Annotated in this window: 40 protein-coding genes and 3 tRNA genes; 10 read left to right on the forward strand and 33 right to left on the reverse strand. The window is 30.7% G+C overall.

The window, feature by feature from the left end; translation table 11 throughout:
* Positions 1-35: 35 nt before the first annotated feature.
* The 15 genes from ACQRC6_RS06590 to ACQRC6_RS06660 form a co-directional block, all read right to left on the reverse strand.
* Positions 36-1187: an ABC transporter permease subunit gene (locus ACQRC6_RS06590; RefSeq protein ID WP_427848259.1), complete on the reverse strand. Its 1152-nt coding sequence runs from the start codon at positions 1185-1187 to the stop codon at positions 36-38.
* Positions 1180-2256: an ABC transporter permease subunit gene (locus tag ACQRC6_RS06595; protein ID WP_427848260.1), complete on the reverse strand. Its 1077-nt coding sequence runs from the start codon at positions 2254-2256 to the stop codon at positions 1180-1182. Before ACQRC6_RS06595 ends, ACQRC6_RS06590 begins: the two co-directional genes overlap by 8 nt.
* Positions 2249-3844 carry a sugar ABC transporter ATP-binding protein gene (locus tag ACQRC6_RS06600; RefSeq protein ID WP_427848292.1) on the reverse strand — a complete coding sequence of 532 codons (1596 nt, stop codon included), beginning with the start codon at positions 3842-3844 and terminating at the stop codon, positions 2249-2251. Before ACQRC6_RS06600 ends, ACQRC6_RS06595 begins: the two co-directional genes overlap by 8 nt.
* Before the next feature lie 78 nt (positions 3845-3922).
* On the reverse strand, positions 3923-5275 hold the full coding sequence (locus ACQRC6_RS06605; RefSeq protein ID WP_427848261.1) for a DUF3798 domain-containing protein: 1353 nt from the start codon (positions 5273-5275) through the stop codon (positions 3923-3925).
* A gap of 666 nt (positions 5276-5941) precedes the next feature.
* A complete protein-coding gene (locus ACQRC6_RS06610; protein WP_427848262.1) occupies positions 5942-6616 on the reverse strand; it encodes a YoaK family protein in 675 nt (224 codons plus the stop codon).
* 102 nt (positions 6617-6718) lie between these two features.
* Positions 6719-7963 carry a phosphoribosylamine--glycine ligase gene (gene purD, locus ACQRC6_RS06615; RefSeq protein WP_427848263.1) on the reverse strand — a complete coding sequence of 415 codons (1245 nt, stop codon included), beginning with the start codon at positions 7961-7963 and terminating at the stop codon, positions 6719-6721.
* An 8-nt stretch (positions 7964-7971) separates the two neighbouring features.
* The gene (gene purH, locus ACQRC6_RS06620) at positions 7972-9483 is read right to left on the reverse strand and encodes a bifunctional phosphoribosylaminoimidazolecarboxamide formyltransferase/IMP cyclohydrolase (protein ID WP_427848264.1); all 1512 of its coding nucleotides are present in this window, start codon (positions 9481-9483) and stop codon (positions 7972-7974) included.
* Position 9484: 1 nt separating this feature from the next.
* On the reverse strand, positions 9485-10087 hold the full coding sequence (gene purN / locus ACQRC6_RS06625) for a phosphoribosylglycinamide formyltransferase (RefSeq protein WP_320850501.1): 603 nt from the start codon (positions 10085-10087) through the stop codon (positions 9485-9487).
* Positions 10071-11102 (reverse strand): phosphoribosylformylglycinamidine cyclo-ligase, encoded by a 1032-nt coding sequence (gene purM / locus ACQRC6_RS06630; protein ID WP_427848265.1) that lies wholly within the window; start codon positions 11100-11102, stop codon positions 10071-10073. Before purM ends, purN begins: the two co-directional genes overlap by 17 nt.
* An 11-nt stretch (positions 11103-11113) precedes the next feature.
* Positions 11114-11590, reverse strand: coding sequence for a 5-(carboxyamino)imidazole ribonucleotide mutase (purE, locus tag ACQRC6_RS06635; protein WP_169967949.1), 477 nt, complete (start codon positions 11588-11590; stop codon positions 11114-11116).
* An 8-nt stretch (positions 11591-11598) separates the two neighbouring features.
* On the reverse strand, positions 11599-12279 hold the full coding sequence (locus ACQRC6_RS06640; protein WP_075659047.1) for a phosphoribosylaminoimidazolesuccinocarboxamide synthase: 681 nt from the start codon (positions 12277-12279) through the stop codon (positions 11599-11601).
* A gap of 504 nt (positions 12280-12783) precedes the next feature.
* Positions 12784-14928 (reverse strand): polyphosphate kinase 1, encoded by a 2145-nt coding sequence (gene ppk1 / locus ACQRC6_RS06645; protein ID WP_427848266.1) that lies wholly within the window; start codon positions 14926-14928, stop codon positions 12784-12786.
* Positions 14906-15823: a phosphatase gene (locus ACQRC6_RS06650; protein ID WP_427848267.1), complete on the reverse strand. Its 918-nt coding sequence runs from the start codon at positions 15821-15823 to the stop codon at positions 14906-14908. The genes ppk1 and ACQRC6_RS06650 overlap by 23 nt, the downstream gene beginning before the upstream one ends.
* A 178-nt stretch (positions 15824-16001) precedes the next feature.
* The gene (locus ACQRC6_RS06655; RefSeq protein ID WP_427848268.1) at positions 16002-16781 is read right to left on the reverse strand and encodes an inositol monophosphatase family protein; all 780 of its coding nucleotides are present in this window, start codon (positions 16779-16781) and stop codon (positions 16002-16004) included.
* A gap of 11 nt (positions 16782-16792) precedes the next feature.
* Complete coding sequence (locus ACQRC6_RS06660; protein WP_427848269.1) at positions 16793-19684, reverse strand: insulinase family protein; 2892 nt, start codon at positions 19682-19684, stop codon at positions 16793-16795.
* A 107-nt stretch (positions 19685-19791) separates the two neighbouring features.
* Between ACQRC6_RS06660 and ACQRC6_RS06665 the strand changes: the two genes are divergently transcribed.
* A complete protein-coding gene (locus ACQRC6_RS06665) occupies positions 19792-21309 on the forward strand; it encodes an oleate hydratase (protein ID WP_427848270.1) in 1518 nt (505 codons plus the stop codon).
* Between the two features lie 65 nt (positions 21310-21374).
* Here the strand turns inward: ACQRC6_RS06665 and tsaD are convergent, their stop codons facing one another.
* The 7 genes from tsaD to ACQRC6_RS06700 form a co-directional block, all read right to left on the reverse strand.
* A complete protein-coding gene (tsaD, locus tag ACQRC6_RS06670) occupies positions 21375-22373 on the reverse strand; it encodes a tRNA (adenosine(37)-N6)-threonylcarbamoyltransferase complex transferase subunit TsaD (RefSeq protein ID WP_427848271.1) in 999 nt (332 codons plus the stop codon).
* Positions 22374-22377: 4 nt separating this feature from the next.
* Positions 22378-22812 (reverse strand): ribosomal protein S18-alanine N-acetyltransferase, encoded by a 435-nt coding sequence (rimI, locus tag ACQRC6_RS06675; protein WP_075659054.1) that lies wholly within the window; start codon positions 22810-22812, stop codon positions 22378-22380.
* The gene (gene tsaB / locus ACQRC6_RS06680) at positions 22784-23458 is read right to left on the reverse strand and encodes a tRNA (adenosine(37)-N6)-threonylcarbamoyltransferase complex dimerization subunit type 1 TsaB (RefSeq protein ID WP_427848272.1); all 675 of its coding nucleotides are present in this window, start codon (positions 23456-23458) and stop codon (positions 22784-22786) included. Before tsaB ends, rimI begins: the two co-directional genes overlap by 29 nt.
* Complete coding sequence (gene tsaE / locus ACQRC6_RS06685) at positions 23439-23897, reverse strand: tRNA (adenosine(37)-N6)-threonylcarbamoyltransferase complex ATPase subunit type 1 TsaE (protein ID WP_427848273.1); 459 nt, start codon at positions 23895-23897, stop codon at positions 23439-23441. Before tsaE ends, tsaB begins: the two co-directional genes overlap by 20 nt.
* Complete coding sequence (locus ACQRC6_RS06690; RefSeq protein ID WP_427848274.1) at positions 23881-24414, reverse strand: nitroreductase family protein; 534 nt, start codon at positions 24412-24414, stop codon at positions 23881-23883. The genes tsaE and ACQRC6_RS06690 overlap by 17 nt, the downstream gene beginning before the upstream one ends.
* Positions 24415-24507: 93 nt before the next feature.
* Positions 24508-26703 carry a DUF3160 domain-containing protein gene (locus ACQRC6_RS06695; RefSeq protein ID WP_427848275.1) on the reverse strand — a complete coding sequence of 732 codons (2196 nt, stop codon included), beginning with the start codon at positions 26701-26703 and terminating at the stop codon, positions 24508-24510.
* Complete coding sequence (locus tag ACQRC6_RS06700; RefSeq protein ID WP_427848276.1) at positions 26694-27293, reverse strand: hypothetical protein; 600 nt, start codon at positions 27291-27293, stop codon at positions 26694-26696. The genes ACQRC6_RS06695 and ACQRC6_RS06700 overlap by 10 nt, the downstream gene beginning before the upstream one ends.
* A 95-nt stretch (positions 27294-27388) precedes the next feature.
* On the opposite strand from ACQRC6_RS06700, the gene ACQRC6_RS06705 reads away from it, so the two are divergent.
* Complete coding sequence (locus ACQRC6_RS06705; RefSeq protein ID WP_427848277.1) at positions 27389-27961, forward strand: xanthine phosphoribosyltransferase; 573 nt, start codon at positions 27389-27391, stop codon at positions 27959-27961.
* Positions 27962-28048: 87 nt separating this feature from the next.
* Here ACQRC6_RS06705 and ACQRC6_RS06710 read toward each other — a convergent pair whose 3' ends face one another.
* Genes ACQRC6_RS06710 through ACQRC6_RS06730 form a run of 5 tightly spaced genes read right to left on the reverse strand, consistent with a single transcriptional unit; the run spans position 28049 to position 33821 of the window.
* Positions 28049-29173, reverse strand: coding sequence for a toxic anion resistance protein (locus tag ACQRC6_RS06710; RefSeq protein ID WP_427848278.1), 1125 nt, complete (start codon positions 29171-29173; stop codon positions 28049-28051).
* A gap of 1 nt (position 29174) precedes the next feature.
* Entirely contained in the window at positions 29175-30299 is a 1125-nt protein-coding gene (locus ACQRC6_RS06715; RefSeq protein WP_427848279.1) for a 5-bromo-4-chloroindolyl phosphate hydrolysis family protein, read from the reverse strand.
* An 8-nt stretch (positions 30300-30307) separates the two neighbouring features.
* Positions 30308-31141, reverse strand: coding sequence for a DegV family protein (locus ACQRC6_RS06720; RefSeq protein ID WP_427848280.1), 834 nt, complete (start codon positions 31139-31141; stop codon positions 30308-30310).
* Between the two features lie 9 nt (positions 31142-31150).
* A complete protein-coding gene (gene glmM, locus ACQRC6_RS06725; protein ID WP_427848281.1) occupies positions 31151-32494 on the reverse strand; it encodes a phosphoglucosamine mutase in 1344 nt (447 codons plus the stop codon).
* 4 nt (positions 32495-32498) lie between these two features.
* A complete protein-coding gene (locus ACQRC6_RS06730; protein WP_427848282.1) occupies positions 32499-33821 on the reverse strand; it encodes a CCA tRNA nucleotidyltransferase in 1323 nt (440 codons plus the stop codon).
* A gap of 99 nt (positions 33822-33920) precedes the next feature.
* Between ACQRC6_RS06730 and ACQRC6_RS06735 the strand changes: the two genes are divergently transcribed.
* Positions 33921-34421 (forward strand): hypothetical protein, encoded by a 501-nt coding sequence (locus ACQRC6_RS06735; RefSeq protein ID WP_427848283.1) that lies wholly within the window; start codon positions 33921-33923, stop codon positions 34419-34421.
* Between the two features lie 14 nt (positions 34422-34435).
* On the forward strand, positions 34436-35380 hold the full coding sequence (locus ACQRC6_RS06740) for a copper amine oxidase N-terminal domain-containing protein (protein WP_427848284.1): 945 nt from the start codon (positions 34436-34438) through the stop codon (positions 35378-35380).
* Positions 35381-35655: 275 nt separating this feature from the next.
* Here the strand turns inward: ACQRC6_RS06740 and ACQRC6_RS06745 are convergent, their stop codons facing one another.
* The 3 genes from ACQRC6_RS06745 to ACQRC6_RS06755 all read right to left on the reverse strand — a co-directional run bounded on the left by ACQRC6_RS06745 (position 35656) and on the right by ACQRC6_RS06755 (position 42713).
* Entirely contained in the window at positions 35656-39933 is a 4278-nt protein-coding gene (locus tag ACQRC6_RS06745; protein WP_427848293.1) for an acyl-CoA dehydratase activase-related protein, read from the reverse strand.
* 287 nt (positions 39934-40220) lie between these two features.
* Complete coding sequence (locus ACQRC6_RS06750) at positions 40221-40391, reverse strand: DUF362 domain-containing protein (protein ID WP_293558145.1); 171 nt, start codon at positions 40389-40391, stop codon at positions 40221-40223.
* Positions 40392-40658: 267 nt separating this feature from the next.
* Positions 40659-42713, reverse strand: coding sequence for a heavy metal translocating P-type ATPase (locus ACQRC6_RS06755; RefSeq protein WP_427848285.1), 2055 nt, complete (start codon positions 42711-42713; stop codon positions 40659-40661).
* Between the two features lie 233 nt (positions 42714-42946).
* Between ACQRC6_RS06755 and ACQRC6_RS06760 the strand changes: the two genes are divergently transcribed.
* The 3 genes from ACQRC6_RS06760 (at position 42947) to ACQRC6_RS06770 (ending at position 43205) form a co-directional block, all read left to right on the forward strand.
* A tRNA-Ser gene (locus ACQRC6_RS06760) sits at positions 42947-43038 on the forward strand.
* A gap of 7 nt (positions 43039-43045) precedes the next feature.
* A tRNA-Ile gene (locus ACQRC6_RS06765) sits at positions 43046-43122 on the forward strand.
* A 7-nt stretch (positions 43123-43129) separates the two neighbouring features.
* Positions 43130-43205 (forward strand) — tRNA-Phe (locus ACQRC6_RS06770).
* Between the two features lie 158 nt (positions 43206-43363).
* Here ACQRC6_RS06770 and ACQRC6_RS06775 read toward each other — a convergent pair.
* On the reverse strand, positions 43364-43888 hold the full coding sequence (locus ACQRC6_RS06775; RefSeq protein ID WP_427848286.1) for a cysteine hydrolase family protein: 525 nt from the start codon (positions 43886-43888) through the stop codon (positions 43364-43366).
* A gap of 77 nt (positions 43889-43965) precedes the next feature.
* Between ACQRC6_RS06775 and sfsA the strand changes: the two genes are divergently transcribed.
* Together sfsA and ACQRC6_RS06785 are read left to right on the forward strand one after the other, a co-directional pair.
* Positions 43966-44682: a DNA/RNA nuclease SfsA gene (gene sfsA / locus ACQRC6_RS06780; RefSeq protein WP_427848287.1), complete on the forward strand. Its 717-nt coding sequence runs from the start codon at positions 43966-43968 to the stop codon at positions 44680-44682.
* Positions 44655-45158, forward strand: a complete 504-nt coding sequence (locus ACQRC6_RS06785) for a GNAT family N-acetyltransferase (protein ID WP_427848288.1) — start codon at positions 44655-44657, stop codon at positions 45156-45158. Before sfsA ends, ACQRC6_RS06785 begins: the two co-directional genes overlap by 28 nt.
* 219 nt (positions 45159-45377) lie before the next feature.
* Here ACQRC6_RS06785 and mgtE read toward each other — a convergent pair whose 3' ends face one another.
* Both mgtE and ACQRC6_RS06795 read right to left on the reverse strand, forming a co-directional pair.
* Positions 45378-46715 (reverse strand): magnesium transporter, encoded by a 1338-nt coding sequence (gene mgtE, locus ACQRC6_RS06790; RefSeq protein ID WP_427848289.1) that lies wholly within the window; start codon positions 46713-46715, stop codon positions 45378-45380.
* The gene (locus ACQRC6_RS06795) at positions 46702-48558 is read right to left on the reverse strand and encodes an ATP-dependent helicase (RefSeq protein ID WP_427848290.1); all 1857 of its coding nucleotides are present in this window, start codon (positions 48556-48558) and stop codon (positions 46702-46704) included. Before ACQRC6_RS06795 ends, mgtE begins: the two co-directional genes overlap by 14 nt.
* A 109-nt stretch (positions 48559-48667) precedes the next feature.
* On the opposite strand from ACQRC6_RS06795, the gene ACQRC6_RS06800 reads away from it, so the two are divergent.
* Positions 48668-49462, forward strand: coding sequence for a nitroreductase family protein (locus ACQRC6_RS06800; RefSeq protein WP_427848291.1), 795 nt, complete (start codon positions 48668-48670; stop codon positions 49460-49462).
* Positions 49463-49516: the final 54 nt, after the last annotated feature.

A 49516-nucleotide genomic window follows, 5' to 3' on the forward strand; every position in this document is an offset into this window, starting at 1 on the left:
GTAATTTTTAATATTAATTTTACTTACTTTTAAAATTAATTTGATGAAGTTTCATTATTTTTATTTCCATTAATTCTATCTTCTCGCATCTTTAACCTATTAGCTTCAAGTTCTCTCTTCCTTTCGAAAGCATGAAGAATAAGTGCAAGAGTTACAACACCGTAGGATATAAATGTTCTAAAGTATTCACCCATCATAGCATCTCCAGTTAAAACTCTTCCTGCTTGTGGAAGAACTATAAACATTAAGTGGAATAAGGCAGTACCTAAAATAACATTTGGTATTGATGCCTTAGATACAGATGCACCACCTACAAGAATTGATGCTGCTGCATAAAGTGCTGCTTGATCTTGACCTGCATAAGTTGCAAGAGTTCCAATATTTTGAAGATAAATAATTTGTCCATAGCAAGCAAGAACAGTGGACATAACTATTGATGCGATTCTAATTTTGTCAGAATTCATTCCTGCATTTGAAGAAACAAATTGATCTTGACCTACTGCTTTCATGTCATGACCAAGTTTAGTATTTCTAAACCAAACTATGAATAGACAAAGTAAAGCGATGATTACAATTGTAACTACTGGTACATCAAACAATATTTGATGTCTTGCAGTAATAGGAATATTTATTCTAAATTTTAAAATATTGTCAAAACCTTGTGCAGATGCTAGTGTAATAGAGTTCTTAATACCATAACCAGCTGAAAGCACCATAGCCCTTGTTCTCATTGGAATTAAAGTTCCACAGAAATACAATAGGAAAAGCATATACCAACCTAGTATAAAGAATGCAAGCATCATTGATGTTATCATTTCTCTTCCTCTTGCTCTATTTAAAACTCTTCCAGAAAATTGTCCAAGCAAAACTGCAATAGGTGTGCCAATAACAGCCGCTATTATAAGTCCAGTAGCTCCATTGAAGCCCCAATCCTGTGCAAAAATAATTCCAATTTGTCCAGCCATTGCTCCTAGTGGAATACCAAAGTTGATACCCATACCAGCAATAATCGGTATTATAAGTGACAATACTAGGAATGTATTCCTTACCATTCTCTTTGAAAGTTCATTTGTAATATAAGAAAGAGGTGGTTTAGCAATAATAAGACCTGCCACAACTATTATAATGAACAAAATAGGAACCATAAATCTGTATAAAAATTCTTTTAGATTAAATTTCTTATTCATCTTTACTCCTCCTTGTTAGTGCGTAAATTATCATTCCATTTGTTATTATCATTCTTAGTATTTCTGAAATGTCTATATTTAATGCACCATTTATTACAGTAGGAGTAAGTGTAATTACACCCTGAAATAAAAATGTACCAATTATTACATTTGGAATTGATGCTTTGTTAATACTTGCGCCACCTATTAATAATGCCGCTACTGTTTGAAAAGTAAAAGCAAGTGGTGCTTGATAAAGTTGTATAAAACCATAGGATTGTTGGTAAATAACAATACCTACTGCTGCAATTACTGTTGAAAGAATTACAGATACAAGTCTGACTCTGTTAATATTAATTCCAGCAGCCCTTGCATATTCTGAGTTAGAACCTACTGCTGTCATAGCTGTACCAGTTTTTGTCTTGAAAAATGCCCATACAATAAATGCCATAAATGCAAATAGTAAAAACATTCCAACTGGTATTCTAACACCAAATAAATTTATGCTTAGAAAATTATTTAGAACACCTTCAGTTACTTTTGTGCCGTCTTCTAACATTTTTGATTTCATCCAATAATCAGCTACGGGAATTTGTTGAGATAGTCCCTTTCCTCCATAACTTAGGACAGAAACAGGATTCTTATAAGGAAGAATTAAATAAGCAATGCACATAAAAGCTGTAAATGAATATCCAACATAAGTTGCTATAAGCATTTCATCGCCCTTAATTCTATTTAAAAGTAATCCGTAGAAAAATCCAAATACAACTGCAATTAAGGCAGCAATAACCATTGCAATAAAAATACCTGTAAAACTTTTAAAACCAAATTCAATAGATGTTACTCCTCCAAGTATACCTGCTACAATCCCAATAGGAATACCAAAGTTAAGTCCACAACCAGATTGTACCATTGGTACAAGTGATAAAACTAAAACAGAAAACATACCAAATCTTGAAAGAACATTTTCTATTGAGTCCACAAGAGAAACACCAGCCATTGGAGCTGCGATAAAAAGTATTAATAAGAAAACTCCAATAATAAGTCGTGGAATTCCAATTTTATGAATTAAACTTTTCTTTTTAGTCATTTACTGCCTCCACTTCTCCACTCATTAGAAGTCCAAATTTTGACGGATCAGATTTTGCTGGAAGTATACCTGCGATTTTTCCTTCGCAAATTACAGCAATTCTATCACAAATACTTCTAAGTTCTTCCAGTTCTGATGAAACCATTACAATAGTAGTGTTATCTTTTTCATTACTTTCTGTAAGAGCATCAAGAACAAGTTCCTTTGCACCAATGTCAATACCTCTCGTAGGTTCTGATACAAATAATAAATCAGGTTCCATTGCAAAAGCCTTGGCAAGACAAATTTTCTGTTGGTTTCCACCAGATAAATTTCCCGCCTTCTGATCTGCACCAGTAGTTTTTATGTGAAGAGATTCAATATACTCATTTGAAAGTTCTCTCATTTTAGCTTCATCTCTAAATTTAAATCCAAAAACTTTTTTTATGAATTTTTCTTGTACTTGCATAGCATTAAAAGCTATGTTCCAAAAAATTGGCTCTTCTAATAAAAGACCTACGCCTCTTCTATCCTCAGAAACAAAGGCAATTTTATTCTTCAAAATATCTAAAGTATTTCCTAATTTTAATTCCTTGCCATTATAAATTATCTTGCCACCAACTGGATAAGTCCCTAAAATTCCATTTGGAATACCAAGTTTACCTTGACCAGCAAGACCAGCAATACCTAAAATTTCTCCTCTAATAACAGACAGACTTACATCGTAAACAGCTTCGCCAGGCATATCAACCCACAAATGCTCGATTTCAAGAATGTGGTCATTTTCATCTAACTTTTTTTCCACTTTCTCTACATCAATTTTTTTACTGTTATCATCTCTACCAACCATCCATTTAGCAATTTGCTCAATAGATAAATTTTCATTCTTTCTGTCTTCAATTATTTCACCATCTCTTAGCACAACTACTTGATCACATACATTTATGATTTCACGAAGTCTATGAGTGATGAAAATTATAGATATGCCAAGATCTGCAAGAGTTCTAAGTGAACCTATAAGGTTATTAGCCTCACTTTCAGTGAGAACAGCAGTTGGCTCGTCCATAATTATTAATTTAACATCTTTTCTAGTCATTTCTCTTGCAATTTCAATAAATTGCTTATGACCAACAGGCATTTCAGAAACAAGCGCAGTTGTATCAATGCTCACTTCCAAAGTGTCAAGAGACTTGCCTGCTATTTTAATATTTTCCTTAGCATCTATACTCTCTAGTTTTTTACCAAAAATTTTAGAAATCACAGAGGAATTTGTCTTCTCCATATCGAGAGTAATATTTTCTGCAACTGTAAATCCAGGGATTAAACTAAATTCTTGATGTACCATACCTATACCTGCTTTTAAAGCGTCAATTGGGTTTTTAAAGTCAATTAATTTTCCGTCAAAATAAATTTCGCCGTTATAACCGCCCGTATCTTTAATAACTTCCATACCGAAAATTATATTCATAAGAGTTGACTTGCCAGCACCATTTTCTCCAACAAGTCCTAAAATTTCTCCCTTATTAAGAGTAAAATTTACATCCTTTAAGACGGCATTTTCGCCAAAACTCTTGCTGACATTCTTGACTTCAAGTAAACTGCTTGTCAACAAAATCCCTCCATCTTCTTAGTAATAAAAATTAAAATCAACGGAAACCCGTTGACTTTAATTTCTTTTATAAAATAATTATTTAGCTTGTCCTTCAGCTTTTTCTTGAGCAGCTTTAATAGCATCTAAATCAACATTAAGATTCAAATACTTTTCAGGAACTTTAACTTTATCCATTCCTAGATAACCTCTACCATATACATAAGTGTCTTGAGATAATAAGAAGTGATTTTCCTTAGTTTCTCCAGAAGCTCTATCTATATAATTTTCAGCCATCCAATGAGCACCTTCAGTATATTTTTGGATAGAATTAACAATTTGTTCCTTGTTAAGAAGTTCGCCTTGTCCCTTTAGAACATCTATTACATGATCAAGAGAACCAAGAGTAAGTGAATAACCTAATGAATAAGCCCAAGTACCCATTCTCTTGTCGCCACCTTTTGCAATAACAGCTTTTTCAACAGCAGCATTAATTGCTTTCCAATCACCAGCCATGTCCTTAATATCAACAGAGAAAGCTTTTGGATAACCCATAATTGGAGATGGTAAATCTTGTTCTACAAAGATTGCTCCACCAGCTGCAACACCTCTAAGAAGTGGTTCAGTGTGTGCATCATTTGTACAGAAGAAAGCAGTGTCTTTGCCGTATTTGTCAATCCAAGGTTGGATATTTTCAGCTATATATTGTTGTGCTCCTGGAATACCAATATCAGTTGTAGGGTCAGGTGCATTTAATGAAATAAATTCAAGTCCTAAATCCTTACAAGCTTCTTCCATGATTGCTCTTCTAAGAGCTAAAAGCTCAATAGACATATGTCTTGGGAATGTGATGTGAGCAAATTTTTTAGCTCCCATTTCTTTAGCAGCAGCTATAATTCTGTAACCTCTAGATACATTATCAGCATCCATTACAAGGTCAGCTGCTTTTTCTACCATTACTGTATCTTCTTGAGCAACTAAGTTTACAAGAATGATATCAGGTCTTTTTTCTCTAATTTGATTAAATGCTGCAACAGTTCCTGGAACTGATTGATTTACTATTACAGCTTTCATTAGAGGGTCATCTGCCATTGCTACAATTTTAGAAATTGTAGTTTCTTGTTCAGCTTCAAATCTATCAGGATAAGTGTCGTGTTTAATAACTCCACCCTTATCAGCAGAACCATAAAGTTCAATTGCCTTTTGAGCAGCACGGAACTCATCTTCACCTTGTGATACTGTACCTGTTATAATTCCAATATGAAAATCTTCGCCATCTTTAAGAGTTTCAAATTTTGCCTTTTGACCAGCATCAGCAGTAGTAGTTGTTGAAGCAGCTTCTCCACTATCTGCTTTTTTAGCTCCATTATCTACTTTTTGACAAGCAGTAAAAGCTAAAACTGATAACATTAATATCATAATACCCATAAACCTTTTAAATTTTACATTCATTTTTTACACCTCTTCTAATTTATTTAATATTGGTTTATAAATTAAAGAGATTTTATCACATTAAATAGCAAAGGTCAATAGAATTCTCATTATATGTACATATAAACGAATTTTTAAAATACAAAATTTTTGTCTAATATTTACACAAAGTAAAATTTTAGTTTTATATATTCCCTTAATTTAATTTTAGGTCAAACTTCAAATCTTAAAGGATTTATTAAAACTTTTAAAATCTATAATTATATAAATAAAGACTATTAATAAATTAAATAATAAAAGATAAAAAATAATTCTTTTTCTACATTTCCCTTTACACCGATAAATTAATACAAAATAAAAAGCCTGAGAAAACTATCCTCAGACCTTGCCATAACATAAATTTTTGATTTCTCATTAAGAATAAAAAGTAATAAGTGTTTTTTCTAATTGTTTTTAAAAATTTTAGTATAACATTTTTATAATATTACATTTACCAACTATGAAGCATTTTATCTTTATTATCTTTACACTACATTAGTCAATTTTTTTATCAATATATTTTTTATAGGATATAATTATACATTGAATTACAAAAAATTTATGTTTTGTAAAACTTTATTATTTATAATAATTTTTAAAGATATTTGCTTTGAAATAAACAAAATTTAATTTGAAGTAAAAGTTTTATTAACCTCTATCCTCAAAAAATAAAATTATAAAAGAAATAGCGAGGCATATTGCTGCGACAATTATTGACTTTAATCGAAAATAATCAGATGCAATATTTCCTAAAGCTGCACCCATGCCAAAGATAAAAATCACAGTGTAATATTTTTTAGAATTTTCTAAATATTTTCTATCCTTTGTTATATGATACTTAGATAGATTTTCCGTTGCGCTCCTAAGGTTTCCTATGCACATAGTTGTTGCAAAATTAAGCCCATAAATTTTTTTAAAAGCATAAACTTGCATTGCACATGAAAAAGATAGAAGGGCATTTGCAAGATTATTTAAATTTTCAGGAACAATTGAAACAATAATCATAATAATTATTTCAAAAGCAACTATGTATTGACGCCAATGTAGTCTTCTCTTCTCAATGGCATCTTCAAATCTTACTGCAATATATATTCCAAAGGTAAAGGCAATAATTGGTATTAAATAAGAAATTGATGCTTTAAAATTTAATTCAACAATGTTTTTGAATAAAAGTACAATATTACCCGTTTGTGCATTTGCAAAGACTTTTCCCCTCATTAAATAAGAGTAGGCGTCTTGAAACCCGCCAGCTAGCGTTATAAAAACTAAAACTAAAAAGGTTTCGTGTAAATTTTCATAGGTTTTTATTTTCAAATTAATCACCTCTTATAGTTTAATACAAAATTAAATTTCTGCAAATAAAAAGAGATGAGAATTTTTACTCACCTCTTCTTAAAATTCAATACTATTTTTAAAGTAGGAAAATTATTTTATTCCAATATCTTTTCTAAAATAAACACCATCAAATTTTATTTTATAGACATTTGCATAGGCTTTTTCACGAGCTTCTTTTAAATCTTTTCCAAGAGCTGTAACCGATAATACCCTTCCTCCATTTGTGTAAAGGGAGTCAGTCTTTTTAGTTCCATTGTGGAAAACCATTATATCTTCGTCCACATTATCAAGTCCACAAATTTCTTTGCTTTTTTCATAGGAACCAGGATAGCCTTTTGAACACAATATAACCGTTAAACAAGTCTCATCTTTCCACTTGATGTCTTCCTTTTTTAATTTTCCATCAATTGTTTTATTTAGAATTTCAAATAGATCTGCGTCAAGTCTTGGCATTAAAACTTCTGTCTCAGGATCGCCAAAACGAACATTAAATTCTAAGATTTTTGGCTTATCATTTTCAATCATAAATCCTATAAATAAAACTCCAGAGTAATTTAATTTTTCTGACTCAAGGCCATCTTCAATTTGTCTATAAATTTTTTCAAGATTTTTTTCTAGTTCGGGGCTTACAGCGACTGGAGAATAAGTCCCAACTCCACCAGTATTTGGACCTTTATTGTCATCGTAAATTTGCTTGTGGTCCTTTGCCCTTTCTAGTGGAAATAATTTATTATTTGAAACTAAACATAGTACAGATGCTTCTTCTCCAGTTAAAAATTCTTCTATTACAACTGTGCTTCCTTCATCTCCAAAAATTTTATCCTTGAAGATTTTTTCAAGAGCATCTTTTGCTTCAGATTCGTCATGACAAATCATTACACCCTTTCCTAGACAAAGTCCATCGGCTTTTACAACTAGTGGATAGTTAAATTCTGCAATTCCCTTTATTGCGCCTTCATAATTTTCAAAACTTTTATATTTTGCAGTTGGAATAGAATATTTTTCCAAAAACTTTTTTGTAAATTCTTTTGATTTTTCAAATCTTGCACATTCTTTATTTGGACCGAAAATTCTAAGACCCTTTTCATTAAAGGCATCTACAATTCCCATGCAAAGTGGATCTTCTGGTCCAACTACTGTTAAATCAATCTTTTTATCTTCTGCAAATTTTAAAAGTCCATTAATATCCTTTGGGTCAATGTCGAGATTTTTTGCAAAATTTTCTGTGCCTCCATTTCCCCTTGCCATGTAAATTTCATCAACGCTTTTGCTTTTTTTTAATTTCCATGCAAGAGCGTGCTCTCTACCGCCATTTCCAATTACAAGTACCTTCATTAGTCCTCCTAGTGTCTGAAATGTCTTATATTTGTAAAGACAAGACAAATACCATTTTCATTTGCATAATCAATTACTTCTTGATCCTTTACAGATCCACCTGGCTGTACTATTACATTAATGCCAGCCTTGTCCAAAAGTTCAATTGTATCTCTAAAGAAAAATCCATCAGATGCAAGAACAGCTCCCTTTGCTTTTTCTCCTGCTCTGTCAATTGCTTCTTCAACTGCCCAAGATCTCTTTGTTTCACCTTGACCTAGTGCAAGAGTACCGCCGTTCTTTGCAATTACAACTGAATTTGAGAAAGTCATCTTGCAACAAGTAAAGGCAAATTTCAACTCTTCTAATTCTTTTTCATTTGGCTTCCTATCTGATACAAAGGAAAGTTTTTCTTCATCCCAAACTATATCGTCAGAATCTTGAATTATAATGCCATTTAAAACTTGTTTAAATCTTTTTCCACCATCATATAGTCTTTCAAACTCTGGTATTTCAATAAGTCTAATATTTTTCTTTTTTGTTAAAATTTCAAAAGCTTCTTTAGAAAAACTTGGTGCAACAACAATTTCAAGGAATATTTTTGATAAATGCTCAGCAGTTTTTTCGTCTACCTCTCTATTAAGTGCAATTATTCCTCCAAAAATTGATTCATCGTCGCATTCATAAGCTTTTACAAAAGCTTCTTCAAGAGTTTCACCAGTACCAATTCCACATGGATCAGTGTGTTTAATGGCAACAGCTGCTGGTTTTTCAAAATTTATAACTGCATTAATTGCAGAATACATATCATTTAAGTTATTGTAGGAAATTTGTTTTCCATGAAGAACATTATAAGAAATTCTATCTGGAGTATAACTATCCTCATAGAAAGCAGCCTTTTGATGAGGATTTTCACCATATCTTAACTCTTCAGAAAGTTCATAACTCTTATTTAAGTATTTTGGAAATTCTTCAGGCAATCTTTTCAAAAAATAATTAGAAATAACAGTATCATAATGTGCAGTGTAGCTAAAGGCTTTTTTGGCAAGATACTCTTTAAATTCTAAATTATCTCCATCTAAATTATTAAGTACTTTTTCATAATCACTTGGATCAGTTACAATAAAAACATCTCTATAATTTTTTGCCGCAGCCCTAATCATAGATGGACCGCCAATATCAATATTTTCAATCATAGTATCATTATCAGCTTTTTCAAGTAACTTTTCTTCAAAGGGATATAAATTATTTACAACCATGTCGATTGTTTCAATTCCTTCATCTTTTAAAGTTTCCATGTGTTCATTTATGTCACGTCTAGCTAAGATGCCACCGTGTATTTTTGGATTTAAAGTTTTTACTCTGCCGTCTAAAATTTCTGGAAAACCTGTTACACTATCCACAGATATTACATCAATCCCTGAATCCTTTAATTTTTTAAAAGTTCCACCTGTAGAAATGATTTCCCAATTTCTATCTGCAAGCTCTCTTGCAAATTCAACAATTCCATCTTTGTTAAAAACTGAAATAAGTGCCCTCATACTAACCTCCGATTACAACTTTTCCATTAACAACTTTTAATTTATCTTCGCAAAAATACTTTACTGACTTTGGCAAAATTTCATGTTCAATCTTTAAAACTTTTGCTTGAAGTTCTTCTGGTGTTTCATCTCCAACTTCAGTAATTTTTTGCATAATAATAGGACCATCATCTGCACATTCATTTACAAAATGAGTAGTTGCACCAGTGTATTTAACACCTTTTTTTATGACGGCCTCATGAACTTTTAATCCATAATAACCCCTGCCACAAAAGGCAGGGATTAATGATGGATGAATATTTATTATTTTATTTTCATAAATTTTTGTGATTTTTTCTGGCAAGATTTTTAAATATCCTGCAAGAACAATTAAATCTATTTTATTTTCAGATAAAGTGCTTATAAGTTTTTCGTCGTCTTTAATGACAACACCCTTAATACCAGCATTTTTTGCCCTAATAAGACCATAAGCATCTTCTTTATTAGAAATGACAATTTTAACATTTCCGTTGATATAATTATTTTTCGTATTGTCAATAATGGCTTGAAGATTTGTGCCACCACCTGAAATTAAAACTGCAATATTTTTAGAAACTAAGTTCAATTTTATCTTCTCCAGAAATAATTTTTCCAAGTTCATAAAGTTTTAAGTCGCTGTTTTTAAAGAAATCAACAACTTTTTCTCTATCATCTTCTGAAACAACAAGAGTAAGTCCAACTCCCATATTAAAAGTAGAGTACATATCTTTATCCTTAATATCTGCCCACTTTTTTAGGAGCTTAAAAATTTGTGGAGTTTCAATAACAGATGCATCCACTTTAGCACAAAGTTCGTCTGGTATCATTCTTGGAATATTTTCATAAAAACCACCGCCAGTAATATGGCTCATACCCTTAATATTAACAACTTTTAATAATTCAAGAATTTCTTTTACATAAATTCTCGTTGGTTTTAAAAGTTCCTCTCCAAGAGTACATCCAAGTTCATCAATTTTTTCATTCAAATCAAAATTGCAGTGGTCAAAAATAATTTTTCTCACTAAAGAATATCCATTTGAGTGAACTCCATTAGATGAAAGTCCAAATAAAATGTCTCCCTCTTTAATGCTAGAGCCGTCAATAATTTTATCTCTATCAACAACTCCTACACAAAAACCAGCAAGGTCATATTGATCTTCTTGATAAACCCCTGGCATTTCTGCAGTTTCTCCACCAATAAGAGATGCTTGAGCTTTTATACAACCCTCAGCAACTCCCTTTACAATTTCCTCCATTTTTTCAGGTATTAATTTTCCCGTAGCAATGTAATCCAAAAAGAAAAGAGGCTTTGCACCTTGACACAAGATGTCATTTACACACATGGCAACACAGTCGATGCCAATAGTATCGTGTTTATTTAGCATATGTGCCAAAATTACCTTTGTACCAACTCCATCAGTTCCACTTACTAACACAGGATGTTTAATTTCACTTAAATCTAAATTAAAAAGACCTGAAAAACCACCAATGGATGATAAAACATCCTTAGATTGAGTTTTTGCAACAATACTTTTAATTAATTCAACTTCTCTTTGACCGGCATCAACATCTACGCCTGCGTCCTTGTAATTAATTGCCATCTCCGCTCCTTTTATCCTTCGTAAACATAATCGGTGTTTGCAATTTTTCTTGACATATCTGCTCTAAATTTTTTTAACTTTTCCTTTAAATTATCATCAGAAATAGCTAAAATTTCTGCTGCTAAAATTGCAGCATTTTCTCCGCCATTTATTGCAACAGTTGCAACAGGCACGCCACTTGGCATTTGGACAGTGGAAAGAAGTGCGTCAAGTCCATCAAGAGTTGAACTCTTTACTGGAACTCCAATAACAGGTCTTGTAGTAAGAGCTGCGATAACACCGCCAAGGTGAGCAGCCTTTCCTGCAATTGAGATGAAAACTTGACTTTCATCTTCAGCATTTTTTACATAATCTTGTAATTGATTCAAGGCTCTGTGAGCAGAAATTACTTTGGCGTCATACTCAATTCCAAACTCTATTAACTTTGCAACTATTTTATCTGCAATTTCTCTGTCGGAAATTGAACCCATTATAATTGATACTCTCATTTTATCCCTTAAATATTTAAATATTTTGAAACATCAAGTGGTTTTACATATTCGCCGTCTTTATAAGCTCTCATGTTTCCACCACTAACTTCGTCTATTAATACAATTTCATTTGAACCTTCAAGTTTACCATATTCAAATTTAATATCGTAAAGGTCAAGTCCACATTCAGCTAAAATATCTTTAACAACATTAGCAATTTTTTTATTCATTTCTACGATTTTATCATATTCTTCAGCTGTTAAAATACCTAGAATAGCAAGCCCATCTTTTGTAATTAGAGGATCGTCTCTTCCATCATCTTTTAAAGTAAACTCTGTATATTCAGGAAGGTCAGCCCCTTCTTCAATATAAAGACCATATCTTTTGTAGAAAGAACCTACAGCTTTGAATCTTGTAATAACTTCAAGACCTTTGCCAAAAACCTTTGCTCTTTTTACTTCCATTAAATTATTGTCAACATCTGCAGAAATATAGTGAGTGTCAATTCCAGCTTCGTTGATTTTTTCAAAGAAGTATTTTGTAACTTTTAAACACTCTTTACCTGCACCTTCAATACTACCAGCTACTTGGTTTCCACCAGTATCAAAAACTCCGTCAGTTCCTGTCATATCATCCTTAAATTGTAGATAACATCTTCCATTTTCTTCTAAAACATTCTTAGTTTTTCCTTGGTAAATAGTCTTCATAATTCCTCCAGTAAAATAAAATAAAGCCCAAAGAGGCAGATTTCGTAAAACCTACCCCTCTGGGCTTTTTTCCCTAAGGTGTGATACTTTAAAAAAAGTATCCGTACCGCTCGGTCCTTGGCAAAGCCCGGATCCCTAGGTACACTTTCACTCAAAATATGAGCTCTCATACAACTAGATTTTAACAATTTAAAATTTAATTGTCAATAGTTTTTCTAAACCTGTTTAAGGTATCATACCCCTTGATATAACAAATAGGATTGTCTTAATTGTAATGAAAAACTGTATATTAGATAAAAATTTTTTGTAAATATAAAGTAAAAATATTTAATAAACTATAATAAATGTGAGAATAATTTAATTTTACTGAAAAATCCCTTCCAAAAAATTTATTCAATTACTTTAATTAAAATCTCTTCTTTCCTATTATAATACCCTATCAATTTTTGCATTTTATGTAAATAATACTCCCAGAAAATCTAGGAGCATTATAAATTAAATTTCTTATTTTTTAAAAATTTTTAAAAGTTTATCAAAGAAGGACTCTTTTTTAACTTTTTCTTTTCCCTTAATTTTTTCTCTTTTTACTATAACTTCATCTGCTTTACTTCTTGCAGAAAAATTTTTTTCTTCTCCTTCCCTTACAAAATAACCTTGAGAAGAAAATTTTTCGCCACATTCTTCTATTTTTTCATACTCTCCACTGCTATTCATAAGCCTTGCGCCAACATTGTCCTTCATTTGAACTTCCAAATATTTTAAAATTCTTTCTTTTATTTCAGAATCTAAAATCGGCGTAGCTATTTCAACTCTATTTTCAGTGTTTCTTGTCATTAAATCTGCCGATGAAATATACATCATTGGGTCTTCTTTTCCAAAAACATATACTCTTGGATGCTCCAAAAATCTTCCTACAATAGATCGAATCCTTATATTCTCACTTTGATTTTTTATTCCCGGTAGTAAACAAGAAATCCCTCTAATTATTAGATCTACTTTAACTCCCTTTTGTGAGGCTTCAATAAATTTTTCAATAAAATCCTTATCAGTAAGAGAATTAAATTTACAGAGAATGTATCCATCTTCACCTTTTGCGATTTCTTTTTCCACATGGTGCATTAATCCAGTTTTTAGTGTAGTTGGCGATTGCAACAAATGCATATATTTACCATCTAAATTTCCAATAGACATATTTTTAAAAAAATCTGTTGCATCAAGTCCTATTTCAGGATTGGCAGTCATTAGTGAAAAGTCAGTGTATTGTTTTGCCGTTGATTCATTATAATTTCCTGTTCCAATTTGTGTAATGTAATTCAAATTTTCTGTCCTTGGATTTCTAAAAGTTATTAAACAAATTTTGGAGTGCATTTTGTACTTATTAAATCCATAAATAATGTTGCAACCTTCTTCGTAGAGAATATTTGCATAATTTATGTTTGACTCTTCATCAAATCTTGCCTTTAATTCTACAAAAACTGTAACTTCTTTTCCATTTTGTGCAGCTTCAGTCAAATATCTTACTACTTTTGAATTTTTTGCAAGTCTGTAAATTGTAATTTTTATAGATTTACAATCGGGATCATTGGCTGCTTCCTTTAAAAGACTTAGAAAAGTATCCATACTATCATAAGGATAAGATAAAATTCTATCCTTATGTCTTACATCCTCTATAATGCTTTTGCTAAAGTCTGCTGGATTATATTGAATTAGATCTTTATATAAGAGTTTACTTTTAATTGCCTTTGGAATATCCTTAATTAAATCAAAAACATATTGCATATTAAGAGGTGAATCTATTGGGAAATACGCATCCTCTGTCAATTCATTTTTTTCAAGCAAAAAACTAAGAGATTGTTTAGAAAGTTTTCCTTGAGATTCAAGCCTTACAACATTTAATCTCTTCCTCTTTTTAAGTATGCTCTTCATGTATTCTCTGTAATCGTCAAACTCTTCCCAAGTATCTCTGTCATCAACAAAGTCTGTATTTCTAGTAACCTTAATAATGTTTTTTGACAAAATTTTATATTCTTTAAAAATTTGATTGATTTGATTTAAAATGATTTCTTCTATTAAAATATATTCAAAATTTTCTCCAGGAAGAATTAAATATTTTGGATAGGTGTTTCTAATAGGAACTATTCCAAATACTTTTTCCTTACCCTTTTCAAGATTGGCAAAGGCATATAATTTTGTATTTTCTAAAAAAGGAAAGGGATGATTAATATCAACAATTTGAGGCGAAACCAATTGGTCAATTCTCTTAATATAAAAATCTTCCACAAAACTTTTTTGTTCTAAATCTAAATCGCTGTATTTTAACTCTCTTATATTTGATCTTTCTAAGTTTTCACTAACCTTTTTAAAGATTTCGTCTTTTTCTCTATACATTGCTGGCAAGGTTTTTAAAATCGCATTAATTTGTTCTCCTGCATTCATGCCAGTTTTATTATCTTTGACTTCTTTTTTAATTGCTGAAAGATCGTGGAGCGAGCCAACTCTTACCATAAAAAATTCATCTAAATTTGAAACAAAAATACTTACAAACTTTAATTTTTCAAGATCTGGTACGCTATCTTCCGTTGCTTCCAATAGCACTCTTTCGTTAAATCTAAGCCATGACAGCTCTCTATTTTGAAAATAAGATTTCATTGTTACCTTCCAATACTTTATAAATTAAATAACCTTCTCTGAGACCATTGCCAGAGACTTCTATTTCATTGATTCCTAGCTTTTCCATTACAGTTTTTAAAATAATTACTCCAGGAATTAGTGTGTGAATTCTCGCAGGATTTATTCTAATAATTGACCTAATGGTATCAGTTTCTCCGTCTTTAATAAGATCTACAAGTTTGTAAATATCTTTAATAGTGAAATGATTTTCGCCATTAGACCATAAATCTGAAATAACTTTTCCCGTAGTTCTTATTGTTCCACCAATTCCAATTAGCCTATTTGCCTTAGTAGAAAAATGTGAAGAATTAATCTCACGAATAACTGATTTTTCAATGGCACGAATTTCACTTTTCTTCGGCAAAACTTTTGACACATTTTCTCTAAATAGAAGAAGAGACCCCGTACTTAAATTGATAAATTCTTTGGGACCATTTTTTTCAAAATAAACAATTTCTGTACTGGCCCCTCCAATATCTATTGTAATTCCCCTATCTGCTTCAATCTCACTCCTTACGCCAACATTGCCAAGGAAAGCTTCATCAACTTGTTCTAAAACATCAATATTGATGTCAAGATCTCTTTTAACTTTTTCAATCACCTTTTCAGTATTGCCCAAATTCCTAAGAGAAGCTGTTGCAAAGGGCGAAAAAGTGTCAACATTTAGTTCCCTTACAATATTTTTTATACTGGCAAGAGTCTTTATAAGCTTTTTTATTCCCTTGCCAGAAAGCTCTCCATCGTGAACATAAGTAATAAGCCCAGCCGTGTATTTTTTGTTTAATACTTTTTTAAAATTTTTAACATTACCTTCAACATCAAAAATAATTAGTCTAATTGTGTTTGATCCTATATCTACTATTGCGTGTCTCATAAATCTCCTCTTTTTAATTTTAAACTTCAATTGTAAAATTTTTGTAAAATACTTTTTTATAATATGTAATATTCCTTAGTTTAATTATAACTACTTTTCTTTAAATTAAAAGGTTAAAGAAAAAACACGGCATCACACCGTGTTTATAAATAATAATAGTTTTGTAAGTGTATTTTTATTAATATACGAATCTCCTAAGTTCCTCTACAATATTTTTATTTCCGCAAATTATTCCGCCAAATCTTTCGCATCCAACTTCTTCGCCATGAATATTTATGACTAATCCACCTGCTTCTCTTACTATTAAAGTTCCTGCGGCGTAATCCCAAAGATTTAATCCGTCATCTATAAAGGCATCATACCTCCCACAAGAAGCATAACACATTTCAAGTGCAGCAGAGCCTATGTGTCTAATTCCATTTGTATTGTTGTAAATAAATCTTAGCATTTCAAAAGTTTCATCAGCACGGCCAACCCTTCCTCCGCCAGTTCCTGAACCGATTAAAGCCTCGGAAAAATTTTTACAATCAGAAGTTTTTATTTCACTTCCATTTAATTTTGCACCTTCACCTTTTATTGCAGAGAAAAATTCATCTCTAAAGGGGTCGTAAATCGCTCCAATTATAATTTGTGAATTTTCTAAAAGTGCAAGACTTATTACTGAATGATTAAACTCGTGAACTAAATTAGTTGTTCCGTCAACTGGGTCTAAAACCCAAGTATATTCTTTTATTTCAGATTTTGATTTGTCCTTTTCCTCTGCCAAGAGGTTTGAACCTTCTATTAATTTTAAAAGATTTTTTTCTAAAAATTCTTGTACTTTAAAATCAACTTCAGTTACATAATCATTTCTACCCTTCATCTCAAAATTATTCTTTGGGTCAAGTTCAAAGAAAATTTTTGAGGCATCCTTCATTAACTTTTCAATTTTTATTAATATTTCATGATAATTTATCATAAAACCTCCAACTATTTAATGGACTTAATTTCCTTAAATAGATCTGCACTATCTCTAATTATGCTTTCACTGCCAAAAACTGCGAGATAATTTTTTTTCATAGCTTCATCAAATACTTTGCCATAGGAATTTAATTTTTCAATATTAGTTTTTAAAGCTTCTCTTTTAGACTTTTCCAAATCTTCTATTGTAAGTCCTGTTATAAATCTTGATAAATTTATATCTCCAATTTGCTCTGGTGAAAGAAGTGGGTCAAAGGCATTCATTGAACCAATTATAAAATCTTTTAAGTCTTCGTCTGACATCTTTAAATTTTCGACAAAATTTCCAATGGCATCGTAAACTTTTACTGTATTTCTCAAATTTGGATCTCTGTAAGAATAAGTTGCCATTTCACCATTTCGTCCAATATTAATTCCTGCACCATAGGCTCCACCCTTTGCCCTAATTTCGTTGTGTAGGTAGGATGAATTTAAAATATTTGCAAGAACTGTAAGATCCCCTGAATATTTTATGCCAAGCTTTTCAAGGTCGTAGCCCTTTGATGCGTAAATAACATTTGAAGTTGTGTAAAGTCCTTCATTTTTATTTTCACATTTAAAATCATAGTCGTTAAATTTAATATTTTCTACTTTTAATTTGTCTATATAAACTTTTAAATCAGCTTTAATCTTGTTTAAGTCAGAAATATTTCCCACAGTAGAAATTATTAAATTATCTCTTGCAAATAATTTTTCATAAACTGCCTCTGAATCTTTTTCAAATTCTTCCCATCTATCTTCAAAGTTCTCTGCTAAATCTCTCATAAAATTGTAATAATCTAAGCCGCCTATATGAGATTGAATCTCTGCAACTTTTGAGTAATAGGATTTTAAGATTGAAATTATAAATTGATGTCCATTTTGTAACATCGTGGATTCAATTCTTGATTTTAAAATATTTAAAAGTTCTTTAATTCTCTTCTTTGAATTAAGCATAGAATTGTAAATAATTTCATCTACAATCTCTAGCCCTCTTTTTACATTCTCTGCTGTGGATTTCATCTTCACATTCATTCTAAGAGAATATTTTTCCTTGTCTTTTGAATCGACATAAACTGTTGGATTAAATGTTATGCCACCAGTTGCCTTGTAAATTTCATTATTTAATTCTTCGTAGGAATAGTTCTTGGTATCAATAAGTCCAATTATCGAAAGAAGTAAAGACATTGTTTCAATTTCTTCCCTTTTTATAAAGGAAATGTCATGTGAAATGGTAGTGTAAACTATTCCATTTGTCTCTTGATTTGATTTTAAATAAATTACATCATCAATTTTGTCCTCTTCAGGTTTATAATCTGTAACTTTCTCATCTATATCAGAAAGTTCAAGAGATGGAATTGTTTTTTTTGCTTCAAGTGAGTCTTCTTCGCTTTGATACTTTTCAAGTTCAATGCTCTTTCTTATAACTTCTTCTCTCTCTTCATTAGACATTTTTTCCTTTATTGTTTGAAGATTTTCCCTTAATTCTTTTTCCTCTCTGTCATTTTTATTTAGTTCAGGTCTTGCAACTAAATTTACAGAATAAACATTATCTAATAATTTTTCTTTTATATAATTTTCTACAAAATTATCATTTAGTTTTTCTTTTACTTCATTTAATACATCGTTATAATATAGAGCATCCAGTGGAGATTGATCATATAGCCAAGAATTAAGAGCTCTAATATAATATATTATCGCCTTTTGTGTGCCGCCACCTTCTCTAAAAATAAATTCAAATTTATTTAAAGTCGCTTCCAAAAGATCTCTATCAATTCCATTTTCCACTAAATCCTTTAGTGTATTTTTTAAGATTTCTAAAAATTCATCTTTTCTATCTGCATCTGTATTTTTTAAGACTATTGATAAATCAAGTGGAAAAGAAGATGAAGTTTCTGAATAGACATCTTCAGCAAGTCCTGCTTCAAAAATCGCCTTTTTAATTGGTGCAGCTTGAGCGTCTATTAAAAGTTCCGCCAAAAAATCACGCATAAATACATCTAACTTAGAATCTGCGTAACCAATAGTCCAACCCTTTGAAAGGTAATCAATTTTCTCCTTCATTTCCTCCTTAGATGCAGAAAATGTTATTTCTACATCCTTAGTTTCTTTCAATTCATCATTTAAAATAATTTCTGAATTAATCTCCTCTTTATCAAAGTCAGCTAAATAATTTTTATCAATGAAGTCCAGTGCCTCTTCCATATTTTGATTTCCATAGAGATAAATGTAAGAATTTGATGGATGATAATACTTTTTATGATAATTTTTAAATTCTTCATAGCTTAATGTAGGAATGAGTTTTGGATCTCCACCTGAATCTACACCATAGCTTGAATTTTCGTGAAGAGCAAAAACCATGGCATCAGACACAATATTTTCTGAAGAGGAATAAACTCCCTTCATCTCGTTGTAGACAACTCCATTGTATTTTAGTTCATCATCCTTGTTTTTTAAATCGTAATGCCAACCCTCTTGAAGAAATATTTTTTCTTCTTCGTATATGCTTGGATAAAAAACTGCATCTAAATATACATCCATTAAATTGTAAAAATCTTTTTTGTTTCTGCTTGATACAGGATAAATTGTTTTATCTGGAAAAGTCATAGCATTTAAAAAAGTTTGTAACGATGACTTGATTAAATCCATAAAGGGTTCTTTAGTTTTAAATTTTCTTGAGCCAGAAAGTACGCAGTGCTCAACTATATGACATACCCCATTCCCCTTTTCAGGTGGCGTTCTAAAACCAATGCCAAAGGCTTTGTTCTCGTCATTATTTTCAAGAGTAAGTACCCTTGCTCCAGTTTTTATATGAGAATAGACTTTGCAATTTGATGCAACTTCGTCTATATATTTTTCTTCAATTAATTTATAATTTTTCACGTTAATCCCTCCATTTGTTATTATACTTGTAATAAAACAATTTAACAAATTAGAATTAATAAATTAATGATTGTTAAAATTGGGTAAACTTAAACTGAGGTGAGATTATGTCAAAAAAAGATGACATTAAAAAATTAGCAATTGCAGCTGCAACAATTTCTGCTGCTATTTTTGCTGCAAAAAAAGTCTCCGATGATGAAGTGAAAATTCTCATGCCAAATCGTGACGAAAACTCAAAAGCTTACTTACTTGGCGATGGTTTTGGCAATTTAGCCCTAGCTTACGCTCTTATTAATCACGCAAATCTAAATCCTCTTAATATAAATATTTACACAAAGCACTTTAATGAATTTATAAAAATAAATGAAGGCGAAAATAATTACGAAACCTTTGACAATAGATTTTCAGAATTTAATTTTAAAAATACCTTAGAAATGCTAAAAAATATTTTAAATGAAGATGAAGTAAATAATATTTTAAAAAAAATGGAAAAAAAGGAAAAACCAATTATTTTAGGTTTGTCTTTGAATCAATTTTTAAAAGTAAATAATGTAGACGAAAATAGCAAAAGAAAATTATATAAACTACTACTATCTCCCATTGATTTTGACGATAAAAGTTCCATTGAAAAATACTTTTTGTTCTCTGACTTTTTAGATTCAAATTTATTTTATTATTTAGCAAGCATCTACAATTTAAAGGCAACTTCTCCCGTATCTGAATTAAGGGAAGCTATAATTGATTATATTGGTTCAGAAAATTATTTTGACTTAAATTCAGATAAAATTCACAAAATTATTAAGGATTATTTAAAAAAACTTGGCGTTAATTTTTATGAAGATTATAAATTTATAGACTTTAATTCAACTGATAATTATGTAGATAAGCTCACTTTTGAAAAAAATGAACAAATAGATGAAGTTTACACTGATTTAAAGGACATTATTTCCATTGAATCGCCAACATATTTATCAAATTTGGCACTTGGAAATACTACTAATATCCCTGAAAAAATTTTAAATACTTACTTTTCAAAGGATAATTATTCTTCTCAAAATATTTACAAAGAAATCGAAGGAAAGACTACTGACTCATCGATCCTCTATGTGAATTTAGAATTTTCTGACGACTCCTTTATAAATAAATTAAAGAAAAATTTGCAAGATAGCGACTTCTTTATTTTCAAAGTAAAGTCTGGTATCTCTGCAAAAATAATTGGAAATAGAGTGATTTTAAAAGTTTTAAATCCCAATAAAAACTCTATTTTTGTTGGAAATGTCTTTAATGCATTAAATGGCGAGGACTTTTTCTTTGAGCTTATTAAGTTGTTTAATTTGGAAGAAAAATATGCCGATCTTAGATTTAATCTTAAAAATGTAAGTATTTCAGTTTTTGAAAACTACAAAAAAATTCCTGGTGAAAGTTATAATAGAAGTGTAAATAAAATTTGTAATTTGTTTTTCATTTCTTCAAAAAATTCTGACTTTGGAGAACTTTATTCAATAGAAAAATTAGTGCAACAGGGCATAAAAAATGCCCACGACATAATGGGCATTGACCACTTAGAAGTTTTTGAAAAGGACCTTTCTAAGATTGAAATTTTAAAATTTATTAATAACCTATAAAAGTGCAGAAATGCACTTTTATATTGCAAACTTTTATAATGGCTCTTGCAAATGCTCAATCAAAATTATTTTAACCCTAAATTAGGATTTGCAAAATTGTTTTCATCAACTTTGCCTGCAATGTACTCGTAATATGCAGCTGAGGCAATCATTGCTGCGTTATCTGTGCAAAGTTTTAAATCTGGATAAAATATTTTTATATTTTCAGATTTGCCCCTTTCTTCAAAAGCTTCTCTAATTCTTGAATTTGCAGAAACTCCTCCGCAAAGAACAATTTTATCCATCTTAGTTTCTCTAGCAAGTCTAAAGGACTTTTCAATTAAAACATCAACTATTGCCTCTTGAAAGGACTTACAAACATCTTCTACAACTATTTTTTCTCCTCGAAGTTTTGCACTATTTAAATAATTTAAAACAGCAGTTTTAAGCCCGCTAAAAGAGAAATTATAATTGTCTTCCTTTATCATTACCCTTGGAAATTCAATTGTTTCCTTTCCCTTTTTTGCAAGAGAATCAATAACTGGACCTCCTGGATAAGCTAACCCTAAAGACCTTGCAACCTTATCAAAGGCTTCTCCCACTGCATCGTCCACAGTTCTGCCATGAAGTGTGAAATCCACATAATCCTTTACTTCGATTAAATAAGTGTGTCCACCAGAGATTATTAATCCAACAAAGGGTGGCTCCAATTCTTTAAAGGAAATATAATTTGCACACACGTGGCCAACTATATGATTCACACCGACAAAGGGCTTGCCTGTAGAAAGTGCAAGAGCTTTTCCCGCACTAAGTCCAACTAAAAGTGCACCAATAAGTCCTGGTCCCTTTGTTGCTGCTATAATATCTATGTCTGATAATTTTACTCCTGCTTCCTCAAGACCTTCCTTTAAAACTGTGTTAATAGCTTCAACATGTTGTCTTGATGCAATTTCAGGCACAACTCCGCCAAATTTTTTGTGAGTATCAATTTGGGATGCAATTACATTAGAGTAAACTTTGCGGCCATCTTCCACGACGGCCACTGAAGTTTCATCACATGAGGATTCTACTGCCAAAATTTTCATCTCATCACTCCCTCCACATTATATAAGCATCTCTGTCAATGCCATAATAATCATTTCTTTTTCCTAAGATTTTAAAATTATATTTTCTGTATAAATTAAATGCAATTTTATTTTTTTCTTCAACTTCTAAAGTAATCTTTAGTTTCTTTTCATCTGCCATCTTTGTCAAAAAATCAAAGAGGTCGAGAGAAATTTTTTGCCCACGAAATTCACTTTTTACAGCTACATTTGCAATGTGTATCTCGTCAAATACTATCATATAACTAATATAACCTGCGATTTTTCTATCTACTTCAGTAATTATGATATCCTGCAAATCATCTTTTACAATTGCATTTTCTATGGAATTTTTTGACCATGGAAACTCAAAGTTTTCTACTTCGATTTCATAAATTGCATCTACATCCTTTTTATTTGCTATTCTCGTGATTTTTTTCATATTGTGCTTCTGCCTGAGAAATTTTTAAATAATTGGGCACTAAATTAAATGCGTCCATTGGACCATTTTTTTCGTAATCAAGTAAGCCAAGCTTTGCAATATTTGCTCCCCTCATATTTTTATTTTTTGAGAGCTTTCCTCCCTTAATTTTTTCAATAAATTTATCGCCGTCAAGACCTGAAATTGTAATTTCTTCGTATTTATTTAATTCACCTTTAAATTTTTCAAAAGAAAGAATTTCATCTTCAAATAAAATTTCTGGTTTTTCTTCATTTTTTATTATTGATGCATAGACATTTCCTCGTCTCGCATCCACAATAGTTGCAACAATTCCATAATCAGACATTCCATTTGCAACAAGAGAAGAAACTCCAATTACATCTTTATCTAAAGCAAAGGCCATTACCTTGGCAATAGTTATTCCTATTCGTAGTCCCGTAAAGGATCCAGGCCCAATTCCCACCGCAATTAAATCAATATCATCTAATGTAAATTCAAATTTTCTAAAAATTTCTTCAATCATATCTGTAACAGATTCTGAATGAGCAATTCTACCCGCTAAATTATAATCGCATAATACTTCATTATCTTCAATTAATCCAATTGCAGTTGTCTTTGTAGAAGTATCAATTCCCAAAACTTTCATCTAATTTCTCCTTCAGCTTTTCAAATCTACTGCCAATAAAGTTAATTTCAAGCTTTCTTTTATCTTCTTTTGATGAAATATTTATCTCAATGTATTCTTCTGGAAGGGCATCTTTAATTTTCTCAGCCCATTCAACAACTGTAACTCCCTCAGAATAAAAATATTCATCGAAGCCAAGATAATCCATATCTACTTTATCGTCCAATCTATAAGTGTCTATATGATATAGATTAACCTTTCCATAATATTCATTTACTATTGTAAAAGTAGGGCTAGTTACATAATCCTCTATGCCAAGTCCAAGGGCAATACTTTTTGTGAGAGTAGTCTTTCCCGCTCCCAAATCACCATTTAAACAAAGAACATCTCCTGGATTCAAATTTTCGCCCAAAAATTTCCCAAATCTTTCCGTTTCTTCTAAATTATTTAACTTTATCATTTAGATCCTCAAATACAACTTCTTTATATTCAAAGGGAACTTTTTCTGACTTTTCTTCTGCTGGATGACCAATTCCAATTACACGCTCAACATCAAATTTATCCTCTAAGCCAAAAAATTCACGCAAAAATTTTTGTGCAGTAATTCCACTTTCGTGCTTTGCATCAACAACATTTGCCCAAGTTGCCCCTAAATCTAAATCAGCTGCAGCAAGCAAAATAAAAGTTGCAGCAATAGATGCATCTTGATGATTTGTATTTGGTGCAATTTCACTATCTGTTAAAACAGCAATGGCAACATTGGCGCCACTTAAAAAGGCTGCACCATTTTTTTTATAATGAGAAAGCTCTTCAAGTCTTTTTTTATCTCTAATAATTATATATCTAACTGAATTTCTATGTTTTGCCGTCGGAGCGTGCAGTGCAATATTTAAAATTTCTCTTAAATCTTTTTCAGAAACCTCTTCGTCAGTAAATTTTCTTATACTTCTTCTCTTTTCAACTAATTCTAAAAGCATTTTATCACCTCAAAATATTATAACATATGTTAAATTCTAATTTTAATTTTGAATTAAAATCTTACTAATAAACTCCACCATAATAGCAATTAATTATGGAATTTCTTTTTCTTCTTTAACAAGATCATTGTACCAATTAGGAAAATCTGTTGCATCATTATAAACCATCTCTTGCCACTTTTCATCCTTTAGTCGATTTTTATTTATAAATTCGTAATATGAAAAAATTGCACCTCTACCCATGTAAAGTTTACCCTCATGAGGATATATTACATAAATTTCCATTGGCTTTCCAGTTCCTATGTGGAAAACTTCGCCCTCAGGAAGTCCAACATTATTATCAACAATTCTCATTAAATCAACTACAACTGGCATTCTTCTGTCTGTCGCATTTTCTATTTCATACCAAGAAGAAATTTGGTTTTCATCAGATGATTTTACAAAATCCACCATGATGCTTTCCATTTCTCCACCAATGTATAATAAATATTGATTTTCATCTTCTGTAAAGGGTTCCTCTTGAAGTTCCTTTATAGAAAGATCTCTTAATTTTACTACCATAGTTTGAAATCTCTTGATTTTATCTTCGAGATTTTCACTTAACATTTCTCGACTTTTTAAATTTGTTTTAGTAAACTCAAGTAGCCAATTTAATTTTTCATAAAGCTCCACATTAGGTTCAACATAGGATTTTGGAATTTCTTCATCTTCTCCGCCACCCATTTCAGCAATAACAGCCTTGCCATAAAGGACTGTGTCGTGTTTTAATTCTGCAAAAGAACCAAGAGCAGATACTAAATCCTTTCTCTCCCAAGCTTCATTTCTCATAAACCTTGGATAACCCTCGCCAAATTTTTGGTCGTAAGCATCAAGCATCCACAGCCAACCACGATACATATTTTTTTGCCATTGTTTATCTTCCATTTTATTCACAGTTAAAATATTTCCTTCAGTTCTCTCTTTATATTTATCCCAATGTGAATTGTAAGAATCCTTATTTAAAATATCTCTTGCCCTTTCATTTCCAAAGGCAGCCATTAAATCTAAACCAGAATAAATTGGTCTATCAGATGGCTTATCTTCACTTGCAATATCCACCACATTTTGCATAAGTACACTGTCTATTACTGCTCTTTGTGGCATATATCTAAAGGACTTTCCCAAAAATCCTGCAATCTTCGGATCTGGATATGCCTTTAAAACTTCATAGGCACTCGTTAATTTTTTCTCATCATCTAATTTGTTGATGTTAAAATCTTTTCCATAAACTCCGTAAAGCGTTCTTGCGTATTCTCTTATAGAAAGAGCATCGGCACTTTCAACTAAAAAATCTATTGGTTCAACTAAATCTTCCCAATTTTTTAAATTTTTAGGATTTCTATATATTGAGTGCGTAAGAAGTAGGCCTTGTAAAATGCTATTTTTATCCATTTCTCCGTCGCTTTCAATAAAAAATCCAACTTGACCAAAGTACATTGTTCCCATAAAATATTTTTTTAATTTTTCATCACGAGTATAATGTCCTCTTGGTATAAGTTGTGAAAAATCTACATCTCTATCACTTATTGCAGATGTTGCTATCTCTTCTGAAATTACATTTTTTATTTCCTTATCCATTAAATCCTTTGCCTCTTTTGGCAAATTTTCAGGTTCATATCCCAAAAGTTTAAGTCCCGTTGCCACAAAAGCAATATTTTTAATTTGCAAGTCTTTTAATTCTTTATTCTCAATTTCATCATAAATTTTAATATTTTCCACAATCAAATTTTTATTTAATTCAATTGATTTTGGATATAACTCTTCCCTTTCCAAGCTCCTTAAAAATCCATCATAAAAAATATGAAAGATATGAGTTACTGAATCAGTTGTTACAAAGCTCGGCCAATAATTATATTCATTATCTTCATAAATTTGGTGAATTTGGTCAAATTCATAATTCCAAGAGTCTTTACTGTACTCATTATTCTCTTGATTTTTTGGTTTAGTAATTGTAAATCCGTTTTTTAAAAGCATCTCTTTTTGTTTACTTGTAAAGTTTCCAAATTTGGAAATATTTTCAACATTGCTAAAATCACCAGCAATCTTATAATCATCAACTTTTGGCGTAAATTTAGATGCTTTGTAATCAATATATGTAGTTTTATTTTCCATTTCGTCTAAAAATTTTGTATCCCGCAATTCAATTTTCGAAGTTTCTTTTTCCGGCACCTTGCTCTTGTCATTTTTGCAAGCTGTTAAAAGCAAAATTGCAATAACTGAAGTTATCAATAATTTTTTCTTTACTTCCATTTAACCTCATCTCCTTCTAAAAATAAATCACTTTTCATTCCATTAATTTCAACTTTTTTCTCCTTATCTAAAAAGATTGGCTCATCTTTTAAAATAATGCTACAATAATTTCTTTCAAAGGAAAAATTTGTCCAGTCATATACTCCAAATAGATATTCACCCTTAATATTTTTCTCTATCGAAATAATTTCATCTCGACCATCTCCGTCAATGTCGCAAAGATTAAAATCTGTAATTGGATTATGTAATCTTGATATCCTAAGTTTTGGTATTAATTTCTTATTTTTAAAATCAATATTGTATAAAAAACATCTCTTAGCTAGATTTTGGTCAAAGGGCGTCTTTTTGTAAACGCCAAGAGCAATTTCTACTTCACCTCCGTCAACATTACAAAAATCAACTTTCCAAGGTTTTAAATTATAAACATCAATGATAAACTTTTCTCCATCTTTTTTTATTATTAAATCCTTTGCGAAACAACCCTTTGTGCAAATAATTTCTGCACTAATATTTTTATAGTTTGCACTGTCTAAAATTTTTTCATTTGTGCATGATACTAAAAAAATTAATAAAAATAATATGTACTTCATGCCTTTATTATATCATAGTAAGTAATTCTTTAATAAATAATCACAACTCTTGATTACTTCTTGTTAATGTCTTAAAATAAATTTTGAGGTGTAAAATGAAATTATTAGAAGAAAGAATTATTAACGATGGACGAATTTTAGATGGAAATATTGTAAAGGTAGATTCTTTTTTAAATCACCAACTTGATATAAAATTTTTGGATAAACTTGCTGAAGAAATTACAAATTATTTTAAAGATAAAAAAATTAATAAAATACTTACAATTGAAGCAAGTGGCATTGCCCTTGCCACTGTTGCATCAAAACATCTTGACGATGCCATGGTCGTTTTTTGTAAAAAGCAAAAAACATTAAATATTGGCGACGATGTCTATGAATCAAAAGTAGAATCTTTCACTACAAAGAAAAATTATACTATTACAGTTTCAAAAAGATTTTTATCATCTGAAGACAATTTACTTATTATCGACGACTTTTTAGCAGAAGGAAATGCACTCAAGGGTTTAATAGATGTTTCAAAACAAGCTGGCGCAAATATCGTGGGAATTTCTGTTGCCATTGAAAAGGGCTTTCAAGATGGTGGAAAAATTATTAGAGAAATGGGATACGATTTGCTTTCCCTTGCGATTATTGATTCCATTGAAGATGGAAAAATTAGTTTTAGATAATTATACAAAAACCGAGAATTTATGCCGAACTCATTAAGTTGGACTAAAAAACTTATTGAGCATCACATTTTCTCGGTTTTATATTTATTATTTATTTGCAATTTCTATTAAAGATGACTTTAAATTTTCTTCTATTCTTCTAAGTTCAACAGAAGCTTCTTCACGTTTTTTATGACCTTCGATTTGAATTTGACGAACTTCATTAAGTGCAGAAATTAATTGATCATTAGTGTGCTTAATTGTTTCGATGTCAACTATTCCTCTCTCAGAAAGTTTTGCCGTCTCAACAGTAGTTTGCTTTAATGTCTCTGCATTTTTCCTTAAAAGTTTATTTGTCAAATCAGTAACTTCCCTTGTACTTCTTGCTGCCTCCTTTGAATGATTTGCACCAAGTGCAATTACCATTTGAGACTTCCAAAGTGGAATGGTGTTTACAATTGTAGATTGGATTTTTTCAACCATTACTGTGTTTGAAGATTGAACCATTCTTATTTGAGGAGCCATTTGAATTGAAACCATTCTTGTAAGGTCAAGGTCGTGAAGCTTCTTTTCAAATCGGCTAATCATATTTACATAATCATTAGCTTTCTGTGCATCCACTGGCAAATTTGTTTCTTGTGCCTTAGCTTGAAGTTTTGGAAGTTCAACATTTGTCGCTTCTTCCAATTTTTTTCTGCCGGCAAGTATGTACATACTAAGTTCCTTGTAATAATTTTCATTTAGTTCATACATTTGGTCAAGCATTGCAATGTCTTTCATAAGAGTTACTTGATGTTCTTCCAAAGTCTTTATAATATTATTAACATTCTTTTCTGCCGAATCATATTTAGTCTTTAGTGATGTTACACTGTTTAATTGTTTTTTGAAAAATCCAACTAATTTATTGTCCTCTTCACTTACATCAAAACTTTTTAATTCATTTACAACGCCAGATAGTAAATCTCCAACTTCGCCAAGGTCTTTAGTCTTAACAGTTTCAAGTGTCTTTTCAGAAAAGTTAGAAATTTTTCTTTGTGAACCAACTCCATATTGTAAAACTATATTTGAATTTGTAATATCAATTGTCTTTGCAAAATCTTCAACTTGTTTTTCCTCTTCTGGACTTAATCTCAACTCATTTTTTTCATCAACTGTTTTAATTTCTTCGATTTCATTTTCTTTATTTAACTCTCCGAAATCATCTGTTAGGGATAATTTTATTTCTTTATCCATTTTACTTTCCTCCTAAATTAAAGTCCTTTTCATCTAAAAGTCCTTCTTGTCTGAGCATTGATTTTAAAACGCTCATATCGCTTGATAAATCCATAACTTTTTCTTGGTAGATATTGTCTAAAATTTTCATAAAAGCATCATTCACTAAATCCATAGTCTCTTCTGTATCTTTTAGAGAAGACTTAACTATTTCTGTCGGTTTTTCGCTCATTTTTAGATAAGAATCTACTAATTTTACAGTTGTTGGCAGATAGTAATTTATTGTCTTGTCTAAATCCCCTGCAGTGCTTGGATTTTCCTTTAATAGTTCAAAAATTTTGCTGACAATTTGCAAAAATTCATTGACTTTACTCTTCATGGGCTCCTTTAAATTTGAAGTCATTTCTGTGAGAGTTGTAACATCTTTTCTTGCCTTCACCAAATAATCTTCAACAAGAATACTATTTTCATTATTTTCTATTTCTTCCATTCTTTCTTTCGGGTCGCGAAGCATTTCCTCTTTATAAAGCTTATAAGTTTTTGCATCCAATATAAAAAGTTCTCCATTTTCTACAATTCGCGCTTGCATATAATAATCTTTGTCAATCATGTTTAGGAGATCATTTATAGTAAAATCAATTGGCTTTGCAGTAATTGCTGCAAGATCAGCTGTTGGTATAACAGTGTTATTCCCAATTTCACGATTATATTTTCTAAATCTAATTATTTGGTCCTTGCTCTTTTTAACTCTATAATTTACATAAAAAGAAACTACAAGGGCAGGAATAACCCAAAAAATTAAAAGCGGTAAATCGTCTCTTATAAATGAAAAGTTATCAAATATGTCTATAAGAAATCCAAAAAATGCAAAAAGATGACCTACTATTGAAATTTTTGCAACAGATCCCCACATCTTTACTCTTTTAACAGTCTTGGGATTTTGATTTATTATTCTGTCATCATTTTGAATGCTATAAGGCAAATTTCTCTTATTTTTATTAATAAATTTGCTAATAGAAGATCTAGTTACATTAATGGCAGTGTCAATTCCTTCGCCAATTAATTCACCAATTTCTTTAAAATTTTCTTCTCTAAAAGCAGCATTAACTTTTTCTTCAAAATTTTCTTCTCTATCGCCTTTTCTCATAATTCACCTCAAAAAGCTATGACAATGCCTCCTATGTCTGCATATCCAGAAGAAAGACCATTTGTATGTCTAACATGGACTTTAACTCCATCGTACATTTCTTCAATTTTTTCCTTTATCTTTTCTGCACGCTCCTCATTTCTAACATAAGAAAGTGTTACAAGATTTGGATTATTTACTCTGCATTCTTTTCCTATTGCCTTTACCATTTTGTCTAGGGATTTTTTTATTCCACGATTTATTTCAAATAATTCAATTTCTCCATCATTAGAAATCATAATTGGTCTAATGTTTAACACATTTGCAATAAGTCCTGCACTCTTTTTTATCCTTCCATTTTTAATCAAATTCTTCATGTTTTCGAGGACAAACATTGTAACTTCATTTTCAACTTCTTTGTTAATGGCAGGTACAACCTCCTCAAAACTTTTATCTTTAAGTAAATCTAAAAGCTTTAAAATAATTCTTGTGTGTCCTGCAGAAGCTGATTTTGTATCAATTACATGAATTTTTATTCCCTTAAATTTATCTCTTGCTTCTTGTTCTGCCACTTTCGCAGAATTATAGGACCCTGATAATTTTGAAGAAATTGTAGAAATATAAATATCCTTATCTATATTTTTTTCAATAATTTTTAAATAATCATAGGGAGATGGACAAGCTGTCTTTATTGGATTTTCAGTTTTTTCCATTTTATCCAAATACTCTTGAATATTCAAATTGTCATCATCTTCATATTCCACACCGTCAATAGAAATTTTAAAGGGAACATATTCGATTCCCAAATCCTTAATTTCTTCTTTTGTTAAATCACAACTTGTGTCTGAAATTATTTTGTACATATTTTTCTCCTAGTTTAATTTATCTTCAATAATTTTTACTAATTTTTCAGCATCTTCCAAGAGTTTTTCTTTGTCCTCGCCTTCAATCATTACTCGAACAAGTGCCTCTGTACCTGAAGGTCTTATGACAACTCTTCCACTTCCGTGATAATCTTCTTCCACAGCCTTAATAGCTTGAGTTATTTCAGGAAATTCTTCATATTTATTTTTTAAATCATCGCGAACCTTTGCGTTTTTAAGAACTTGAGGATAATCTCTCATAAGTCCATTTAGTTCTGATAATTTTTTCCCTGTTTTTTTCATAATTTCTAAAAGATGAATACCCGTTGCAAGTCCATCGCCAGTTGTATTGTAATCTAAAAATATAACATGACCAGATTGTTCAGCACCAATTACATAATCATCTTTTAACATTTTTTCGAGAATATATCTGTCTCCAACCTTTGTCTCTATAAAGTCAACTCCAATATTTTCAAGATATTTTTTAAGACCCATATTTGACATTATAGTTCCAACTACTGCGTTGTTTTTAAGATTGTTGTTTTCCTTTAAATATGTTGCAGCAATTGCCAAGATATGATCGCCATCTACTACATTTCCAAGTTCGTCGACAGCAATAATTCTGTCAGCATCTCCGTCAAAACTCATACCAATATCTGATTTTTCTTTTTTTACAAGTTCCTCAATAAGTTTTGGATTCGTTGAACCACAATTGTCATTTATGTTCATTCCATTTGGCTCATTATTAATAATCTTTACTTTTGCACCAAAGGCTTTTAAAACAATTTCTGCAATATGTGATTGTGCACCATTTCCTGCATCTACTGCAACTTCTAATCCGTCAAATCTTTCATTAGTTAAACCTTTTAAATATTCAATATATTTTTGTGTAAATTCAGAAGACCTATTTACTATTCCCACTTCATCCCCTGTAACATCCTTATAAATTTTTGTAGTGGAAAGAACTTTTTCTTCAATTTCATCTTCCACACTGTCATCAAGTTTAAGACCTTCACTTGAGAAAAATTTTATTCCATTGTATTCAAAGGGATTATGTGATGCCGAAATAGAAACACCACATAGATAGTCTCCAGTTCTAGTGAGATATGCAACTCCTGGAGTTGGAATAACTCCTGCAACATCTACATCCAATCCAATGCTCATAAACCCAGCAATAAGTGCAGATTCAACTAAATCTCCGGAAAGTCTTGTGTCTCTTCCCACTAAAACTTTTCCTCTTTTATTTTTAGTAAGTACAAAAGCTGCTGCTCTTCCAATATCATAACATAATTTTGGAGTTAACTTTTGATTGGCAATGCCACGAACTCCATCTGTTCCAAATAATCTTGTCATTTTATCACCTGTAATTTTTATTTATATATTCAATTAAGTACTCTCTATTATTTTTCTCTGGGTCGTCAAGAACTAAATTTTCAAGTTCCTTTAATATTTTCCCAATTATTTTACCTTCACTAAAACCCAAAAATTTTATATCATTTCCATTTATTTCTAAAAACTTTTCAGTTTTCATTTCTTTTTCATTTAATAATTCTTTTACCCTATTTTTTCTATTTATAATAAAGCTTGCATCACGATCTGCTCTCGTGCATTTGCAATCGGCAATTAAAAGGTCATAAAGGTCCATTACATTTTCCCTTCCCACTCTTTTAATTTGTCTTCTAAGTGCCTTGTCAGTCATTTCGCTGTGAACTTTCATGTGGTCTAAAATTAAAATTTTAACTTTATCAATAACTCTATTGGAAACTCTATATCTTTTTAAAATTTCAGAAACTAAATCTGCTCCCAAAACTTCATGTCCAAAAAAGTGTCCTCTTCCATCTTCGCCAATTGATAATGTGTCCACCTTTGAAATGTCGTGAAAAAGTGCTGCAAGTCTAAGAGAAAGGTCAGGCTTTACTTCATCCATGACGCAAATTAAATGGTCAAAAAGAGTTTTGTCGTGATAAGGACTAAATTGTGAAAATCCAACTGTTCTTTTTAACTCTGGGAATATTACGTCTAGCACACCAGTTTCTTCCATAAGGAGAAGATAATATGAAGGTCTTTCTGAGGTAATCATTTTTGAAAATTCATCAAAAATTCTCTCGGGAGAAATCTTTTTTAAAAGTTTACTTTCAAAGGAAATTGCATCAAAAAGTTCATCCTCAATATAAAAGTCAAACCTTCCTGCAAACCTAATTGCCCTCATAATTCTTATTGCATCTTCTCTAATTCTTTTTGTTGGGCTGCCAACTGCTCTTATGATTTTTTCATCTAAATCATCTTTTCCTCCAAAGGGGTCGTAAAGATTTCCATTAGCATCCATTGCCATGGCATTAATTGTAAAATCACGCCTTTTTAAGTCTTCCTTTAGATTTTTTGAAAAAGTTACTTTTTCCGGCTTTCTAAAATTCAAATACTTTCCATCTATTCTAAAAGTAGTAACTTCGTAAATAGTTTTATCAATAATAATGCCAACTGTGCCAAACTCTTCGCCAACTAAAACAGTTTTAAAATCCTTAAACACTTTTTTTATTTCATCAGGCTTTGCAGATGTAGTTATATCATAATCGTGAGGTACTATTCCCAGTAGTTTATCTCTAACACAACCACCTACAATGTACGCATCAAAGCCTTCTTCATTTAATTTGTTTAAAATAAATAGCACATCTTTTGGCATTCTATCACCCTTTTTATTATATCATATTGTACATAATTTAAAATTATATAATTCTCATTCCCTTGATTTATGGTATAATGAACTAAATTGGAGGTATGTATGAAAAAATCAACTATTGTTATAATATCTTTATTTTTAATGCTTAGCTTAGTTGGCTGTGGCAAAAAAAATTCTAAAGTTGAAAAAACGGGAGACACAAAAATTTCTTCAGTTGCAAAGGAAAAAGAAGCAAGTGAAGAAGATTTAACTACTTCAAACTTTGACAAGGAGAATGTTGACCAGTTAATTAAAAATTCTGATTACATATCAAGAATTAGAGTTTCAACATCAACTGCAGAAGGAACAAACACATCTTTCTTAAAAGATTATAAGGGCGATCTTTCGCAAATTGAAGTTAGTATCCCAAAAACTCTTTCTCCTAACATGGAATATATCGTTTTCTATAAAGACGATGAAAAGGGCGAAGTTTCTCCAACTGAAAGAGATGGTTCCTTTATAGAAATCCAAGGAGACAAAGATAGTAATTTAATTTATATCGAAAAAGTTTTTAATTCAAACTCTTATTCCAATATTGGAAAAGTAAGTAATACTAAACAATGAAAGTTGAGGTAATTATGAAAAAAAATAAATCAATTTTAATTTCACTAATTTTATTAATGTTTTTGACTGCAAATGTATTTGCAGCTAAAACTCCATTAATTGAATACAATGGAAAAATTATAAAATCTGATGTTGCTCCCTTTATACAAAATGAAAGGACTATGGTTCCTATAAGATTTATTTCAGAAACTTTAGGCTATAAAGTTGATTGGAACAATGATAAAAGACTTGTAAGTATAAATGGAAACAATACTTCAATAGAATTAAAAATCAATTCAAAAAAAGCAAAAGTTAAGGGAAAAGAAATTGAATTAGATGCACCTGCTCTTATTAAAAGTGAACGCACTTTCGTTCCACTAAGATTTGTAGCAGAAAATTTAAAAGCTGAAGTTAAATGGGACAATGAGAACTTCAAAGTTATAATCAACGACTCTTCAAAAGCTACAATACTAAACTTATCATCTGATGAAGAAGCATATGTAAAAGAAATTAAAGTATTGCAAAATAATTTAAGTAAATCCTTTGCAAATTTAAAATCTAGTTTCTTTGAAAATGCGTCAAAACTTTCTGATGCAGATTTATATGCTGCCTATGATAAAGCAGATGCTGAAATTAGAAATACTGTTGATAAAATCAAAAATTTAAATGTTCCAGAAAAATTTAAATCTTCACATGATTACACTTTAAAGGCAAGTGAAAAAGCTCTTGAAATTTTGCCAGGACTTAAAGAATCCATTATTGCAAAAAATGAAGAAGCTGCAAAAAAATTTATAAGTGATTTAACGGATTTTCAAGTTAAGATTGAGGAAGCTAAAGACTCCTTTGAATCTGCTCTTAAAGGTGTAGATTACAAAGCTCAAGGGGACATCAAAGTCTACAATGACGAAAAGAAAAAACAAGATAGCACAGAAAATTTGTTACAAGATCAAACTCTAAAAAATATTTTTAAGAAAATTTAATATTTTTTTAACAAAATTAGACTAATACCAGAGTTAGTTTTTACTAGCTTTGGTATTTTTTTGTATCTTTCTATAATTGTATTGGCATTTTAAACTACATTTTCTAAATTATGTAAGTTTAATTCCCTTCCTCTAAAATTTAAAGTATTTTAAATTATTTGATTTTTGCCATAAAAAACTGACCTCCTAAAGTTAGGATTTATATCCAACTTTTAGAGGTCAGTTCTGTTTACATTTATTTCATTTTGCTAATTATATCAAGAATAAAGAAAAAATTAATTTTTTAAGATTGCTGCCTTTTTTAAATATCCTCTGTTGTATTTATCTTCGCCTTGTTCCATATTTCTCTTTGCTTGTGAAAGCATAAGCTTAATTCTATTAAATTGATTAACTTCAGAAGCTGAGGCATCATAATCTATTGGAATTATATTAGCTTTTTCGTAAGAATTTCTAATTGCCTTTATAACCCCTTTTCCCGTGATGTGATTTGGAAGGCATCCAAAAGGTTGAACGCAGACAATATTTTCAACGCCTGATTCAATTAACTCAACCATTTCCCCAGTTAAAAGCCAACCTTCTCCATATTGATTGCCAAGATCTACATATCTTTCTGCATATTCAATAATTTCCTCGATTTTTTCTGGAACTAAAAATCTTGTTTTTTCAAGGGCAAGTCTAACATATTTTCTGTAAGATTCAATATAAGAAATTCCCATTTCACAAATAAATGCCGTTAATCTTGACTTAGAAAGTTTATCAGCCTTTGCTCTCGCATTCTTAAAGGAATACATCATAAAGTCTGTCAAATCTGGTATGACAACTTCAGCACCTTCCCTTTCAAGAAGATCTGCAACATGATTGTTGGCAGCTGGGTCGTATTTTACTAAAATTTCTCCAACAATTCCAACCTTTGGTTTTTTCTCATTAGTAATTTCAAGTCTGTTAAATTCTCCAACCATTTTATTTACATTAGAGATAAAAGTTTTTTTGCTATAATTTAAGTTTTCTGAACTTATTATTTCAATCCATCTGTCACGCAAAATATTAGCAGACCCTTTTATAACTTCGTAAGGTCTTGTCGCTTGTGTAAGTCTCATAATTAAATCCGCATAAAGCATTCCTTGAATTAACTTTTTGCCAATTCTCATCATTGTTTTTTTATCAAATTCAAATCCAGAGTGTTTTTCAATTTGTTGGAAAGAAAGACCAATTACTGGAACACGACCATAACCTGCATCCTTTAATGCCTTTCTAATAAAGCCAACATAATTTGATGCTCTGCAAGCTCCTCCAGTTTGACTCATTAATAGCGCCAATCTATTTGTATCATACTTTCCAGATTTTACTGCGTCTATAAATTGTCCAACTACAAAAATTGATGGATAGCAAGCGTCGTTATTTACATATTTTAATCCCTCGTTTACAACTTTATGTCCTGAGTCTTCAAGAACTTCAATATTTATTCCTTCATGTCTTAGAATAGGTTCAAATATACTAAAATGAAGTGGCGCCATTTGAGGCATTAATATCGTATAATCCTTTTTCATTTCTTTTGTAAACATTACTGGATTGTCGTCGAGAAGTCCCTCGAGTTCTGCATCAATTTTTTCAAATTCTCTCTTTTCTACCGCTTCAATTAGAGATCTTATCCTAATCTTCACTGCGCCCAAGTTAGAAACTTCATCTATTTTTAACACTGTATAAATTTTATTATAAGACTCTAAAATATGTTGAACTTGGTCAGTTGTAACTGCATCTATTCCACAGCCAAAGGAGTTAAGTTGAACTAACTCTAAATTTTCATGTTCCCCAACAAATTTTGCCGCTCTATAAAGTCTTGAATGGTAATTCCATTGGTCTAGCACTCTAAGTCTTGAATCAATTTCAACATTTCGAGCTATGCCATCTTCAGAAATTACTGCAAGTCCAAGGCTGGTGATAAGTTCTGGTATGCCGTGATTTATTTCTGGGTCTATGTGATAAGGTCTACCTGACAAAACTATTGCCCTTTCACCCTTCTTATTTATTTCTTCTAAAATTCTATTGCCTTCATTTAAGACATCTAATCTATATCTATCTTGTTCATCATAGGCTGCACGCACAGCTTTTTTAACTTCTGCTTTTGGAATGAAATCAAAGACATTAGCAAGTCTATTTTCTAATTTTTTTCTGTCGTCAAAAGAAATAAAAGGATTCATAAATTTAACTTTTCCGTCAATAATTTCATCCACATTATTTTTTATAACTTCAGAATACCCTGCTACAACGGGACAATTTAATGTGTTGTCAGCATTTTCAAATTGCTTTTCTTCGTAAAATACTGCTGGATAGAATATAAATTTAATTCCCTTTTCTATTAAATCTTCAATATGTCCATGAGAAATTTTTGCAGGATAGCAAGCAGTTTCGCTTGTAATGGTTTCAATCCCCTTTTCGTAAATTTCTCTAGAAGATTTGCTTGAAAGGACAACTGAATACCCTAATTCTGTAAAAAATGTATGCCAGAAAGGATAATTTTCATAGATGTTTAAAACTCTAGGTATTCCAACGACTCCACGTTTAGCTTCCTCTTCAGGAAGTGATTTATAATCAAAGACCCTTTCGTATTTATAGCGATACATATTTGGTAGCTCGTCTTCTTTATTTCTAATGCGACCTGCGCCCTTTTCGCACCTATTTCCCGTAATGTATCTCTTTCCATTTGGAAATATATTTACTGAAAGAGCACAATTATTTGTGCATTGTCTGCAATTTGTAGAAATTGATTTATACTCAAATTTTTCTAACTCCTCTTGTGAAATTAAATTTGACTTTCCCTTTGATTTTTCTTTTGATATAAGTGCCATTCCAAGAGCGCCCATTAGCCCAGCAATATTAGGTCTTGTAACTTCTACTCCCGTTAAATTTTCAAAGGCTCTTAGCACTGCATCAGATAGAAAAGTTCCGCCTTGTACAACTATATGTTCCCCTAACTCCTTTGGATCTCTAATTTTTATTACCTTTTGAATTGCATTTCTAATTACAGAATAGGCAAGTCCTGCAGAAATGTCGGGAACTGAAGCGCCCTCTTTTTGTGCTTGCTTAACATTGGAATTCATAAAAACTGTGCAACGTGAACCTAAATCTACTGGCTCTCTTGACTTAGTAGCTTCCTTAGCAAACTCCTCTGCACTCATATTTACTGAATGTGCAAAAGTTTCAAGAAAAGATCCACAACCTGCCGAACAAGCTTCGTTTAGTAAAATTGATTCAATTACACCATCTCTAATTTTCATGGACTTCATATCTTGTCCGCCAATGTCTAAAATAAAATCAACCTTTGGATCAAAATATTTTGCAGCAGTAAAGTGAGCTATCGTTTCAACTTCTCCAAAATCTAAATTTAGCGCTGCCTTTAAAAATTCTTCGCCATAACCAGTTGTACCGCAACCAGCAAAATATGCTTTTTCATTTTTCTCTTTATAAATCTCTTTCAAATTTTCAATTGCAATGTCAAGAGGATTTCCCTTATTAGAGCCGTAAAAAGTATAAAGCAATTCATTATTATCAGATAATGCCACAAGTTTTGAGGTAGTTGAACCTGAATCAATTCCCAAATAAATTGGACCTTCGTAACTTTTTAAATCAATTTTTTTAAGGGATTTTGTCTTATGTTTTTCACGAAAAGCAATAACCTCTTCTTCACTATTGAAAAGCGGTGGCATTACATCACTTTCCTTAATATTTATGTTGTCATTATTATTTACTCTATTAAAAAGTTCAACAAATGAAATTGGCTTTGAATCAAAACTTGAAATAGCTGCTCCAAGTGCAACGAAAATTTGTGAATTTTCAGGAGAAATTATTTCATCTTCAGTTAAATTAAGAGTCTCAACAAATCTTTCTTTAAGCATTGGCAAAAAGTGAAGTGGTCCACCTAAGAAAGCAACATTACCCCTAATAGGTCTTCCACAAGCTAGATTTGATATAGTTTGATTTACTACAGATTGAAAAACTGAAATTGCAATGTCAGATTTACTAGCACCTTGATTAATTAAGGCTTGCACATCTGTTTTTGCAAAAACTCCACAACGAGATGCGATTGGATATAATTTTTTATAATCCCTTGCAAGCTCATTAAGGCCTGAAGCGTCTGTTTGAAGAAGTGATGCCATTTGGTCGATAAAAGCGCCTGTTCCTCCAGCACATATACTATTCATTCTCTGTTCAACAGAACCTCTTAAATAAGTTATTTTAGAATCTTCTCCTCCAAGTTCTATTGCAACATCTGTCTTTGGAATAAAACAAGAAATTGCTTCCCTGCCAGCCACTACTTCTTGAATAAAATCTATGTCCAAAAATTTGTGAACAGAAAGTCCGCCACTTCCAGTAACATTTACAGTAACTGTTTCATATTTAAAATCTTTATAAACTTCATTTATTACATCTTTAACAGTTTTTCTAACATCTGAAAAATGTCTCCTGTATGTCTTATATAAAATATTTAGTTTTTCATCTAATATTACAAGTTTTACCGTTGTAGAACCAACATCTAATCCCATGTGAATTAGCATTCCTAATTCTCCTTTCACAAAAAGCCACTTAAGTATAATTTATTTTAATTTAAAATTTTTACTATAATGATTTAATGAAAAATAATTATCACACTTTGCAAAACAAATTTCAGTATGCATCTGCATAAAAATTTGATTTTTATTGTAAAAATATTAAACATTTCTTAACATTTGCTATCTTCTATTATAACCTAATTTGTGATTTTATTGTGAATTATTTATATGAGAATTTTTTAAATTTTTGCAATAAAAAAAGATAGGCTTAAACCTATCTTTCCTTTAAACTATTAGTCTTCAGGATTTGGAGCACCAACTGGGCAAACAGCTGCACAGCTACCACAATCGATACATTGAGCTTCATCAATTGTGTAAATATCTCCTTCAGAAATACATCCAACTGGACATTCTGATTGACATGCACCACAAGCGATACAAGAATCGTTAATTACATATGCCATTTTATTTACCTCCATAAAATTATACCAAAATTCATGAATTTATATATTCATAATGTTCTGACATAATATTAACATAATAGTTTTAATTTTTCAATCATTATTGTTGTTTTTTTATGATATAACTTTTATTATTTAATAAAATTTTATAAAAAATCTCTAATTTTTGGGCTTTATTGGCATTTATTTTAATGAAAAATATTTTAAAAATAATTTTTAATTTTTCTAACTATTTATTAAAACTAATAATCCATAGCGTTTTACTATGTTTTATTCTCCTCTAAAAACTCTTAAAGCATTTATTATGCAAATAAGTGCAACTCCAACATCAGCGAAAACTGCAAGAGGCATGGATACAAATCCCATTGCACCAAAGACTAGCACAACAACCTTTAAAAATAAGGCTATAAAAATATTTTGGTAGGCAATACTTTTTACTTTTTTTGCAATGTCAATTGCTCTTACAACAGATGAGATGTCATTTTTTAATAAAACTATATCTGAAGTTTCAATTGCGATATCAGATCCACTTCCCATGCTAATGCCAAGATATGCACTTGCAAGTGAAGGTGCGTCATTAGTTCCGTCACCGACAAAAGCAATTTTTGTATCCTTTTCGATTTTCCTTATCTCTCTAACCTTATCATCGGGAAGAAGTGAGCCTCTGTAATAATCTATTCCAACTTCATTTGCAATTTTCTTTACAACATTCTCTTTGTCTCCAGAAAACATATAAGTCTTTACGCCTCTATTATGAAGTTTATTTATGCTTTCTTTAACACCCTCTTTTATCTCGTCCTTTAACTTAATAATTCCCAAAATTTCATTTTTATCTGCCACATATACATCCACATAATTTGAATCAGATTTATTATTAAATTTTAAATTATAGTCTTCCATTAACTTTTTATTTCCAACGAGATAAATTTTACCCTTTAGTTCAAACTCAATTCCCTTTCCGCCAATATTGTTTAAATGCTCAGGAATTTGTTTGCTTTTAAAACTTTTAACTATCGCCTTTCCAATTGGGTGAGTTGAATACATTTCACCAATTGATGCAATTTCTAAAATCTCATCTCTTGATGCCTTTATTTCTTCAACTTCAGCAACTGTAAATTCGCCCTTAGTAACAGTTCCCGTTTTATCAAAGGCAACTCCTTCTATATCTGTCAAAGCTTCAATAGAATTTCCACCCTTAACAAAAATTGATTTTCTTGATAATGAACCAATTCCCGCAAAAATAGTAAGTGGAACAGAAATTGCGAGAGCACAAGGACAAGAAATTACTAAAAATATTGCAGCCCTATAAATTGATTCTTTAAAAGAAAGATCACTTGCAAAGTTTAAAACTAGGAAAAGTAAAACTGCAAGTCCAATAACTATTGGAGTGTAAATTTTTGCAAATCTTGTAATAAATTTTTCAACTTTTGCCTTGTTTGTGCTTGCATTTTTAACCATGTCAATAATTTTTGCAATAGTTCCCTCTTTATATTCCTTTGTAACTTCCACTTCTAAAGATGAATCTAAGTTTACAAAACCAGAAGTGATTTCATCGCCAACTCCTAGAGAAATTGGTGCAAATTCTCCAGAAATATTTGAAGTGTCAACATTTGAAGCTCCTTTGATTATTTTTCCATCTAGTGGAACTTTTTCTCCAGGCATAATTACAACGACTTCTCCAACAGAAACTTCAGTTGGATCAACTTTTACAATTTCTCCAGCTTTTTTTACATTTGCAAACTCGGGTTTTAATTTTAGAGCTTCTTTAATAGAATTTTTGGAGCTGTCCACTGCTTTGTCTTGGATAATTTCTCCAACAGTGTAAAATAACATTACGGCAACAGCTTCTGCATATTCACCGGAAATTATGGCTGCAATAGACGCAATAGTCATTAGAAATTTTTCATCCATAAAATTACCCGTTGAGATTTTAGAAACCGAAGCCTTAACAACATCATAACCTATTATTGCATACAAAATAATATAAGCTATAAAATTGACTTTTTCATTAAGTTTTAAGTAATGTAATATTATTAATCCTGCAAAAACGATAATACATTTGTAAATAGGAAACTTCTCTCCCTCTTCTTCAATTTCTTCACATAAATCTTCAGTAACAGTTACGCCATCTTCTATGGAGTCAACTACATCTTGAATTTTAATTTTTAAATCAAAAGGATCTTTTTCTGAATAAAAAACAAGTTCATCATTTAAAAAATCATAATTAAGATTATCCATATCTGGCATTTTTTTAAGTTTATCTTCGATTTTCCCTGCACAATTTGCGCAAGTAAGGCCCTTTAAATGAAATATATATTTGCTCATAATTCTCCCTCTATATAAATTATTATTCGATATTTGTTCATACATTCATTATACGATAATTATAATTTATGTCAATACCTTATTTACTTTATTTTTTTATTAATTTATGAGATAATAATTTAGCAAAGGAAGCCTATAAAAACTTTTTAAATTTATTGTAAAAAATAGTTGACAAAAATCAACTAGTCCGTTAGAATAGATAAAGTAAGTTGCTAAAGAGTGAGCTTCAATTTGGAGAAATACTCAAGTGGCTGAAGAGGCTCCCCTGCTAAGGGAGTAGGTCCCGATTAGGGTCGCGAGGGTTCAAATCCCTCTTTCTCCGCCAATGGTGAGGGCCTTTAGCTCAGTTGGTTAGAGCGCCCGGCTCATAACCGGTAGGTCCCGGGTTCAAGTCCCTGAAGGCCCACCATTTACTTGCCCAGATAGCTCAGTCGGTAGAGCAGAGGACTGAAAATCCTCGTGTCGCTGGTTCGATTCCGGCTTTGGGCACCACAAAAAGTACCAATTTTGTTGGTACTTTTTTTTGCATTTTTTTAATTTTATTCAAAATCCCTTTATCTTTTTTTCTGCCAAAAATTGTAGTCTTCCTTATAATAACACTACTTCCCTAACATTATACAGAAATATGTAAAAATATTATTAAGCTGTTTTTAAGCCATTTTAATGTGGCAAGACTCCAATACATCTATTGCCGATTTTTTCTTTTCATCTGTAAGCCCTTCGGTCAAATCTTTGTAAAGATAAATATTTTTTTCTGGCAAAAATCCTTTTACAAGTAAAATATTTGAAACTACGCAAATATCTGCGACAAGTCCCAAGAAATAAATATTGTCTATTCCCTCTTCACAATCTAATTGTTTTAAATATTCTCCAAGTTCAACTGATGCAAAAGTATTTTTTTCAAACTTTTTTGCTTCCTTAAAATTTTTTGTTTTCCTTAGTTTTTCTGCAATTTCATGACCCCAAGTACCCTTTATGCAGTGTTCTATTGGCAGATTTCTTCCCTCATTAGTCTCAAGATAATTTTCATAATGTGTATCCAATGTATAAATTACTTTTCCATTAAATTCATTTACCTTGTCCACAGCTCTATCCAAAAGTTTTTCTGTGTCTTTTCCCTTTAGCGAACCGCTTATAAAATCATTTTGCATATCTATTACTACTAATACGTCCATTTTCTCACTCCTTTTCAATATAATACAACAAGTTTTACATAATTTAAAGTTCACTGTATAATATTTTGGGGTGAATTATGAAATACAACAGTGTTTTGAAAGCAGAGTTTTTATATAGAAAAAATAGATTTATAGCGATTTGCAAAAAGGGTTTTAAGCTTTTGACAGTTTATGTTCCCAATACTGGCAGATGTAAGGAACTTCTAAAAGAAGGTACAACAGTTTTTTTAACTTACAATGACAATCCCAATAGAAAAACTTCTTACACGCTTGTAGCTGTAATAAAGGGCGATAAAATTATAAATATTGACTCACAAGCTCCCAATGAAATTGTCTACGAAGCATTTAATAAAAATAAAATTGATCTTGGTTTTAAATACGACATAATAAAGCGGGAATACACTCACGGGGACTCTCGATTCGATTTTTATTTAGAAGGAGAAAATAAAAAGGCTCTTTTAGAAGTTAAGGGGGTTACTTTAGAAAATAATGGAATTGTTGCCTTTCCCGATGCTCCCACAAAAAGAGGATTAAAACATATCAATGGACTTATTAGTTCTAGCGAAAAATATTTAACTTATCTTTTATTTGTTATTCAAATGAAAGATGTAAAATTTTTTACGCCAAATTACGTTACAGATAGGAATTTTTCAATGGGTCTATTAAAAGCAAGAAACTCTGGAGTAAAAATCCTAGCTTATGACTCAATTGTAACAAGAAATTCAATAGAAATTTCAGAAAAAGTACCCGTTATTTTGGAGGAAACATGGAATTTAGACTTGCAAAGGAATTAGATAAAAAAGAAATTGAAAAAATTTACAATGACGGTTCAGAAAAATTAAAGTCTCTTGGCATAAATCAGTGGCAAGGAAATGAAAAACCAAATCTAAATGAATTTCCTGATCTTGATAAAAATAAAATTATTTACGTTCTAGAAGATTGTGGAAAAGTTGTTTCCACAGTTATAATTTACGATTATGACATAGATTACGAAAAAAATTTAAAAGCCACTTGGAAAAGTCCAAAACCCTATGTAGCACTCCACAGAATAGCTACTCTTGCAGATGCAAGAAAAAAGGGTTATGGCAAAAAAATTATTGAGTTTTCAGAACATTTTGCAAAGGAAAATAATTTTAAATCAGTGCGCATTGATACACATAGGGAAAATAAATCTATGCAAAATCTTTTAACTTCTCTTGAATATAAATATGTTGGATTGGTATACCTTGGCGGAACAAGTGAAAGATTTGCCTATGAAAAAATTTTGTGAGATATTTATTTTGAAAAAAATGAAAGATTTATGAAATTTATAAAAGATTTTTTTATGGATTTCCTAAAGTTTTACAAGGCGCAAATTGAATAATATCTTTATAATACCTGCTAAAGCAAAAACATTGCTACTCTTTATATTTTTTAAGAAAATAATACTTTAAGTTAAAAAGACCACATTTACTTAGAAAAATTCTTTGTAAAAAGTGGCCTTTATTTTTTATATTAAAAGTGGCAAGAATATTGTTGCTAGACCTAAGAAAATAAAAAATCCACAGGTATCTGTAAAAGTTGTAAGAAAAATAGATGATGCAATTGCTGGATCAATTTTTATTTTGTCTAAAATTAGTGGAATTAAAAATCCCATAGAACAAGCAATTATCATATTTAAAATCATAGCGAAAAATAAAATAAATCCTAAATAAATATTGTGATGCCAAAATACAAACACTGCAGCTGCCAAAATTCCTATAATAGCACCTTCAAAGAGTCCCAAAAATATTTCTTTAAATATTAATTTATAATCTTCTTTTAGTGACAATTCTCCCCTTGCAAGAGATGTAATTATAATTGATAGAGTTTGAGAGCCAGCATTTCCACCCATACCAGTTACTATTGGCATAGCTGCTGATAATACTACAACTTGTGAAATTGTTGATTCAAATCCTTTTACGACAGATGATGCCAAAAAAGCAGTAATTAAATTGACAATAAGCCATGGAATTCTCGACTTAAAGGATTCAAAAAGAGTGGAATCATATTCTTCATCTGCATTAACACCGTGCATCTGTAACATATCTTCGTTATGCTCTTGGTCAATGATGGCTATAATGTCTTCAGATGTTATAACGCCAAGTATTGCCATATTGCTATTTACTACTGGAAGGATGTCAAGCTCGTACTTGCTAAATAAATTTGCTGCAACCTCTTGATCATCTGTACCATATACATAGAAGTCAACTTCTTCCAATAAATCTCTTAATAAAGTATCTGAATGGGAGACTAAAAGATCTCGCATAGTAACAATTCCCTTTAGTCTGTGATAATTATCTGTAACAAAAATTTTGTCAATAATTTCTGTCTTTGGCGAAATTGAAATAATTTTCTTTACAGCCTCTACCGCAGTTAAATTTTCACGCAGTGCAATAAAATTTGTGGTCATAATACCACCTGCAGATTCTTCATCAAAGGATAAAATCATCTTTAATGTAACTTTATCTGCACTCTTTATTGACGATAAAATTTTCTTTCTCCTTACAGTTGAAAGCACTCCCAAAAGGTCGGCAACTATTGAAGTTTCCATATGTGTAAAAATATCTATTAACTCATCATCTGTAAAAAAAGCCATAATCTTTGCACTAAAATCTTCTTCTGATGACTCAAGAAGACTAGCCATGTTCTCATGATTAATTAAATGCACAAAAATTTTTAGTTCACTGTCTTCTAATTCACTTGCCTCTAAAGCAATATCAACAGGATGATACTCGTCAAAGAGACTATTTATGAGCATTTCATCTTTTATACAAATTATTTTTTTTATCTCTTCAAATAATTCCATTTTTTTCACCTGCTAAAGTTTCTAAGTCTGTTACAAAAGAAGAAATTTCATTTTTTCTTCCATTTGTGTAATGCGAGTACATTAAGTATAGTTCCTTCTTTGCCCTAGTCATAGCTACATAAAATAGTCTCCTTTCTTCACAAAAGAGTTCTTCATCTTCTCCTATTGTGTCAATACTCGCAGTAGATGGCAATGTACCCTCATATAAGTCTACAACAAAAACTCGAGAAAATTCAAGACCTTTGGCAGAATGAATAGTAGAAAAAGTTAATTTTGCATTGTCATTTCTCGATTTTAAAAGATCGTATTCTAACTCCTTTAGTCTACCAATAAAAAGATCCAGCGTCTTTGTACTTTTAGCTATTAACTTTAAATAGTAAAGGTACTCGTTTAAACTTGCCTCTGTCTCCATAAATCGTTTGGTATTTTCCTTTAAATAATTGCCATAACCCATTTCCCTATCAATATAATTTATCGCCTCGTAAACATCACTTCTCGCAATTTTTCTAAATCCAACTAATAATTTATTTATATTTTTGTGATAAAAACTTGGCAGTCCCGGATAGTCCTTTAAAATATTGAAAATATTTTTACCTCTATTTCTCTTTAAATATTCAATATGTTTCTTAGAAATGTAACCATCTAATTTAAAATAAAATTTTTCATATAAGTCAATGTCTGATAAATCTCTAGAAAAATTTAAAATGTCTAAAATATCTTTAGTAATAAAATGTGAGAAGAACTTTGTCTTTTTGTCCTTTATATTAAAATCATAATCCCTTCTCTCAAAATACTCTACAAGACCAATGCTAGAAAGATTATTTCTGTATAAAACTGCAATATCTCCTACACCCTTTTGAAGTTCCCTTTCAATAAACTCATATTGATCCTTAGGCTCCTTTACCTTAATAATATTAACAGGCTTGGCAAAGGGATTTGAAGTAAAAACTGTTTTATCAAATCTTTTTTCATTTTGTGTAATAAAAATATTTGCAATATTTACAATATTTTTTGTTGAACGAAAATTTTCCTCCATATAAAAAGTCGCAATGTCATCATATTCTTTTTGAAGATTAAAAAGTTCTTCAGTGTTTGCACCTCTAAAACCGTAAATGGATTGATCATCGTCTGCAACTACAAATAAATTATTGTCAGGTTTTGCCAGTAATTTTAAAACTTGAAATTGACTTCTACTTGTATCCTGACCTTCGTCAAGTTGAATAAATTTAAATCTATCTCTATATTTCTTTCTAATTGATGCATCACTTTTTAAAATTTCATAGGAAAGATTAATCATATCGTCAAAATCTATTAAATTCTTATCTTTTTTATATTTTTCATAAGTTTCATAAAACTTTACAAAATTATCTGTATCGCATCTCTTTAACTTTGCAAAAGAATTTGGCGAAAGCATCATATTTTTGCAATAGCCAACTTCAGAAATTGCAGTTTCAATTCGCTCTTCAGTGGGATAAGTTTTATTAACATCTCTATAAATATCTCTTAAAATTTCATACTTTTTCTTCAAATTAGAATCAATTAAACTAAGAGACTTTCCAGATTTTCTTGAATAATCTCGAACAATGGAATAACAAAAAGCGTGAATAGTAGAAAACAAAACATTTTCTCCGCCAAACATTGCATTATAGCGCATCTTTATATCAATAGCTTGTGCCTTGGAAAAAGTTATCGTGAGAATATTCTTTGGATCCACACCTCTATCTATTAATCTTTTAATTCTATGTAAAATCATAGTTGTCTTTCCTGCTCCAGGTACAGCAAGGACTATTGCCGGTCCCTTAAAGTGTTCCACAGCTATTAATTGACTAGATGTTAATTTCACATTATCCCTCCTATTCTAGTGTAAACTATTTCTTAAATATTTTAAATCTATTTTTTTAACTATGCCATTGTGATATAATTTATATATAACAGGTTTAGGGGGTATTACTATGTTAATGACAAATTTCTTGCAAAAGAGAAAGTCTGTCAGAAATTTTAAAAATGACACAGTTCCAAGAGACGCCTTGGAAAATATAAAATTACTTATGAACGAAATGAAGACTGAAGAAAGCGGCATAAGTTTTTCTCTTTATGAAAACGGAAAAATTGTGGCAGAAGGACTAAAAGGCAAGGCAGGATATGCAGGAGTCATGATAGAAGCTCCACATTACATCGCACTAGATATTGATGCTAAAAAACCACTTAACTTATTAAAGGGCGGCTACTGTCTTGAAAAATTAAATACAAAAATTGTCAACTTGGCCATTGATACTTGTTGGATAACAGTTGATAATGTTGACGTCGATACAAAAAAATCTATCTTTGGAGAAAATGGAACTGGAATAGATTACTTAATAGCAATTGGCTATGGACAAAAGAAAAAATTATTCGACCCAGAAGTAACAAGTTCAAGACTTAATGTAGAAGAAATAGTTTTTTCTGAAAAGATTGGACAGCCAATTTCCATTGAAACATTAGAAAACTATGGCGTATTTGATGTATTTTCATCAGTAAGATATGCACCAAGCCACAAAAATTTTCAACCATGGAGATTTGTATTAAAGGGCACAAAAGTAGAAGCTTACATGGTAAAATCCGAGGAAGACAATAGATCGCTAATCGACATGGGCGTAATTTTATTCTATATGGAAGAAATGCTAAAGACAATTGGCATAAACAAAAAGTGGACAATCGATTTAAAGGACGCAGGTAATTATTATTACATCGGCTCCTATACACTTTAATAAACTTATTTAGGGCATAAAATGGTATCATTTATATGCCTTTTTATAATATTT

Origin of the sequence: Peptoniphilus sp. SGI.035 (genome assembly GCF_050315115.1) — a bacterium.
In the GTDB taxonomy this organism is placed as follows: domain Bacteria; phylum Bacillota; class Clostridia; order Tissierellales; family Peptoniphilaceae; genus Peptoniphilus_A.

Excerpts from the sequence above, each read along its gene's own strand:
- ACQRC6_RS06735 (WP_427848283.1), top strand. The coding sequence starts at position 33,921 with ATGAAAAAATCAACTATTGTTATAATATCTTTATTTTTAATGCTTAGC.
- ACQRC6_RS06740 (WP_427848284.1), top strand. The coding sequence starts at position 34,436 with ATGAAAAAAAATAAATCAATTTTAATTTCACTAATTTTATTAATGTTT.
- ACQRC6_RS06700 (WP_427848276.1), bottom strand. The coding sequence starts at position 27,293 with ATGAAGTACATATTATTTTTATTAATTTTTTTAGTATCATGCACAAAT.
- ACQRC6_RS06705 (WP_427848277.1), top strand. The coding sequence starts at position 27,389 with ATGAAATTATTAGAAGAAAGAATTATTAACGATGGACGAATTTTAGAT.
- ACQRC6_RS06690 (WP_427848274.1), bottom strand. The coding sequence starts at position 24,414 with ATGCTTTTAGAATTAGTTGAAAAGAGAAGAAGTATAAGAAAATTTACT.
- mgtE (WP_427848289.1), bottom strand. The coding sequence starts at position 46,715 with ATGGAATTATTTGAAGAGATAAAAAAAATAATTTGTATAAAAGATGAA.
- ACQRC6_RS06640 (WP_075659047.1), bottom strand. The coding sequence starts at position 12,279 with ATGAAGACTATTTACCAAGGAAAAACTAAGAATGTTTTAGAAGAAAAT.
- ACQRC6_RS06755 (WP_427848285.1), bottom strand. The coding sequence starts at position 42,713 with ATGAGCAAATATATATTTCATTTAAAGGGCCTTACTTGCGCAAATTGT.
- tsaB (WP_427848272.1), bottom strand. The coding sequence starts at position 23,458 with ATGAAAGTTTTGGGAATTGATACTTCTACAAAGACAACTGCAATTGGA.
- ACQRC6_RS06730 (WP_427848282.1), bottom strand. The coding sequence starts at position 33,821 with ATGCCAAAAGATGTGCTATTTATTTTAAACAAATTAAATGAAGAAGGC.
- purH (WP_427848264.1), bottom strand. The coding sequence starts at position 9,483 with ATGAGGGCACTTATTTCAGTTTTTAACAAAGATGGAATTGTTGAATTT.
- purM (WP_427848265.1), bottom strand. The coding sequence starts at position 11,102 with ATGGCAATTAATTACAAGGACGCAGGCGTAGATGTTGATGCCGGTCAA.
- purD (WP_427848263.1), bottom strand. The coding sequence starts at position 7,963 with ATGAAGGTACTTGTAATTGGAAATGGCGGTAGAGAGCACGCTCTTGCA.
- tsaD (WP_427848271.1), bottom strand. The coding sequence starts at position 22,373 with ATGAAAATTTTGGCAGTAGAATCCTCATGTGATGAAACTTCAGTGGCC.
- ACQRC6_RS06595 (WP_427848260.1), bottom strand. The coding sequence starts at position 2,256 with ATGACTAAAAAGAAAAGTTTAATTCATAAAATTGGAATTCCACGACTT.
- ACQRC6_RS06720 (WP_427848280.1), bottom strand. The coding sequence starts at position 31,141 with ATGTACAAAATAATTTCAGACACAAGTTGTGATTTAACAAAAGAAGAA.
- ACQRC6_RS06785 (WP_427848288.1), top strand. The coding sequence starts at position 44,655 with ATGGAATTTAGACTTGCAAAGGAATTAGATAAAAAAGAAATTGAAAAA.
- ACQRC6_RS06800 (WP_427848291.1), top strand. The coding sequence starts at position 48,668 with ATGTTAATGACAAATTTCTTGCAAAAGAGAAAGTCTGTCAGAAATTTT.
- ACQRC6_RS06650 (WP_427848267.1), bottom strand. The coding sequence starts at position 15,823 with ATGAGACACGCAATAGTAGATATAGGATCAAACACAATTAGACTAATT.
- ACQRC6_RS06750 (WP_293558145.1), bottom strand. The coding sequence starts at position 40,391 with ATGGCATATGTAATTAACGATTCTTGTATCGCTTGTGGTGCATGTCAA.
- ACQRC6_RS06745 (WP_427848293.1), bottom strand. The coding sequence starts at position 39,933 with ATGCTAATTCACATGGGATTAGATGTTGGTTCTACAACGGTAAAACTT.
- ACQRC6_RS06695 (WP_427848275.1), bottom strand. The coding sequence starts at position 26,703 with ATGGAAGTAAAGAAAAAATTATTGATAACTTCAGTTATTGCAATTTTG.
- ACQRC6_RS06605 (WP_427848261.1), bottom strand. The coding sequence starts at position 5,275 with ATGAATGTAAAATTTAAAAGGTTTATGGGTATTATGATATTAATGTTA.
- ACQRC6_RS06590 (WP_427848259.1), bottom strand. The coding sequence starts at position 1,187 with ATGAATAAGAAATTTAATCTAAAAGAATTTTTATACAGATTTATGGTT.
- glmM (WP_427848281.1), bottom strand. The coding sequence starts at position 32,494 with ATGACAAGATTATTTGGAACAGATGGAGTTCGTGGCATTGCCAATCAA.
- rimI (WP_075659054.1), bottom strand. The coding sequence starts at position 22,812 with ATGAAAAAAATCACGAGAATAGCAAATAAAAAGGATGTAGATGCAATT.
- purE (WP_169967949.1), bottom strand. The coding sequence starts at position 11,590 with ATGAGAGTATCAATTATAATGGGTTCAATTTCCGACAGAGAAATTGCA.
- sfsA (WP_427848287.1), top strand. The coding sequence starts at position 43,966 with ATGAAATACAACAGTGTTTTGAAAGCAGAGTTTTTATATAGAAAAAAT.
- ACQRC6_RS06665 (WP_427848270.1), top strand. The coding sequence starts at position 19,792 with ATGTCAAAAAAAGATGACATTAAAAAATTAGCAATTGCAGCTGCAACA.
- ACQRC6_RS06775 (WP_427848286.1), bottom strand. The coding sequence starts at position 43,888 with ATGGACGTATTAGTAGTAATAGATATGCAAAATGATTTTATAAGCGGT.
- ACQRC6_RS06655 (WP_427848268.1), bottom strand. The coding sequence starts at position 16,781 with ATGATAAATTATCATGAAATATTAATAAAAATTGAAAAGTTAATGAAG.
- ACQRC6_RS06710 (WP_427848278.1), bottom strand. The coding sequence starts at position 29,173 with ATGGATAAAGAAATAAAATTATCCCTAACAGATGATTTCGGAGAGTTA.
- ppk1 (WP_427848266.1), bottom strand. The coding sequence starts at position 14,928 with ATGAAATCTTATTTTCAAAATAGAGAGCTGTCATGGCTTAGATTTAAC.
- tsaE (WP_427848273.1), bottom strand. The coding sequence starts at position 23,897 with ATGATAAAGTTAAATAATTTAGAAGAAACGGAAAGATTTGGGAAATTT.
- ACQRC6_RS06715 (WP_427848279.1), bottom strand. The coding sequence starts at position 30,299 with ATGAGAAAAGGCGATAGAGAAGAAAATTTTGAAGAAAAAGTTAATGCT.